Origin of the sequence: Nocardia sp. NPDC051030, from assembly GCF_040683015.1 — a bacterium.
GTDB lineage: Bacteria > Actinomycetota > Actinomycetes > Mycobacteriales > Mycobacteriaceae > Nocardia.
This window is the reverse complement of sequence record NZ_JBFBCD010000011.1, coordinates 273449-331119: the sequence shown is the minus strand read 5'-3', so window position 1 is coordinate 331119 and position 57671 is coordinate 273449. Positions and strand designations below refer to the sequence as shown.

Sequence of the window (57671 nt, the reverse complement as noted above, 5' to 3'; positions counted from 1 at the left end):
GTGTGCTGCGGGTCGCGCAGCTCAATATGGGTTCACTGCTGGAACCACGCTGGGATAAGCGCCGCCTCGAGATCCTGGCGTGGCTCGAGCGCCTCGACCCGGACGTGGTGTGCCTACAGGAGGTGTGGGAGAACACCACTGAACCGGGCAGCAATACCGCCGCATGGCTGGCTGAGAATGCGCCGCAAGACCGCTGGCACTGGTGCTTCGGCGGATTTCCTTTGCCCGAGAAGGCCTGGCCGGATCAGAACGTCCACTTCGGATCGGCGATCCTGAGCCGCTGGCCCATCGAACGCCACGAAGTCATCGCGCTGCCCCTGGATCCGGCCCCGCGCGACCCGCACCCCTCCTGGACCATGCAGGCCGAACTGCTGCACGCCCACACCGCGGGAGCCGATCTCTTCAGCACCCATCTGGCCCCGCCGCCCTCGCAGGCCTACCACCGCGTCCAGCAGGTCCTGGCCATCGACGACGCCATCCGCGCCCGCCACCCCGCCGACGCCGCCCTGCCCGCGATCCTGTGCGGCGACTTCAATGCCAAGCCGCAATCCGATGAAATCCGTTTCCTCAATGCCAATGCCGTGCTCGAGGGTCGCAGCACCTACTTCGTCGACGCCTGGGAAACCCTGCGCCCCACCGAACCCGGGCACACCTACGACCCGCTCACCAACCCGCAGGCCCGCACCCTGAACGTCGCGCCCCAGCGCATCGACTACATCCTCGTCGGCGACCCATTCCTGCGACCTCAGGGCGCGGGCCGAATCCTGAACGTCGACTTCGCGTTCCACGAACCCCTCACCGGCATCCTCGCCAGCGACCACTACGGCCTGGTCGCCGACGTGCGCTGGCCACAGAAGGGCGAATGACATGGCGACGAGCGTCAGCGACCGAATCTCCCGACTGCGCGCCCTCATCGACCACCCGCGCACCGGCGACGCCGAACGCGCAGCCGCGCAACGCATGCTCGAACGAGCCCTGGGCAAGTCGGCACAGCCGGGCCCGGTGGGTGATCGCACCTACGGGGACCGCTACGACCGCGTCGGCAGGCATGCGAGCCTGCCCCGCATCGCCGACATGATCGGTGAGGACATCGCCCTGGCCCGGATCTTCACGATCCCCGAGCCCGGAGACCTCGCCGAAGCCAGTGCGGTGCGTGATGCCCCGGCATCCATCACCTACACCGTCGAGACGCCCTACGACGGCAGCATCCTCATCACGATCGACGGGGTGCCGAAGGACTGGGGCTGGGTGAGCGAGCACGGCATCGAAACCGTCAGCCCCGCACTGGAACATCTCACCGCGCAACTCGACGACATCATGAACGCCTACAACCGCGACGGCACCGACATCGCCCGCCGCTTCTTCGGCCAAGTCCGCATCCAAGGCGCAGCAGCCTCCAGCAACTGAACGGCCGACCCATCCAGACCAAGATCAGGGAGCTCTGGTGGCGGAATCGCAGGTCGAATCCCGCCACCAGAGCTCCCTGATCATGAAAGGCGCCCGGGTGCCCGGCTCGCAAGGCGGAGAGCGCGCTCACCCTGAGTTGGGGCCCTGCCCGGTCATCGCATCCGGCTACTGTCCGCGACCGACACCAGGACCCGCCGGGGTCGCGGCGGCCGGTTGCGGCTAGCGGGCGTTGATTTCTCGGGCTCGATGTGTCAATTCCACTGTCGCGGAACGCAATTCGCTGGCAGAATGGAGGGGAGAGGCGTAGCCGACTCGGGTGACGGCGATGCCTCGGGGTGTTGTCACGCGGAGGTCGAGGCCGTAGCGGTCGGCGCGTTCGCAGCTGGCGGCGGTCGCGTCCGGGTAGCCGCCGAAGGCTTGGACCATGTCCAGTAGGGCGTCGGCGTGGTCGTCGTTCAGGTGAGTGACGGCGCGCTGGGCATTGGGCACGATCGGGTCCGGGGCTGCTGCGGCATAGTCCTCGGCGGTGGCGGAGTCCATGCGGCCGTAGCCGCCGACCCAGCGCACTCGGTGCACGCGCAGCACCCACAGGGAGAAGTCGCTGAAGTCGATGTAGTACTTGGCCGACGGCACCGCGGCCAGGTGTGCCGCGCGGGCCGCGGCGGCCTCGTCGCCGGTGGGAGTTTCGACGATTCCGGCCAGGGTGACGCGGGATCCGGCGAGCGGGTCGGCCGGGGCATCGGGGGAGACGATCGCCAGGCTCGCGCGCGGATCGGTGAGCAGATTGCGGCCGTGCTCGGCCATGCGTGACACGCACAGCACTGGCTGCCCGTCGAGCAGGCCGTAGGTGATCATCGATGCCCAGGGATCGCCCGCGCCGGTGAGGCTGGCCAAAGTGGCGGTATTGGTGGCCGCCGCAACGGTTCTGGCCTCCTCGGCCGGGGTCGGACGGCGCGGGTTCTCCACCGTGGTCAGCGGTGGGGGTGTGGACGGCGCGTCGCCGGGATCGCCATGATCGAGGGTCATGTCAGCAGGCTACGCGCTGCGCCCGGAGGCCGCGATCGGCGTTCCCATACCACCGGACCCCGGGATGCGCTCGGTTTGTACCACGTTGTTTGTTATGGCACAGTCGATTCGCGGAATCACGGGCGGTGGATGGGACGCCGCGAAGGGGAGGGACTCGCCTATGTCATCGGTGTCGCTGTCGAAACTCACGGAGCTGGAAACGTTCCGGGTGACCGGCGACTCCGGCGACACCTACGTGGTTGCGGGCGAACCGATCGGCGGCGACCAGCGGTCGCGGTGGTTTCGATGCCACGACCAGCACGGGCGCGAACGCGTCTTCAAGCAGTACCGCGGCCCGGTCACAGACCCCGAAGCGATCGGATGGGCCGCGCAGACAGTGCAATTCGGGCGCGGCATCGTGCTCGCGGCCGAACAGCAGCCCAATGCGCCGCGCGCCGCGGCCAACTCCATCAACTGGCCGATCGACGCGATACGCGGGGACCGCACCCTGGCAGGGGTCATCCTGCCGCCGATCCCCGCCGAATTCCTGCAACCCGACGGGTCGCCGCTCACCCTCGATCACCTGTACTCCCAGCACCCACCCGAGGCGTACTACCGTGTCCGCGTACTGATCCGAGTCTGCGAAATCCTCGCCACACTCGACGAATGGGCCGTCGTACACGGCGACATCTCGCCGCGCACACTGATCTGGCAGCGCACGCACCCCCACGCCTACCTCCTCGAATGCGACGGCATCCGGCCCGCCCACGCGAGCGCCGCTCAGGAATCCGGCCCCGGCGGCGTTCAGCCCGGCCAGGGGACCGCCAGTCGAGATTCCGGCACTCAAGAATCCGACACCGTTCGGATCAGCCAGGGGACTACCACTCGCGGACCGGGCACCGGGGGAGATGTCACCGGCGGCCGCGATGCCGTGCGAGGCGAAGGGTATGACCCGCGCTGGAGCACCGGGCGGATCACCGCCCCCGACCGCTACAGCGACCGATTCGGACTCGCCGCCCTCCTCTACCGGGGCCTGCTGCTCAATGACGATGTGCCGACCCTCGAACACGGGGATTGGCAACCACCGTCAGGGATTCCGGTCGACCTCGACCCGGGACTGCGCGCGCTGTTCGAGCGCGCCTTCACCGACCCGTTCGCCACCGACGCCCGCCCCACCGCCGCGGAATGGCTGGCGGCGCTCACCTCCGCCTTCCTCGCTCTCGATGGCACGTTCTACCGGGAGGACGCGCTCGCCGTACTCGACCGGCACACGCAGCGATTCCGCGCAGGCTCGACGCTCCCGCCCACGGTGCCCGGTGCTCCGCAAGCCCAGGAGCCGCCGTCGTCCGATCCGATACCGCCATCCGGGCCGATCCGGCCCGAGGGCTTCGGTGTGCCGCCGATACCGCCTGCGCCCCCGAACAATCCGCACCATGGTTCACCCGGCCGCACCGCCGCGATCGTGGTGGCCTGCGTCGCATTGCTCGCGATCATCGCCCTGGTGGCCTATCGGACCGATAACTCCGAGGACAGCGACTCCGCCTCGAGCTCCACCTACACCACGTCGAGCTCGTACTACACCGCGCCCACCACGCCCGCGTTCAACTGGGATTCGCTCAATACCGAGGCCACCGACAAGACCCCGTTCACCACGAACGCGTTACTCCCGCAAAGCTTCCGGGACTCCAAGAATGTCGAATACACCCTGCGCGGCGCGGGCGTGCACGACTGCTTCTCCGGCTACATGACCGACAATGTGCGCCAGATCCTCACCGACTACCACTGCGCGCAGTCGGTGACCGGCTCCTATGTCGATCACTCCGACCAGATTCTGGTCGCCGTCAATATCTACGCGTTCCCCACCAGCGCCGAGGCGCGCCGGTTCTACGACACCATCAACGGCCAGCCCCAGGACTGGGTGATCTACTGCCCTCAGAACGGTCCCGGCGCCACGGTCTGCGACCAGTTCACCGGTAATGCCAATCGCAGTGGCTGGGGCTCGACCAATTACCGCTACGTGTACAAGTCCACCGCGCTGTACATCAACCTGACGCGTGACGCCAGCGCCACCGAATGGCTGGACCCGGCCGCCCGAGAGGCCGTGGTGAAGGTGGGACCGGAAAACTACTGGCCCAAGTGAGCCGAAAGAATCTGCGCGAGTAGGGGAGCGGCGTCAACGCACGGCGCCCCGCGAATCCGTACGGATTCGCGGGGCGCCGGGTAAAGCAGGCGATCAGGCCAGATCGAACCGATCGAGCTCCATCACCTTGGTCCACGCCGCGACGAAGTCCTGAACGAACTTCTGCTTCGCGTCGTCGGTGGCGTACACCTCGGCGACCGCACGCAGCTGCGAGTTGGAACCGAACACCAGATCCACACGGCTGCCGGTCCACTTGGCCGCACCGGTGGCACGATCGGTGCCCACATAGGTGCCGTCATCGGCGGCGGACGGCTCCCACTTGGTGGCCATGTCGAGCAGGTTCACGAAGTACTCGTTGGTCAGCGAACCCGGGGTGGCGGTGAAGACACCCAGCGGCGACTGCTTGTGGTTGGCACCCAGCACGCGCAGACCACCGATGAGGACGGTCAGCTCCGGAGCGCTCAGCGTCAGCAGGTTCGCGCGATCGATCAGCAGGTACTCGGCCGGAAGCTGCGCATCCTTGCCGAGGTAGTTGCGGAAACCGTCGGCATTCGGCTCGAGCGCCGAGAACGACTCCACATCGGTCTGCTCCTGCGTGGCATCGGTGCGGCCCGGCGTGAACGGCACCCGCACGTCGAACCCGGCAGCCTTGGCGGCCTGCTCGACCGCGGCGGCACCACCCAGCACCACCAGATCGGCGAAGGACACCTTGATAGTGCCGGTCTGCGCCGAGTTGAACGAGGACCCGATGCCCTCCAGCGTGCGAATGACCTGTGCGAGCTCGTCGGGGGAGTTGACCTCCCAGCCCGACTGCGGCTCCAGGCGGATCCGGCCGCCATTCGCGCCACCACGCTTGTCCGAGCCACGGAACGACGACGCCGCCGCCCACGCGGTCGAAACCAGCTGCGGCACAGTCAAACCCGACGCCAGGATCTGGCTCTTGAGCGCGGCGATCTCGGCCTCACCGATCAGCTCGTGATCAACGGCCGGGACCGGGTCCTGCCACAGCAGCACCTCGGAAGGAACCAGATCGCCCAGGTAGCGCACGATCGGGCCCATATCGCGGTGAGTGAGCTTGTACCAGGCCTTGGAGAACTCGGCGGTCAGCTCCTCGGGGTGCTCGAGCCAGCGACGAGTGATCTCCTCGTAGATCGGATCCACGCGCAGCGACAGGTCGGTGGTCAGCATGACCGGGGTGTGCGTCTTGCCGGGGACATGCGCGTCCGCGACGGTGCCCGCGCCCGCGCCGTCCTTCGGAATCCACTGGTAGGCGCCGGCGGGGGACTTGGTCTTCTCCCACTCGTAGCCGTACAGGGTCTCGAGGAAGCTGTTGTCCCAGGTGGTCGGGGTCGGCGTCCAAGTGCCTTCCAGACCCGAGGTGATCGCGTCCTTGCCGACACCGGTGCCGAAGCTGGAACGCCAGCCCAGACCCTGCTCCTCGAGGGGAGCGGCCTCGGGCTCGGGGCCGACCAGATCGGCATCGCCCGCACCGTGGGTCTTGCCGAAGGTGTGACCGCCCACGATCAGCGCCGCGGTTTCGATGTCGTTCATGGCCATGCGGCGGAACGTCTCACGAATATCGGTGGCCGCCAGCAGCGGATCCGGATTGCCGTTGGGGCCTTCCGGATTCACGTAGATCAGGCCCATCTGGACCGCGGCCAAGGGGTTTTCGAGATTGCGGGTACCGGTGTAGCGCTCATCGCCGAGCCAGGTCTGCTCGGGACCCCAGTACACGTCCTCCTCGGGCTCCCACTGATCGACGCGGCCGCCACCGAAACCGAAGGTGGGGAAGCCCATCGAGTCCAGCGCGACATTGCCCGCGAACACGATCAGGTCCGCCCACGACAGCTTCTTGCCGTACTTCTGCTTGACCGGCCACAGCAGGCGGCGCGCCTTGTCCAGGCTGGCATTGTCGGGCCAGCTGTTGAGCGGGGCGAAACGCTGCATGCCCGCACCGGCTCCTCCGCGGCCGTCATTGATGCGATAGGTGCCCGCGGCGTGCCAGGCCATGCGAATGAAGAACGGGCCGTAATGCCCGAAGTCGGCGGGCCACCAGTCCTGCGAGGTGGTCATGACCTCTTCGATATCGCGCGAGACGGCGGCGAGATCGAGGGTCTTGAATTCCGCGGCGTAATCGAAGTCCGCGCCCATGGGGTTGGCCACGGCGGGATTCTTCTGCAGGATCTTCAGATTGAGCTGGTTCGGCCACCAGTCCCGGTTGGCTCCACCCTCAACCGGGGTCTTGAGGCGACCGAACCCAACGGGGCAACCGCCTGCGGCCGGCTCGGTGTTGGCCTCTCCGATGGGCGGGTGTACTTCAGGCACGGTAGTTCCTTTCAAGAGTGAGTGATCTGGGCTGTCGAGCAGTCGGGGCACAAACCCCAATAGATGACCTCGGCCTCATCGAGGACGAAACCGTTGTCGTGCGACGCGGTCAGACACGGGGCGTCGCCGACGGCACAGTCGACATCGGCGATGACACCGCACGACCGGCACACGAGGTGATGGTGGTTGTCTCCGACCCGCGTCTCATAGCGCGCCACCGAACCCATGGGCTGGATCCGCCGAATCAACCCGGCAGAAGTCAAGGCCCGCAGCACGTCATACACGGCCTGATGCGAGACCGCGCCGAGGCTGCCACGCACCAGAGCCAGAATCGAGTCGGTATCGGAGTGGGGGTTGTTGTGCACCGCGGCCAGCACAGCGACACGCGGGGCAGTCACGCGAAGAGCGGCCCCGCGCAGCATGCGCTCGAAGTCCGAAGCAGTGGACACATTCCGAAGTATGACTCATTCAAGTTTAAGTTCGGGTGGATTCAGGTATATATCTTCGGCGCAGTCCACGGGGAGCGCGCCCACCAGTGTGATGACCGGCGGAACTTCCGGATTCGAGGCGTGCCGATCCCGCATGACCCCTTCAGGACATCGGCTCATTGTGGGCACCCGGCGAGCGAGGGGAGATGACTCCGGGGCGACCGTTGCCGGACTCGTCGGGGTGCGTGGGGAGCGACCACTGATCGACTACTTGACATAATGTCGATTATCGGCACTTTTACGACGTGGGCTGGAGCGGGGTAAACGCCTGTGCGACATGCGTATTCGGGTGTGTGGCGGTTTCGTTCGCTCCGGCACGGCCTCGGGCCGCCGCTCCGGTGTTGTCCTGGCTGCACGCGCGTCGGTCGCCTCGGATGCGCGTAAAACACTGCCGGAATTATTCTTTCGGCAATATCGGCGTTGGCCGGAAAAATTCCGGATTCCGGTGGATAGGCTGGATGGGGGTCGGATCGGCCCTGATTGGCGGATGTGAGCCTCTCCCCTGGTATCCCGTCAGTATCCCGTCAGCCCAGGTTGATACGTCACAGTGACGTATTGAGGAAGGGTTCCCGGGACTGAGTAGTTACCCGGTATCGCGGTCTGTGGGCGTGTACCAGGATGGAAGCCGTTCGCGGAGTTCAGGAGTCGGGGGTAGATATGAAGAAGAAAGCGGCTGGGCGGCCCAAGGGGCTGGGTAAGCGGGCGTGGGTGACGACCAAGGTGGTGCGGCGGGTATTGCGGGCGCTGGCGTGGTCGAATTTTGTGCGGGTGACGGTGGTCGGGCGGGAGTTGGTGCCCAAGACTGGGCCGGTGATTATTGCCAGTAATCACATTTCGATGTTGGATGCGGTGTTCTTGTGGGGTGCCTTGCGGCGCAGGGCGATTGCCATTGCGATGGCGGAGCTGTGGTCGTGGCCGGTGGTCGGGTGGCTGGTGCGGCGGCTGGGGCAGATTCCGGTGGTGCGGCGCGACAGTGAATCCGGGCAGTCGGCGATGTGGCAGGCCGAGCAGACTTTGCGGCATGGTGGGGTGCTGATCATTTATCCGGAGGGGCGTTTGGTTGCTCCGGGTGAGGATGAACCGTATAAGCCGGGGGTCGCGAAATTGGCTTTGGCGACCGGAGTTCCGATCATTCCGGTCGGTACGAATGGCACCGATCGGGTGTTGCCCATGCGGCGTATCCGTGGCGAGGGGCCTGCCTTCGATCGTCGTGCGCAGGTCACCATCCATTTCGGTGCGCCGATCGATCCGGCCGAATTCGATGATCCGGACAAGCTAGTGGATCATCTGCGGCAGCGGATCGAGGATTTGCGCCGAGGTTGATCGCTCCTCCCCCGTAGGATTGCGGCCATTTGCCTGGAACCTGAATTTATTGCGTCACAGTGACGGAATAATGGAGGGGTGGGAAGCGTCGTCGGCGAATCGGGTGAACGCTACGGAGTCGATGAGACGCCGTTCGGGGAGATCGCTGGGTTCAATGTGCTTTTCCGATGCTGGGATGGGCGCGGGCGGGAACGGGTGTACGCGCGATATCAGCAGCTGGTCGTGGACGGGCGGTGGGTGCGGGCCGCGGCCATGCACGGGCGGGCCGTGGTGCAGGCGGTGGAACAGACCGGCGGATGCGGCGTGGAGTGGCCGGTCGATACCGTGTCGGTCGGCAATGCGGTGTCGGGGGTGATCACGCCGGTGGTGCCCGCGGCATTCCGGCACAGCGACGGGCGCGGACGGACCCTCGAAAGCTTTTGTGCGCCTTCCCACGATGCCTCCGATGCGGCACGGCGGGTGGGCGTGCTGATCCGGGTGTGTGACATCTTCGCCATGCTGGAGGCGGAGGAATTCGTCTACGGGGATCTGTCGCTGAGCAGCATCCTGTGGTGCGACGAGCCCGTGGACGCGTATCTGCTCGGTGGTGATCGGTTGCGCCCGCGCGGCAGTGGCGGAAGCGTGGCCGATGACCGGCTCGCGCTGGCGGTGCTCATGCATCAGGGGTTGTTCATGGGGCCCGTGACAGCGGAACTGGTGGTGAATGCGTGGCGGGTGCCGGGGACCTTGCCCGCCGGGTTGGATCCTCGGTTGCGGGTGCTGTTCGAGCGCGCGCATGCCGGGGTGGATCGGCCCGCGCCGAGCGAATGGCGGCAGGCGCTGATGGCGACCTATCTGTCGCCGGATGGCAGTGCCTATCTGACGCAGCCGTTGAGTCTGCTGTCTCAGCATGCGGAGTACTTCCGCGGCACCGTGATCGGGCCGATCGCCTCGACCGCGTGGAAGCAGCCCGAGTATGCCCCGCCCGTCGTGTCCGGGCCGCCGTCCGGTGTGTCGGTCGCGCGGATCGCCGCCCTCTCGGCGGCGGTGCTGGTGCTACTGGCCGGTGCGATCGGCATCGGCATGGGTGCCGCAGTGCTCACCAAATCCACACGCACCGACGCGAATTCGCAATTGCAGGCCACCACGGCGGTGAATCTGGATACCAAGGCCATCGTCACACCGCAGGCGACCAACCCGCCGACTGCTTCCGCCCTGCCGACGACCACGGTGGCCGCGACCACTGCTCCCCCGGCCTCGGATCCGTATGCGTCGGTGGTGCAGGCCTACTTCGATGCGATCAACCGCCGCGACTTCTCCGCCGCATGGGATCTGGGCGGCCGCACTATCGAAAACGGCGACTGGAATCACTTCATTCACGCCTTCGACGACCTGTCCCGCGATGTCGTCACCGTCTATCCGACCGGCGGACCGACGGTCTACATGCATCTGGACGCGTACCACACCGATGGCAGCGTCCTGCGGTTCGACGGATATTACGTCGTGCGCGACGGGGCGATCGTCAGCTGGAACGTGCACAAGAGTTGATCACGCCTCCCCCACTTCCCCACTCCCCCAGGGTTATTCGTCACAGTGACGGATATGGGTGGGGTTGATCAGCCATGCCAGCGACGGTAAATTTCGGCCGCACCCGGGTGCAACGGCACAGTCCCGGTACCGATGAGTGAACGGGCATCGAGGAATTGGGTGCCCGCCGCCTCGGCCGGGACCAGAGCATCCGGATGAGTCAGCAGCACCTCGGTGAGGGCGGCAGCGGTCTCATCCGCGAGCGCGGGCGCGACGACGAGCAGGTTCGCGACGCCGATGGTGTGCAGGGCAGGAGTATTCGGGTAGGTGTCGGCCGGGATGAGGACCGGGTCATAGAGATAACCGAAGCGATCACGCATGGGCTGCGCCAGCGAACCCAGATCCAGCAGACGCAAGGAGGCGAGCGCGGCCGTGGGGACCCCGCCCGCCCACAGCAATGCATCGAGACGCCCCTCGGTGAGCGCGGCGACCGCCTCACGCAGTGGCAGGTGTGTGAGGGTGACATCGGCGGGGGTGAGATCGGCCGCGTAGAGCAGCTTTTCGCCGGTATGAGTGGCTCCCGAACCGGCCGCGCCCAGATTGATCCGGGCACCGCGCAGGTCCGCGACGGTGTGAATGGGGCCGGTGGCGGCGACCGCCAGCTGCAGGTAGTTCTCGTAGACGCGGCCGATGGCGGGCGGCGGGTCGGGGCTGTCCTCCATCGAATCGGCAAGCACCAGTGCGGCATCGGCATCGCCCCGGGCCAGCAGCGCCAGATTATCGACCGAACCGGCGGTGACGATCGGGTCGATACGCAGGTCAGACCCGGCCGCCGCGCGGGAAAGCAATTGCGCGAAGGCGTGATAGAAGCCGCCGACCTCACCCGCCGCCAGTCGCACGATGGTGTCGCCGCCACCACCGGAACAACTGGTGAGGCCGACAGGCAGAGCCAGCCCAGCAGTGAGAGCCGCTGCGCCCCTGAACAGTTCACGCCTGGTGATCAAGAGTCACCGCTATGGGTGGGTGCGAGCGGCGTCACCGCCGCAGGCAAACGCACGATGACCGAGAGGCCGTGCGGATGCACGGGTTCGATGGTGAGGTTGCCGTGGCGGGCCTTGGCCAGGGCGGCGGCGATGGGCAAGCCCAGGCCGGAGCCGCCGATGCCCTCGGCGGTGGAGCCGCGGAAGAAGCGGGTGGTGAGCTGGTCGAGTTCGGTTGCGGCCACCCCGGTTCCGGTGTCGGACACCGTGACGGTCACCCAGCCAGGCTCGGATGCGCCACCGGATGCGATGCCGCTGTCTGCTACGCCACCGAGCGTCGCTTCGGCGAATCCGCCGGTGGTCGGCCCGCGGGTGATGGTGATGCGGGTGGCGGCACCGGGTCCGGCGTAGCGGCAGGAATTGCTCAGCGCCACATCCAGGATCTGGGCCAGTGCACCGGCGGGGATGGCGGTGTCGGCGTGCTCGAGGGACGTTTCGCAGGTGAGGGTCATTGCGGCGGTGTCGAAGGCGCTGTGCCAGGCGTCGATTCGATCCTCGGCGACCTGGACGGCGTCGCAGGTTTCGGAGGTGGGTGCGGCCGGGTCGAAGTCGGTGCCCTCGGCGACGGCCAGGGTGAGCAGGCCGTCGAGCAGGCCCGTGAGGCGTTCGACTTCGCGGGTCGCGCCGCGGAAGGTGGCGGCGGATTGTTCGGGGATGGCCGGTTCCAGGGAGTCCAGGCGAATGGTCAAGGCCGCGAGGGGGTTGCGCATGGCGTGGGCGGTGTCGTCGACCAGGCGGCGTTGCGCGGCGGCGGAATCGCGCACGGCCAGGGTCATGGTGTCGAAGGATTCGGCGACCGCACGCAATTCCGGTGGCCCGCCGTGGCGGCGGGTGACCGCGGCGGTGGTGCGCGGTCTGGGCAGGGTGGCGGTGAGGTCGGCCACGGCCGTGGACAATTCGGCCAGCGGGCGCAGCACCCAACGGGACAGGATCAGGGCGAGCCCGGTGAACACGGCCATGGCGGCGAGCGCGCCGAGTGCCACGATCCCCCAGACGCGGGTGATATCGGTGCGGGCCGCAGCGGTGGAGGCGACGATCAGGACCGCGCCGTCCACATGCACATCACTGCCCGCCGGGCGGGCGATCAGAACCGTGGGCGGACTCCACGGCGTCAGGCGTTTCATGGTGGCGGTGCGCTGATTGCGGCGCGCGGCACTCAATGCGGCCGACACCACCGGGTCGGCGAGATCGACTCCCGCATTGACGATCGGCACTCCGCGCGCGTCCACCACCAGCACGGGCTCGCCATACAGGTCGCGATAGCGCTCGATCTCCGTGGCCAGGGCGCGATTGTCGCCCGCACCCTTGGCGGTGACGGCGAGGGCGGCGAATCGGTCGGCGTCACCGGTACGTCCGAGAATGAGCTGCTGGGTGCGACTGGTGGCCGCGGTCAGACACAGCGGCACCGCGAACGCGAGCACCGCGAGGGTGGCGAACACCGTCAAGGCGATCAGCAGGCGGCGGCGCATCGGCTCACTCGCCCCAGCGGTAGCCGTACCCGCGAATGGTGGTGATCAGGCCCGGTCGATCGAGCTTGGCGCGCAACCCGGTCATATGCACATCCAGGGACCGCGACACCGCGACGAACGCGTCACCCCAGATGCGGTCCATCAGCTGCTGACGGCTCACCGCCGCGCCCGGCCGCTCCAGCAGTGCCTCGACCAGCTCGAATTCCTTGGTGGTGAGCGGTATCTCGACACCGGCGACCTCGACGCGACGGGCCTCGAGATCCACCCGCACATCCCCGCTGGCCACCACACGCGAGGACGGCGTGGTCGCGGCGGCCGCACGCCGGGTGACATTCTCGATGCGCGCCAGCAATTCCACGATGCGCGGCGGCTTCACCACATAGTCATCGGCTCCGCCGCGCAGCCCGCGCACAATGGATCGTTCGTCGCTGCGGGCGGTCAGGATCACCACCGGCACCGCACTCACCTCGCGCAGCTGGCGCAGCACCGTCAAACCATCGGCGTCGGGCAACCCCAGATCCAGCACGATGGCGTCATACCCGCGGTGCGCGATCAGCAGATCCGCGCCGCGCCGCATCCGGTCCGCGTGGTGCCCGCGGGCGGTGAACGCCTCGACGAGCGCATCCCCGACCCCGTCGTCATCCTCGACCACCGCCAACCGCATGGGTCCGATTCTCTCGTGCATGAGTGACTCGCTCCTCGCCGGGCTCCCGGCCGCCGCTGCGAGCGCGTCCCGCCCGGTGAATGTCCCCGGCCCCGCTGCACACCGCAGGGCCGGGGACATTCACCGGTAACGCGGGTCAGCGCAGAGCCGGGGACATCCACCGCGAACACGGGTCAGCGCGCCCGGATCCGACGGGTCAGCGCGCCGGAATCCGCTCGGGCGCGGGCTCCTTCACCAGCGTGGCGGCCTCCGCGTCGATCGTCGACTCGGACGAGGTCTCACGCATGAAGAAGTAGGTGACCAGCGAGACCAGCACACACGCGGACACATACCAGAAGTACAGCGACTCGTGCCCGGCCTTCTTCAATGCCAGGGCGATCATTTCCGCGGTGCCACCGAAGATCGCCACCGTCAGCGCATACGGCAGGCCGACACCGAGTGCGCGAATGCGGGTCGGGAACAGTTCGGCCTTCACGATCGCATTGATCGAGGTGTAACCGGTGATGATGACCAGCGCGCTGAGCATGAGCGCGAACGCCGCGAACGGATTCTTCGTCCCGCCCAGCACCGTCATGATCGGCACCGTGCACAGCGTGCCCAGCACACCGAAGGTGATCAGCAGTTTGCGGCGCCCGATGCGATCGGAGAGCGCGCCCGCGATCGGCTGCAACACCACGAACACCAGCAGCGCCGCGAAATTGATCCACGCCGCGGTCGGCTTGGATATGCCGGAGGTATTGACCATGAACTTCTGCATGTAGGTGGTGTAGGAGTAGAACGCGACCGTGCCACCCAATGTCAGGCCCACCACCAGCAGGCATTCACGCGGGTACTGCAGGAGCACCTTCAGCGAACCCTGACTCGACTTGGACTGCGCCCCCGCCGATTCGGAGCGGAAGGATTCCGATTCGTCCATGCCGCGCCGCAGCAGCATCACCACGATCGCACCGAGCGCGCCGATCGCGAACGGGACCCGCCAGCCCCACGAATACATCTGCGAGTTGGTCAGGAACTGCTGCAAGATGATCTGCACACCCAGCGCCGTCAGCTGCCCGGCCACCAGCGTCACGTACTGGAAGCTGGAATAGAACCCGCGCTTGCCCGCCGAGGCCACCTCCGACAGATACGTTGCGCTGGTGGCGTACTCGCCGCCCACCGACAACCCCTGCAGCAGTCGCGCCAGCAGCAGGATCACCGGAGCCGCCAACCCGATCGAGTGATAGCTCGGGGTCACCGCGATCAGCAGCGACCCGGCCGCCATCACCGTCACCGATAGCGTCAGCGCCGCGCGCCGCCCGAACCGGTCGGCATAACGTCCCAGCGCCCACCCGCCGATCGGCCGCATCAGGAATCCGACCGCGAACACCGCCGCCGCGGACAGCAGCCGCGCGGTCGCATCCCCGTCGGGGAAGAACGCATTCGCGAAGTACACGCTGAACGCCGCGTAGACGTACCAGTCGTACCACTCGACGAGATTGCCGATCGAGCCGCGCAAAACGTTCGCGACCACCCGGCGCTCACCGGCGGGGCGTGTCGTTGTCACTGGGTTCTCCTCACGTTGCACGGGATGCCGCATCGCATCCCGCGCCACCACTGTGGCGGGCGACACACCCGCGGGGAAGCCTTCGCGGCGGTTCCTAACACTCCCTTAAGCGAATAGGCCTCGGGCTGTGCGGGCGGAGCGGCCCGAACGATTCGAGACCGGACTCGTGGCCTGGACCGGATGCGCACCGGCCTGATCTCGCGATGATCGGGGTAGTGCCGATGTTCGCAATCAGCCGCGCGGAGGACGGTTCGGGCCTTACCGTCTGAGTCAGAAGCTGTGGGTGTGAGTGGATCGAGAACTGTTATGAGCGAACCGAATACGTCCTGTGCCGCGTTCCAGCAGATCGCGGCCGTCGATCCCGGGGCGGTGGCGGTCCGCAATATCGGCGGGACCCACACGCTCACGTGGGGCGAATATGCCGCGCAGGTGCGTGCGGTGGCGGCCGGGCTGGCGGCGCTGGGGATCGGGCGCGGGGACACCGTGGCCCTGATGATGACCAATCGGGTGGAGTTCTATCCCCTCGAGGTCGGGGCGCAGCACACCGGGGCCACCTCGTTCTCGGTGTACAACACGCTCTCGGCCGAGCAGCTGCATTACGTGTTCACCAACGCGGGCAATCGGATCGTGCTGTGTGAGGCGCAATTCGTGGGTCGGGTGCGCGCGAGCGGGGTGCCGATGCAGACCATCGTGTGCGTGGACGCGCCGGTGCCGGGGACTGTGAGTGTGGCGCAACTGGTTTCGCTGGGACGGCACGACTTCGACTTCGAGGCCACCTGGCAGGCCGTCACGCCCGAGGACATCGTTACCCTGTGCTACACCTCCGGAACCACCGGTAACCCCAAGGGCGTGGAGATCTCGCACGCCAATCTGGCCTTCGAATGCCGCGCCTACGCCTCGGTCATGCCGGTGGACTTCGGGGATCGGATGACCTCGTTCCTGCCGACCGCGCACATGGCCGACCGGGTGACGTGCCTGTACCTGCACGAGTTCTACGGCACCCAGATCACCGTCGTCCCCGATCGCACGCAGCTGCCCGCGGCGCTCGCCGATGTGCACCCGACGATCTGGGGTGCGGTACCGCGGGTATGGGAGAAACTCAAAGCGGCCGTGGAATTCTCCGTCGCCAACGAGGCCGATCCGGAGCGCAAGGCGGCGTTGACGTGGGCGCTGGAGGCGGCCGGGCGCAAGGCCGAGGCGCAACTGGCCGGGGCGCCGCTCGATGACACCCAAGCCGCCGAGTGGGACAAGGCCGATGAACTCGTGCTGTCGAAGCTGCGCGCGACACTGGGCCTGGATCAACTCAAATGGGCGCTCTCGGGGGCCGCGCCGATTCCGGCGGAAACCCTCGGGTTCTTCTTCGGGCTGGGCATTCCCATCTCCGAGGTGTGGGGGATGTCGGAGCTGACCTGCATCGCCAGCGTCAGCCCGCCCGCGCAGGCGCGACTGGGGACCGTCGGAAAACTGCTGCCCGGACTGGAATCCACGATCGCCGATGATGGTGAATTCCTGGTTCGCGGACCGTTGGTCATGCGTGAATACCGCAAGGAACCCGACAAGACCGGCGACGCCCTCGACGCCGACGGCTGGCTGCACACCGGCGATATCGTCACCGAGGATGCCGACGGCTACCTGCGTGTGGTCGACCGCAAGAAGGAAATCATCATCGACGCCGGGGGCAAGAACATGTCCCCCGCCAATATCGAGAACACCATCAAAGCCGCCACACCCCTGATCGGCACCCTCGCCACCATCGGGGACCGCCGCCCCTACATCACCGCACTCATCGTCCTGGACGCCGAATCCGCCGCGCCCTACGCCGCCGCCCACGGTCTGCCCGATGCCTCCCCGGCCGCGCTCGCCGCCCACCCGGAGGTCATCGCCGAGATCGCGCGCGGTGTCGCGGCCGGAAACATTCGCCTCTCGCGCGTCGAGCAGATCAAGCGCTTCACGATTCTGCCCACCTTCTGGGAACCCGGCGGTGACGAAATCACTCTCACCATGAAGTTGCGCCGCAAGCCGATCGCCGAGAAATACGCCGCCGAAATCGAGCACATGTACGCCCCCGAGCGCCCCGCCGACGTGCACGAGCCGCTCACCGAGGAGACCTCCGCCGCACAGTGAGTCGCATCGAACCGGGTCGTTGAGGCAGGTCCCGGCACCGAACCAATAACAGAGCAGATGCTCTGTTATAGTTTTCTCGTGCCCCGACCTCGCACCCACGACCCCGACACGGTCCTCGACGCCGCCGAGGCCCTGGCCGTGCGCTCCGGGCCCGCCGCGGTGACCATTCGCGCCGTGGCCGCCGCGACCTCGGTGTCCAACGGGGCCATCTATCACACCTTCGGCTCGCGCTCGGAACTGTTGGCGCGCACCTGGATTCGCGCCGCACACCGATTCATGGCACTGCAGGCCGAGCTCGTGGACGGGCACACCGGTGCCGAGGCGGTGATCGCGGCCGCCGAAGCGTGCGCCGAATTCGCCGCGCGCTACCCGCTCTCGACCAAACTGTTCTTCACCGTGCGCCGGGCCGATCTGCTCGGGGAGGACCTGTCCGAGTCGGTGCGCACCGAACTCGACGCCCCGCAACGCATCCTCATCGACCTCATGAAGCGCCTGGCACTGGAGCTGTGGGATCGCAAGGACGCGCGCGCCGTCGATGCCATCACCACCTGCATCGTCGATCTGCCGACCGCGATCCTGCTCGAACGTGACCGGCTCGCCGATCCCACCGCCCGTGAACATCTGCGCGCCGCCGTGCGCGCCGTCCTGCACGTCGGCCCCACGCCGCGATAACCCGACCCGAAGGAAGATCCGATGTCCGCAGTGCTCACCTACCGCGACAAGATCGCCGTGCTCGACCTCGGCAATGACGAGAACCGTTTCTCCCCGGACTTTCTCGCCGAAGTCAACGCCCACCTCGACACCGTCGTCGCCGACGGCGCCCACGCCCTGATCACCACCGCGGGCGGCAAGTTCTACTCCAATGGCCTGGACCTGGAATGGCTCTCCGCCCACGGCGACCGCGCCGAATGGTATGTCGCCCAAGTCCACAACCTCTTGGCCCGCGTCCTGACCCTCCCGCTCCCCACCGCAGCCGCCCTGCCCGGGCACGCCTTCGGCGCCGGAGCCATGCTCGCCATCGCCCACGACTTCCGCGTCATGCGCGCCGACCGCGGATTTTTCTGCTTCCCCGAAGCCGACATCCGCATCCCCTTCACCAACGGTATGGCCGCCCTGATTCAAGCCAAGCTCACCCCCAAGGCCGCCGTCGCCTCCATGACCACCGGTCGCCGCTTCCCCGCCCCCGAAGCCATCCAATACGACCTCATCGACGCCACCGCCCCCGAATCCGCCATCACCGACACCGCCGTGTCCCTACTCACCCCCCTCGGCCCCAAAGACCAAGGCACCCTCAACGCCATCAAGTCCGTCATGTTCGCCGACGCCTTCGCCGCCCTCACCCGCCCCGCCGTCTGACCCCGCCCGCGAACCCTGTGCGCCGCAGACCTTCCCCCGACCGCACAGGTAGATCAAGATCAAGGAGCGATCAGGGTGGTGGATCGCGCTGATTCCCGCCACCAGCGCTCCCTGATCATGAAAGCCAGCGGTGATTTCGGTCCACGCCGAGCGAATTCGGAGTGAGAGGCCGAATGCGCTGCGGCCGCCACTCATTCCGGGCGTGCGGACACCATCGATCAGGTAGGGGCTCAGCGCTTTCGGGTTTCGCGGGTCGGGTCGGTGGCACGCAGGTGTGGAAGCAGGCGGGCCGCCACGTCGGCGGGGCGTTCGGCGTGCAGGAAATGGCCGCAGCCATCGAGGCGGGCGTGGTCGATGCCCGCGCGCTCGGACAGGATGCGCTGCAGATCGGCGGACATGCAGCCGTCGTTCGCGCCCGCGAGAGCCAGGGTCGGGAGGACGGCCGACGGGGAGAGCACGGCACGGTGGAATTCTCGGGTGGGAGCCCGGTGCACCGTGAACAGCGAGCGGTAGTAGCGGGTGGCGGCCCACGCCCGCAGCGGGTCGGTGAAAACTTCTGCCGTGGGCGCGAATTCGGCATCGGTGAACTGCCAGTCGGGCGACCAGCGATGCCACAGGGCGCGCACGAAGGCGGCCTGGTTCCGGGCGAGCAGGCGCGGGGAGGCGGCGGACTGCATGATCGGGATGTACGAGGACATCACCGTCTGGCGCGGCAGGTGGCGCACGATGCCCGGGGCGAAGCCGTCACCGAAGGGCGGGATGGCCAGCAGGGTGAGCGAAAGCCATTGCCGCGGGGACTGCTTCGCCAGCACGGTCGCCGCGAACGCACCCCAATCATGGCCGACCAGGTGCGCAGGCGCAGACCCCAGTTCCCGATGCCAGGCCGCGATATCCTCGCTGACAGCCATCAGGTCATAGCGCGCTGCGCGGTCGGCCGATCCCGGCGTGTAGCCGCGCAACCACGGGGCGAGCACCCGATATCCGGCATCGAGGAGCAGCGGGATCAGACCGTCCCAGCTGTGCGGAGTATCCGGAAACCCGTGCAGCAGAACGACCAGCGGAGCCGCCGTATCGCCGAAGTGTCGCGCGGAGAGCTTGAGCCCATCGCGACGCAAGGTCAGGGTGGACTCGCGAGAATCAGCGGACGCCATGGAAGCCCTCTTTCGGATGCCGGCGGAACATCTCCGCACCCGCAAAGTTAGAACAAGTTCTGATTTCTGGGTAGATGGATCACCACGACCTGCCGGAATGATCCGAACTTCGGTCGCCACAACCCCTTTCGCGACACCCGGCGCTCACGTCGACCACACGGCCATTACGGCACTGCTGCTAGCGGCCGCGCCAGAGGGGTGGGCGCTTTTCGACGAAGGCGCGCATACCCTCGCCCGCGTCCTCGGAGGACAGGGCGGCGGCTGCCACCTGGCCCTGGCGGGAGAAGGCTTCGGCGGTGGACCAATCCGGGGACTGGTCGATGATCTGTTTGCCCGCGTCGATGCTCAGGGGGGCGTTGATCGCGATGCGTTCGGCTAGCTCGAGGGCAGCGTCGAGAGCCTTGCCGGGGTCGGCCACCTGGTTGATCAAGCCCAGTGCGGCGGCACGGTCGGCGGTGATGGGGTCGCCGGTGAGGGTGAGTTCCATGGCGATGGCCCGGGGTAGACGCTGGGACAGGCGCAGGACTCCGCCGCCTACCGCGACCAGGCCGCGTTTGACCTCCGGGATGCCGAAGACCGAATCTCGGGCGGCGACAATCAGATCGGCGGTGAGGGCAAGTTCGCAGCCACCGGCCAGGGCGGGGCCCTCGACCGCGGCGATGAGGGGTTTGCGCGGGGGTTGGGAGACGATGCCGAGGATGCCGCGTTTTTCGGTGACCGGGACCTCGCCGCGCGCGGCTGCCTTGAGATCCATTCCGGCGCTGAAGTATCCGCCCGCGCCGGTGAGGATGGCGATGCGGGCGTGCGGGTCGGCCTCGTACGCGTCGATGGCGCGCTCGATGCCCACGGCGGTCGCGAGGTTGATGGCATTGCGGGCGTGCGGGCGGTTGATCGTGATGATCATGACGTGGCCGCGGCGCTCGATCAGGACCGGAGCCGGTGGCGGGGCGGGCAGTTCCACGCGGTCGGTGCCGTCGAGAGTGACGGTGTCGCCGGAGACGGTCACCGGCAGGCCCAGCGCGTCGGTGTCGGTCAGTGTGGACAGCAGGGCGGAATCGCTGCTGCGGAGCAGGATTCGTTCGCCCTTGGGGGTCAGCAGGCTCACGATCGCGGCCTCGGGACGACCGTCGCGGCCGTAAGGCAGGGTGTAGGCCTCCACGACGGCGGGGCCGTCATAGCCGGTGTGGGCCGGGCGCGCCGGGGGATGCTCGATCACCGGGGTGAGGTGGCGGAAGGCGGCCTTCGGAGGCGTCGCGGAATACACGGCGAGCGCGTGTTTGGTGAGGTACCAGCCCAGCGACGAAGCCAGGCCGAAGGATTCGGGTTCGGTGCGCAGGCGCTCCACCAGGGTGGCCACCGCGTGCCCACCGTAGTTATTGCCCGGACCGCCACCGAAGGTGAGACCACCGGTCACCGTGAGCGGGCGCTTCGGGTCATCGGCGGGCAGGCCCAGTTCACGGGCCGCGATCTGCACCGCCACCGGGAAGCAGGCGTAGAGGTCGACATGGGTGAGGTCCTGCGCGCTCACTCCGGCGTGCTCGAGCACGGCCGCGCCGAGCGTGCGGATCGCCGGGGACGCCGCCAATTCGGTGCGCTCACTGACGAACCACTCGTCGGTGCCGGAGGCGCCCGCGTGGATGAACACCCACTTGTCCTGCGGTATCCCGGCCGCCTCCGCCGCGGCCGCGCTGCACATGATGATGCCGCTGGCCATATCCACGGTCAGATTCGCGCATTCGAGCTTGGTGTAGGGCGCGGAGATCATCCGATTCGCGTCGGTGACCGTGGCGATCTCGGCGGCGGAGAACTCCTGGGACTGCCAGGCATGGGGATTGGCCGCGGCCACCGCCGAGAACCGCGACCACAGCTCCGCCACCGCCTGGGCGTGCTCGGCGGGCGGGCGGCCCAGCCGATGCCGGTTCGCCGACTCCAGCAGCGCGTACATATTGATCGGCGCTTGCAGGCCCGCGGCGGTCTCGGCCGGGTTATTGGCGGGCTTGTCGATGCCGACGACGCGGGTCGGGGACACGTCGGAATCCTGTACCGGCCAATCCAATTCGATCCCGGCCCGCTGTGCGGCGGACTGCGTGGCACCCGCCTCCGCACCGGTCACCAGCACCACGTCATACTCGCCCGCGGCGATCGCGGCGGCGGCCTCATTGATCAGCAGCTGCCCGCCGTCCCCACCGAACGGACTGGACTGCACCGTCTGCGCCGCCTCCGCGCCCACCGCCGCGGCGATCAGCGCACCCAGATCCCGGTACTGCCACGACGTCGGCGCGACCGAGAACACCGCATCCGCGCGCGCCAGCAGCCGCTGCCCCGCACCGGTGTCCTGCGCGGCCCGGCCCAGCGCGCGCACCGCCAACTCCGAGGGATCCACATACGCGGTGTCCGGAGTGCGCTGCACCACCTGACCGACACCCACCAGCACCGGCGTCGTCGGTGCGAGCACCACACCGGAAGCCTTGTGCCGCACCGCCTTGCGGGACGGGCGAGTCGCCGAACGCGCGGCCGCCAGTGCCGCGGGCAGGGCGGCGAGCGAATCACGCAGCGCATCGCCGAGACCACGCGCGACGGTCGCCCCCAAGGGGCCGTCGATGGGCTGGCCCGCCAATCCCGCATCCAGATACACCGTCGCCCCCGGCGCGGCCGGAACCACCGTGATCCACAACCCCAGCCTCAGCCCTTGCGGCCCGGTGCCCTCGAGCGCCAGCCCCGTGCCGGTGACGTCGGTGACCGTCCACCGCAGATCCGCCGGGATCCCCATGAACTTGGCGACCTGTGTGAACTCCACCCCCACCTCGGCCTGTGCTGGCGCATCCCCACGCCAGCCGCCGTGGAAGGTGAACCACTCCGGAATGCGTTGCAGCTCGGTCAGATACGCCAGCGCCGCCGGTGCGTCTGCATCCACGCTCGCATGAGCGTGCGCCGTCCGGGTGTACTCGGCCAGACCGGCCGGAGCCCGATGCTCCCCGAGATCGGCAGGCGGCTCGGGTTCCACGCCATGCCCGGTCAGCCCGGACACCAGATCGCGCACGATCCGCGGGTCCCGGCGCACCGCGCCCAGCAGCTCACCCCCCGCGCGAAGCTGTTTGCGCACCGCACGTCCCTGCGCGAAAACCGCGAGGAAACGCTCGAACCCGGGCACCTCAGTCACAACCGACCTCCTCATCGAGGGCTGAAACATCTGAGACTCACCGTATCGCCTACCCGCGCCGGCCGGGAAGGTCGCGACCGACTTCGCACCGCGACACTCGCTGTCTGTTCGCGCGGCAAACGTTTCCGCCGGAGCGTGGCCGCAGCCATCAACGGCTGTATGAGCGGCCCATCAGTGGACGCCATCGTCGCTGACGCTGGCGGAGCCTGAGCGTTTGTCATGATCGGTCGCATGGAATTCTCGACCGGCACCTCGGCCCGGAAACGACTGCGCGGACCCGGTTTCCGGGTCCGCGCGGGGGTGTGTCGGTGGCCGACGGGGGGTTGATCAGAGGCGGATGCCCAGGAGGGCGTCCACGGCGTCGGTGATCAGACCGGGGGCGGAGGCGTCCGGGCCGCCGTAGGTCAGGGCCTGATCGGCCCAGCTGTCGATGGCGGCGAGGGTTTTAGGAGTGTCGAGGTCGTCGGCCAGGTGCTGGCGCACGCGGGCGACGGTGTCCTCGGCGGCGGGACCCGAGGCCAGGGCGGCGGCCGAACGCCAGCGATCCACACGCGAAAGAGCTTCGGCGAGAACACGATCGGACCATTCACGGTCCTGGCGGTAGTGCCCGGCGAACAGGCCCAGGCGGATGGCGGCCGGATCGGTGCCCGAGCGGCGCAGCGTCGACACGAAGACCAGGTTGCCGCGCGACTTGGACATCTTCTCCCCGTCCAGGCCGATCAGGCCCGCGTGCACGTAGTGGCGGGCGAAGCGGCGGCCCTTGACCAGGGCTTCGGCATGCGCGCACGAGTATTCGTGATGCGGGTAGATCAGGTCGCTGCCGCCGCCCTGCACATCGAATTCGGTGCCGATGCGATTGAGCGCGATCGCCGAACACTCGATATGCCAGCCGGGACGACCCGCACCGAAGGGCGCGGGCCACGACGGCTCGCCTGCACGCTCGGCCCGCCACAGCAGCGCATCGATCGGGTCGCGCTTACCGGGGCGGTCCGGGTCACCGCCACGCTCGGCGAACAACCGCTCCATGGTCTCGCGGTCGTAATTGGACTCGTAGCCGAACTGCTCGGTCGCGTCGTGACGGAAGTAGATGTCCGGGTACTGCGCATCCTCGACCACATACGCCGCCCCCGAGGCCAGGAGCTTGTCGACCAGATCGACCACCTCCTGCACCGATTCGATGGCACCGATGTAGTCGCGCGGCGGGATCACCCGCAGCGCCGCCATGTCCTCGCGGAACAGGTTGATCTCGCGGGTACCCAGATCACGCCAATCGATGCCGTCCCGCGCGGCACGCTCGAACAGCGGATCGTCCACATCGGTGGTGTTCTGCACGTAGTGCACCTCATGCCCGGCGTCGCGCCAGAGCCGGTTGACCAGATCGAAGGTCAAGTAGGTGGCGGCGTGCCCGAGATGGGTGGCGTCATAGGGGGTGATGCCGCAGACGTACATGGTGGCGGTCGCGCCGGGGGTGACCGGGCGCACCTGCCGGTCGGCGGTGTCGAACAGACGCAACGCCGGTCCGGATCCGGGAACGGTCGGGACAGCGGTATCGGACCAGGACTGCATGAATCGAGGTTAACTGGACGAGTGATGCGTACCGTGCGCGCCCCCGCACACCGGTTCCGCGCCGCACTCGCGACAGGCCGGTCCGACCTGCACCTTAATGCCATATGCGCACGCGTCAATGGTTGAAATCATGATGCATGCAACGTTTTCCGAGCGGCCCGCAATCGCCACGACGGCCAGCGGTCAGAACGCGGGCCACGGGATCGGCCGCGACGAGGTCGGCATCGGCAGCACCGGATCCTCGAGCAGCGCCCGCGCCCGGGACTCCAGGGCCTCGATCTCGGAGTCCGTGATCAACTCCGCCAGTCGCTCCCCCAGCTCCCCGGGCAGCGCCTTCACCAAAACCGTGATGTCGGTGAGCAATTCGTCCGCGATCGGTTCCCCGGCCCAGCCCCACAGCACCGTGCGCAGCTTCGGTTCGCCATGCAGGCAGATGCCGTGATCGACCCCGTACACCCGCCCATCGAGCCCCTCGAGGGCATGCCCGCCCTTGCGGTCGGCATTGTTGATCAGCACATCCAGGACCGCCATGCGATGCAGGCGCGGATCATCGGCATGAATCAGCGACACCTGATGCCCCGAGGGGTCCAGCGCGCGCAGCACCTCCCGAAAACCCTCGGGCACCTGCCCGACCGGGACCAGATCCACCAGATCCGGACCTTGCCCGTCCTCGACGATGTCGATCCAGCGTTGCACCATGCCCGGTCCGTACGGCCCGTCGCGCAGCACCGTTTCCGGAATCACGCCCCAGCCCAACGCATCCGAGACCAGGTACGAGGCGACCTCACGCCCGGCCAGGGTGCCGTCGGGGAAATCCCACAGCGGCCGCTCCCCGCGCACCGGTTTGTACACCACGCGCAGATCCTCGGCCTCGCACACGAGGGTGGCATTGCTGGCGGTGGTGATCTGCCCGATGACGGTGAGGTCGGCGGTGCGTAGCGGGTCGCTCGACACGATCATTCCTCTTCGTCGTCGAGCGGGGTGGTGGCACCGAAGATGTCACCGCGCTTGTAGCCATTGGTGCGCACGCACATGTGCCCCACCGGGGACAGCGGCTCCCCACACAACGGGCAGGGCGGGCGGCCCGCCGCGATGACCCGCGTGGACCGTAGCGCGAATTCGCGCGCCTGGATCGGGGTGAGGAACACCCGCACCGCGTCGGGTCCCTCCTCGGTGTCGTCCAGGACCACCGATTCGTCCACCTCGGTCTCGGTGATCGCCAATAGCTCCACCACGACCGCGTTCGCATCCGCGTCCCAGCCCAAACCCATGGTGCCGACCCGGAATTCGGCGTCGATCGGCGTCATCAACGGGGCGACATCGGCGACATCGGCGGGCTGCGGTGGTACGGGCGTACCGAAACGGCGCGCGACTTCGTCCAACAGCAGACCCATCCGATCGGCCAACACCTTCACCTGCTGCTTTTCCAGCAGCACGCTGACCACCCGCGGTTCCTGCACGGCTTGCAGGTAGAACGCACGGTCGCCCGGTTCGCCGACGGTGCCGGCGATGAAACGATCGGGGGTGCGGAAGATGTGGATTGCTCGGCTCATGGCACCTCCTGACTGCTCACTCACACTAAGAATCGGGGCGTTCCGTTACCCCATTATCCGTACTCCCAGTCGTACCCGTTTCTCCGCCGGGAACGGGGCCCGACCTCGACTCGCCGCCGGTTTGCGGCGAAATCGCCGCCAAGCTGGACAGATCCGAGCCGGTGTCGTTCACCCGCCACACGTACGGGGCGGTCGGGGTGTAGCGGATGACGCTGATCGAGGCGGGCTCCACCACGATCCGCTGGAAACCGTCGAGGTGGATTCCGAACGCGTCGGCCACGATGGACTTGATCACATCGCCGTGCGTGCACGCCACCCACAGCACATCCCCGCCGTGTTTGTCCGCGAACTGCCGGTCCCGTTCCCGGATCGCGGCGACGGCGCGGAACTGTACCTGCGCCAAGCCTTCTCCGGAGGGGAACACCGCCGCCGAGGCATGGCGCTGCACCACTTTCCACAGCGGCTCGCTCACCAGGTCGGCCAATGCCTTGCCGGTCCAGTCGCCGTAGTCGACTTCCAGGAGGCGATCGTCCGGTTCGGCCTCCATGCCGAGCTTGTCGGCCAGGGGCGAGACGGTGCGCTGGCAGCGCAGCAGCGGGGAGCACACGATGTGTTCGATGGGCAGCGAGCCCAGTCGCTGGGCGATCACCTGAGCCTGTTCGCGTCCACGATCGGTCAGATCGACGCCCGCGCTGCGGCCGGCCAGAGTGCGGGCGGTATTCGACGTGGACACGCCGTGCCGCAACAGGATCACCGTCACCGCAACAGCCTACTGGTCATGTCGCGGACACGACGCCGGTCGCCAGCAGACCCATGACGGTCAGGCCCAGCGCGATGCGGTAGCCGACGAACCAGTCCAGGGAATGCTTGGTGACGAAGCGCAATAGCCAGGCGACCGAGGCGTAGCCGACCACGAACGAGATCAGGGTCGCGACCGCGATCTGCGGGCCCGAGGCGTTGAGGCCCTCACCGGCGGGTTCGAAGGCATCGGGGAGGCTGAACAGGCCCGAGGCCAGCACCGCGGGGATCGCCAGCAGGAACGAGAACCGCACCGACGCCTCACGGGTCAGGCCCAGGAACAGGCCCGCCGAGGAGGTCGCACCCGAACGCGACACGCCCGGGATGAGCGCCAGGCATTGGGCGAAACCCATGACCAGGCCATCGCGGGTGGTGAGCTGCTGGATCGGGCGGCGCTTGGTGCCGTAGTACTCCGCGGCCGCGATCACCAGCGCGAACACGATCAGCATGGTCGAGATCAGCCACAGATTGCGTGCGCCCGTGCGGATCTGGTCCTTGAGCAGGAACCCGATCACGCCGATCGGGATGGTGGCGATGATCACATACCAGCCGATGCGGTAGTCCAGTTCGCGCTGCGAAACCGGGTCCAGCACATAGCCGCCGGGCACGGTGTCGTCATAGACGGGCAGGACCGTGGTGGGGGCCTCGTCGTAGGGAACCGTCTGGCGTTCACGCCCGGTCGCCTTCGTGGACAGCGTGCCGAACCAGGCCTGCAGGATGCGCCAGATGTCCTTGGCGAAATACACCAGCACCGCGGCCTCGGTGCCCAGCTGGGTCACCGCCGTGAACGAGGCGCCCGCATCGTCGCCGAAGAACACCGACGACACGATCCGCATATGCGCCGAGGAGGAAATCGGCAGAAACTCCGTCAAGCCCTGCACCAGACCCAGCACCAGGGCCTGCACCCATGTCATCGACTCGCCCATCACCCTCCAGTCCCGAATCGTCTCCTGCCGGTGGGCAATTCGCTCACCTGCGGCGGCATCGGCCGCCAGCACCGCGCCGACCCTACAGGGCAGCGTGCGCACCCGGGCAGCGGAACCGGCGATCGAGGCAGCCTTCGCACCCGGCGCGCCGAGCCACCGCGTGTCGAGCCAGGACACGGGGTGTGCAAGACCCGCCGCGAGCGGGTGTCGTTGCGGGGCAAAGCCGAGTGTCGGCGTGAGGCGTGGGCGGCAGATGCGACTTGTGCGCTTAGGCTGACGCATGTGACGAAAGTGCAAGCGCGGTGATGGAACAGCGGACGGTGGGGCGCAGCGGGCTCCGGGTTTCCCGGCTGGGCCTGGCCACCCACACCTGGGGGCGCGAAACCGATGCCGAGGACGCGGGCGCGCAGTTGATGGCGTTCGCCGAGGCCGGTGGGACGCTGATCGATACCTCCCCCGCCTACGGTGACGGGGTCGCGCAACGCATTCTCGGGGAATTACTGCGCGAGGTCGGGCGCGAGGATCTGGTGCTGTCCGGATGTGCCGGGCAGACACCCGTATTCAGTGATCCGGCGGCCGGACCGGTGCCCGCGCCGACCCGCTGGGCGGTGGACGCCTCGCGGCGCACCATGATGCGCCAACTCGATCAGACCCTGGCACTGCTGGGCACCGATCACCTCGACATCTGGACCGTCGCCGCCTGGGATCCGCACACACCGCTGGAAGAGATCGCCGACACCTTGCGGTGGGCGGTGCGCACCGGGCGTGTGCGTTATGCCGGAGCCCGCGGCTATGACGGATGGCAGCTCGCGACCCTGGCCGCCACCGCGCCCATCACCTCGGCGCAAACCCCGTATTCGCTGCTGGCGCGCGGGGTGGAACACGAATTCGTGCCCGCCGCACAGCATCACGGCATCGGCGTGATCGCCACCGCGCCCCTCGCGGGCGGGATTCTGACCGGCAAATACCGCGACGGAGTGCCCGCGGATTCACGCGGGGCCGACGAGGCCACCGCCGCGGAGATCACCGCGCATCTCGACGATCGGGCCGTGCGCGTGGTCGATGCCGTCGTGACCGCCGCCGACGGGCTCGGGACCTCGCCGCTGGCGGTGGCGCTGGCGTGGGTGCGCGATCAACCGGGCGTGGCAAGCATGCTGGTCGGGGCGCGGGATATCGGGCAGCTCACCGGGATTCTGGCCGCCGAGACCCTGGAGTTGCCGCGGGCGATCGCGGCCGCACTCGGTGACGTCAGTGCACGCACAGAATGAGCGATGGCTAGCCTTACCTGCATGAGGTCTCTCGTGAATGCCCGGTCGGCGCGGCCCGGCGGCAGCCGCAGTCTCATCCTGCGCACCCTGCTCGTGACGCTGGGAGCGAGCCTGCTCGTCGGCGCCACCGCCTGCTCGGATCCGGGCAGCACCGGTTCCTCGGGACACGGTCCGGCCACCGCCACCGTCGGCGATCTCAACCCGGTGCCCATCGGACCCGAACCGACCCCGACGCTGCCGGTGACCGTGAAATCGTTCGACGGCTCCGACGTCACCGTGACCGACGCCAGCCGCATCATCACCGCCGACCGGTACGGGACCCTCGCGCAGACCGTGGTCGCGCTCGGACTGACCTCGAAACTGGTGGGACGCTCCACCGTCATCCCGCCCGTGCTCGAGAAGCTGCCCAGCGTCACCGCGGGCTCGGGCACGCTGAACGTGGAAGCCATTGCCGCACTGCGACCCACGGTGTTCCTCACCGACACCACCAGCGCCACCCCCGTCATGCGGGACCAGCTGCGCGCGTTGGGCATCACCGTCGTCTACTTCGACCCGCAGCGCACCATGGACGGTGTCGTCCCGCAGATCGAGGCCGTCGCCAACGCGCTCGGCGTGCCCGCCGCGGGCCAGAAACTCGGCCAGCGCACCCGCGATGAGATCACCGCCGCCTCGGCGACCGTGCCCCCGCGGGACAAGCCGCTGAAAATGGCGTTCCTGTACCTGCGCAGCACCGCCATCACCATGATCGCGGGCCCCGGCTCCGGCGCGGACTCGCTCATCGCCGCCATCGGCGGCACCGACGCGGGCACCGCCTCGGGCCTGACGGAACCCTTCGTCCCCATCACCAGCGAAGCCCTCATCGCCGCCGCCCCCGACGTCATCATCGTCATGTCCGACGGCCTGGCCTCGGTCGGCGGCGTCGACGGCCTCGCCAAAATCCCCGGCATCGCCCAAACCCCCGCCGGTCGCGACCGGCGCATCGTCGACATGTCCGACAATGTCGTCCTGAGCTTCGGCCCCAACACCGGCCGCGTCGTCGCCGCCCTCGCCCAGGCCGTCTACGGCGAAAAGACCGCATGACCGACACCCCCGCCCATCCCCACCCTGAACAACAGGATCCGCCAGTGCCCGAAGTGAACTCGCCATCCCGCCCGGAAAACGGTGCGGATGAGTCGAATTCGCCCCCATCCAACCCGCACCCCACACCGAACACGGTGCCGACAGAGGCCGGAACCACAGACTCGGCGGCGGCACCCGGTCACACAGTCGGCGCAGGCGGCAGCCGACCAGCTGCTCAGCCGCCATCGGATGCCGCTGGGGCAGCACAGGATCAGTCGGCCAACCCCGATGTCGAGTGCACACACGCCGGAGTCGGTGCTGCCCGGGCGAGAGATACCTCGGCGGCTCGATCGGACGACTCGACTGTGCCAGGCGCCCCCGGGGCGGGCACGTCACTGGTCGGGGCAGGTGCACAGGGTCGGCGGTGGTCTCGGACTGCGTTGATCTTTGTTGCGGCGTTCGCCGGATTGGTTGTGCTGGCGTTGATTTCGGCGGCGGTGGGGCAGGTGCCTACGACGCCGCTCGAGGTGGCGGGGAGTTTGTTTCATCGGATGGGGCTCGATTGGGGGCCCATGCCCGCGCATCCCGCCGGGGACGTGACGTTGTGGGAGGTGCGATTCCCTCGGGTGGCGTTGGCGATTCTGGTGGGGGCGGCGCTGGCCACGGCGGGGGCGCTGTTGCAGGGAGTGTTCGCGAATCCGCTGGCTGAACCCGGTGTGATCGGGGTTTCGGCGGGGGCCGCGGTCGGGGCGGGCGCGGTGATCGTGTTCGGGGGTGCGTTCGTTGCGGCCTGGTCGGTGGCGGCGGGGGCGTTCGCGGCGGGCTTGTTGACCACGTTGCTGGTGTATGTGCTGGCTCGGTCCAATGGGCGCACCGAGGTGGTGACGCTGGTGTTGACCGGTGTGGCCATCAATGCGTTTGCGGGCGGGCTGATTTCGTTCCTGTTGTTCACCGCCTCACCGGCCGCGCGGGATCAGATCGTGTTCTGGCAGTTGGGCAGCCTCAACGGTGCCACCTGGCAGTCGGTGAGCGTGGTCGCGCCATTGACCGCGATCGGGGTGGCGGCGGCGGTGCTCATGTCCTCGAAACTGGATCTGCTGGCGCTGGGGGAATCGGCGGCGCGGCATCTGGGTGTGGACGTGGAACGGTTGCGGCGCAATGTGATCGTGGTGGTCGCGGTGCTGGCCACCGCTGGTGTGTCGTTCACCGGAATCGTGTTGTTCGTCGGGCTGATCGTGCCGCATCTGGTGCGCATGCTGGTCGGGCCCGCGCACCGGGTGCTGATCCCGCTCAGCGCGATCGTCGGGGCGGTGGTGCTGTTGGCGGCCGATATCGGGGCGCGCTCGCTGGTGCACAATGCGGATCTGCCGCTGGGCATGCTGACCTCGCTGGTCGGCGGTCCGTTCTTCTTCTGGTTGCTGCGGCGCACCCGCGCCCGTGCGGGAGGCTGGGCGTGAGCACCGTATTGCGAAGTCTCTCCGGCGTTTTCGCGCGCCACAGCGAACTGCCCGTCGTGCCGGAGCCGGGCACCGTCACGCTGCGCGCGCGAGGCGTCGGGCTCGAGCGCACCGGCGGGCACCGCGTGCTCGACGAGGTCGACTTCGAGGTGGTCGCCGGGCAGATCGTCGCCCTGGTCGGACCCAATGGCGCGGGAAAATCCACGCTGCTGGCCGCCCTCGCCGGTGAACTCGAACCCAGCAGCGGCACAGTCGAACTCGACGGGCATCCACTCTCGTATTGGGCCCCGGTCGACATGGCCCGCCGCCGCGCGGTGCTCCCGCAGAATCACACCGTCGGATTCCCGTTCACCGCCCGCGAGGTCGTGGCCATGGGCCGTGCGCCCTGGGCGCGCACCGAACGCCAGGACCACGACGAGCAGCGCATCGCCGCCGCCCTGGCCGCCACCGACGTGGAACACCTTGCCGGGCGTACCTTCCCGGCCCTGTCCGGCGGCGAACGCGCCCGCGTCGCGCTGGCTCGCGTGCTGGCCCAGGACACCGCCACCCTGCTGCTGGACGAACCCACCGCCGCCCTGGACCTCGGCCACCAGGAACAGGTCCTGCACCTGGCCCGCGAACGCGCCGCCGCCGGTGCGGCCGTCGTGGTCGTGGTGCACGACCTCGGCGTGGCCGCCGCCTACTCCGACCGCGTCGCGGTCCTGGAATCGGGCCGCATCGCCGCCGACGGGCCGCCCCGCGAGGTCTTGACCACCGAACTACTGACCCGCGTCTACAAACACCCCGTCGACGTCTTCGACCACCCCGTCACCGGCGAACAACTGGTCATGCCGGTGCGAGGCCGCTCCGCCGACTGAGCTACCCGCCGAGAGCGGCTCGAATCCCCGTGTCCTGAGACTCATTCCGCCTCACCTGCCCACCTCGTGCCGATCGCGGGAAAGCGTCTCTGATCGGCTGAGTGATCCTGCGTTATCCCACAGATGCGGGAGCAACGGCTGCCGATCGTGCGCACGTCCTGGTTCCGGTTACTGCACAGGGCAGAAGCCAGCCCGTGGGGCGTGTCCCTCCGGACGCTGGCCCACCCGACCGAAGTGCGGGTGAGGGAGGGAACCCTGCGTCGCCTGGGCACAGGGCGGAAAGTGGTTGAACCGGCACGACTTTACCGCTCCACTCACGATGGTGCCGGAAAATTAAGAGACTTCGGGAGCCTGCAAGATCGACAGTAACCGTGTGGGCCGCGCGTGCACGGCCCGCACGCGTCGTTTCGTCGCACTCACCGCCAGATGAGTTTGAGCACCGCCGGGGTCAGGAGCATGCGGATGACGGTGGCGTCCAGAATCAGCGCGGCGATCATGCCGTAGGCGATGTACTTCATCAGGACCAGATCCGAGAAACCGAACGCGCCCGTGACCACGATGAGAATCGCTGCGGCGGAGGTGATCACGCCACCGGTGTGGGCGATGCCGTAGCGGATCGCCTCCTGCGGCGGCGCACCCGAGGCACGAGCCTCGGCCATGCGCGATTGCAGGAATACCTCGTAGTCGGTGGACAGTCCGAACAGCACCGTCACGATCAGCACCAGGACCGCGAACATGAGCGGGCCGGGCGTGAAGTTGAACAGGCCCGAGCCGTGGCCCTCGACGAAGAGCCAGGTGAGGATGCCCAGCGTCGAGCCCAGGCTCAGCGCGCTCATGGCCACGGCCTTGACCGCCAGGATCAGCGAGCGAAATGCGGCATACATCAAGGCGATTGCCGCCAGCACCAGGATCGATGCCAGCAGGGGTAGACCCTTGATCAGGCCCAGGATGCTGTCGCGTTCGAGGGCGGGCACACCGGCGACCATGACCTTGACCCCGGACGGTTTCGGTATGGCGCGCAGCGCGGACATGACCGAATCGGCGTCGCGTTTGTCGGTCAGGCCACTGGCCAGCACCGTCACCCCGTCCTTGGTGGGTGCGGCCGGGTCGAACGGGCCCGTCATCTCGGACTGGGTGAGCTGGTTGGCCTCGTAGCGAATATCGCTGAGCTGCTGCGAATTCGCGCCCACCACCACGAGTTTCAGGGGTTCGGTGCGAAAGTGCGGGAACAGCCGGTCGAAGTCCTGTTGCGCCACGCGTGCCGGATTGTCCGAGGCCAGATAGCGTTCGCTCAGGCCGCCGAATTCGATATTGCGGAACGGCAGGATCAGCGCCAGCAGCATGAGCACGATCGGCGTGATCACCAGCCAGGGTTTGCGCATGGCGAAAAGTGCCAGGCGGGAGAAGAATCCGGCGTCGATCTGCTCGACGGTGCGAATGCTCGCCAGCCGATGCCAGCCCAGGAAATCGATGCGCCGCCCGACAATGCTCAGCACCGCCGGGAGCGCGGTCACCGACAGCACCGCGGCCAGCAGCACCGAGCTGATGCCGCCCAGCGGCACCGAGCGCAGCACGCCATTGGGGTAGATGAACAGCGCGCCCAGGCTCACCGCGATGATGGCCGCCGAGAACAACACCGTGCGCCCCGCCGTGGCGACCGTGCGCGCGGTGGCCTCCTCCACGCTGCGCCCGGCCGCGAGTTCCTCGCGGAACCTGGTGACCGCGAACAGTCCGTAGTCGATGGCCAGCCCCAGGCTCACCAAAGTGACCACGGCCGAGGCGAAGACGTTCACCTGGATGTGGTCGGTGAGCAGTCGCATGATGCCCTGGGTGCCCAGGATGGTCATGCCGCCGATGAGCACCGGTAGTAGTGCGCCGATCACGCCGCCGAACACGAAATACAGCAGGATCGCCACGATCGGCAGCGCGATCAACTCCGCGCGCTCGATATCGCGCTGCATGCCGGTATTGATGCCCTCCACCACCGGCTGCATGCCCGCCAGCTGCACGGTGGTGCCGCCGGGGCCCGCACCCGCTGTGCCCGAACCGAAGTCGTTCTTTATCGCCATATAGTTCTCGACCGTGGCGGTGCCGCCGTCCCCGCGCAATCCGATGCTGGCGAAGGCGTGCGTGCGGGACTGGTCGGCGAACTGGCCCATGAGCGAGCCGTCCCAATAGGAGTCGATCTTGAGAATGCGGTCGGAGTGCTTCTCGCGCACTCGATTCAGATCCGCGGCGACCGCCGAGCGCACCGGCTCGTCATCGAGGGTGCGGCCCTCGGGCGCGGTGTAGATGACGATCAGATCGCCGTCGGTATCGCGCCCGAAGGTGGAATCGGCGAGCTCGGAGGCGGCCACCGATTCGCTGCTCTCGTCGAACCAGCCCTCCTGGGTCAGATGATCCCCCAGGTCGCGCCCGTAGAACCCCGACACCAGCACGACCAGACCGAAGAGTCCGAACACGAGGAAGCGGTTGCGGTGGATCAGACGCCCCCACCGCAGGGATCCGGCTTCGAGCATCAGCCGCAGGCCGAGGTGCGGTAGTCGGCCGAGCGCAGAATGCCGCACAGATCGGTGCGCGAGATCTTCCAGCGACCGTCCTTGTTCACGAAATGCACCACCGTGGTGCGCACATTCGTGCCGGAGCCGTCCTTGTCCAGGCTCAGCGTCGCGGTCAGGGTGCCGTCGTGATTATCGAATACCGGGTCCTTGACCCCGTACACCGCGCGCGGATTGTCTTGCAGCGCCTTGTACATGTCCGGAATGGCGTCCTTGAACGCCTCGCCGTCCTCGATGAGCGCGGTGCGGTCACTGTCGGGCAGATTCGGGTCCAGCGCCGACTTCATCTGCGCATCGAGTTCGGCGGCCGTGGGCAGCGGCGGCCGATTGGCGCTGCTGGTGGCGGCCGCGGCGGACGACGAGCTCAGCGCGGCATAGGCCGAGGAGCGGGCCGCGGCCACCGAGGCCTCGTCGTCGGATCCGCTGCCACAGGCCGTCGCGGCAAGGCCGACGGCGAGAAACAGGGCGGCGGCGGCCGGTCGTCGAAATGCCATCAACATCCTCGGGTGCTCGAACTGCGGGTGCTTGCCCACAGTCTGTCATGCACCGGGCCGGGAACTGACTTTCGAGTCACATGCCGTCGATGACGGCGCTCAAACGGCCCAATAGCGCTCGCACCGTGGTGCTCTCGCGGGGTTGGGCCGCGGGGACCGGGACCGCTTGCGGGATCAGGTCGCGGACCAGGGCGATGATGCTGCGTTCGTCGTCGAGGTCGATATCGGTGATGCGGGCTTCGGCCACGGCGGCAATGTCTTCGGCGGCGGGGACCTCGGTGTCGAGGTCGGGGCGGTAGATCTCCAGGCTGAGGATCGACCGGTTGGTTCGGAATGCGAAGGTGCGGCCGTCCCCCGTCACCCCGAAGCCGTGCGCGTAACGACCCGTGCTCACGTCCTCGACGGTGAAGCCAGAAACGGGAACCCCCGATGTGTGGTCGGCTACCAACAGATCTCCCTGACACTGCGCTGCGTTCAATATCCACCGTAACCGCTGTCACCGACACCGTCACGAACTCCCATGTCACGTCATGCAACTGGCTGCGAAGAAGTATCCGGCCGGTGCGCGATCGGTTATGCCACGCGGGGGCCCAGTGTGACGGCTCGCCGTATTGAAGACCCCCGCGCACCGGGCGCGTTCGGGGATCATGGTCAGATTAGGGAGTACGCATGATTTCGTCGGTCAGGTAAGGAGTTCGCTGCATGCGCCGTCGCGGCTGGATTCGGTCGGCCCTCGCGGGTGCGATTGCGGTGACCCTGCTCGCGGGGTGCTCGTCCACGGACGACGCCTCGAACAATCCGACGATCGAACCGCCCACCCCGGCCGCCGGGCCCGCGAACACCGCCACGCCCGCGGGTGAGGTCACTCCGAGCGGGGCGATCACGCACCTGCTGGCCGAGCCGACGACCGGCGTGCTGGCCGCGACCGGTGACCTGCCCGGAGGGCAGCGTGACACCGTCCTGCGCCTGACCCACCCGGCGACCGTCGCCGGGAGCCCCGGGAACACCACCTCGCTGACCAGCGTGGCCACGGTGCCGCTGTCCGGTCCGGTCGCGTCACTGGCCCTGGGCAAGCCCGGCGAGATCCTGGTCGGCGTGCCCGGCAAGGTGCTGCGCGTGGACGCGGCCACCGGCGCGGTCACCGAGACCAAGGTCGATGGTGACGTGCGCGCGGTCACCGCCCGCTCGGACGGCGGCCTGGTCGCCGGAACCGCCACCGGCAAGGTCCTGCTGATCGGCGCGGACGGCACTGTGCGGCATACGATTTCGGGGCTGGTCTCGGTCGATGCCGTCGATGCGAGCGCCGAGCGGGTGGTCGTGCTCGATCGCCGCCAGACCACCATCACCGAGATCGACCTGGGCGATGACAGCCTCGGACTGACCCTGCGCGCCGGGGACGGCGCGACCACCATGATCGGCGATCACTTCGGCCGCCGCATCGTCGCCGATACCGCCGGGCGCGAACTGCTGGTCTACACGGCCGATCCATTGGTCCTGCACCAGCGTTTCCCGGTAGGATCTTCGCCTTACGCACTCGCCTACGACGATCGGTCCGAAACCGTGTGGGTGACGCTGACTGGGGTCAACGAAGTTGTCGGCTACGACCTGTCGACGGGTATACCGGTAGAGGTAGGGCGTTACCCGACGGTTCGCCAGCCGGACACCGTGACCATCGACAGCCGCACCGGTGAGATGTTCGTGGGGTCCGCGACCGGCGACGGTCTGCAGCGGATCACTGCGGACCAGCGGAAGAGAGGGCAGTGATGGCTCGCGCATCACGATCAGCGCGCCAGACGCGCACAATTCCGGCGGAGTGGGGGGAGGAATCCAGTGAAGACGACGAATACGAATACGTGCCGCTGCGGTTCCCCCGCGAGATGAATCGCGTGACCGCCACCATGCGCCTGGCCATCCAGGCCGAATTCGGTGGCTGGGAGCTGTCGCGGGTGCGTGCCTATACCGACGGCAGTCGTCGCGTGTTATTGCGCCGCCGCAAGAGCCCCCTGCTATCCCCGACACCCGAGGCGGTGATGTAACCCGCATGTCTGAGCGTCTTTACGCCCTGCTGCTGAAGCTGATGTTCCTGCTCCCGCCGGAACGCGTACACCATCTGGCCTTCGGTGCCATGAAACTGGCTACCCGGTTCGCGCCGGGTCGCGCGCTGACCCGCAGACTGCTGGTCGCCGACGACCCGATTCTGCGCACCCGGGTATTCGGTGTGGACTTCCCCGCGCCGCTGGGCCTGGCCGCCGGTTTCGACAAGAACGCCGAGGGCGCCGACGCGTGGGGACCGCTCGGTTTCGGTTATGCCGAGATCGGCACGGTCACCGCGCAGGCGCAGCCGGGCAATCCGGCGCCGCGGCTGTTCCGGCTGCCCGCGGACCGGGCGCTGATCAATCGGATGGGCTTCAACAATCTCGGCGCGGCCGCGGCCGCTGATCACCTCGCCCACCGGCTGCCCGGCGGCATCCCGATCGGCGCGAATATCGGCAAGACCAAGGTCGTCGAAGCCGCCGACGCCGCAAGCGATTACGCCATCAGCGCGAAACTGCTCGGCCCCCTCGCGGACTTCATGATCGTCAATGTCAGCTCGCCCAACACGCCCGGCCTGCGCGATTTGCAAGCCGTCGCCTCCCTGCGCCCGCTGCTGCAGGCGGTCCTGGACAGCGTGTCGGTCCCGGTGCTGGTGAAGATCGCCCCCGACCTCTCCGACGAGGACATCGACGCCGTCGCCGACCTCGCCGTGGAACTGGGCCTGGCCGGAATCGTGGCCACCAACACCACCATTCGCCGCGACGGCCTCGCCACCCCCGCCGACGAGGTCGCGGCCCTCGGCGCAGGCGGCCTCTCCGGTCCCCCGGTCGCCGACCGCTCCCTGGAAGTCCTACGCCGCCTCTACTCCCGCGTAGGCGAGCAGGTAGTCCTCATCTCGGTCGGCGGCATAGAAACCGCCGACCAGGCCTGGGCCCGCATCCTCGCCGGAGCCTCCCTCCTGCAAGGCTTCACCGGCTTCATCTACGGCGGCCCCTTCTGGGCCCGCCGCATCCACCGCGGCCTCGCCGCCAAACTCCGCGAACACGGCTACACCAGCCTGTCCCAAGCGGTCGGCGCGGAACACAGCACCCGCGCCTGAGATTCACGCAATCCCCCTGTTTGTCCCCGACGGTGCCACATGCCGTCGGGGACAAGCTGTTTCCAGCCCCGCAGCTGTGGCGGGACCACCACCCGATGTGCCTGCCGGTTCGTGTCGCGGGCTTACCTCGGGATTGCGCCGATCCCAGCAGCCGGGAGCGATCCGCGAGGGTGTTCGGCCGCGACCCCGCCAGATCCGGGCCGAGGGGCTGGGCCCGGCCTTCAGTGCGGCGTGCGGTGCCAGCGTGCGTCGAATGCAACGGGTTTCGGGTCAGGACCACAGGCGCCGGGAGCGGGCGCCGGAGGTGATCGGGGTGGGGGCACCGGCGAACCAGCTGGTGAGGATGGGTTCGGGGAGATCGACGGGGGCCGCGCCGAGGCCGGTTTCGCGGTCCATGCGGGCGGCCATGCGCTGGGCGAGCAGGATCACGGCGTGTTCGACGTCGACGCCCAGGCGGGAGGCGCGTTCGGCGGCTCGATTGTGGGCGGTGTCGTCGTACACGACGTCGGGGTTGGACAAGATCTCGTCCAATTCCATTCCGGCGTGCGCCTGTTCGCGGGTGAGCCGGTGTTCGGGCAGCCAGGTCAGGCGCCACACCGCGTCCCCGTGCCCATACACCCGAAAGGCGTGTTCGGGGGTGATGTCGCTGATCATCGCCCTGGTGGTGATATCGATCGTCACAGCGGGGTCCTCCCTGGGCCGGTCGCTCGAGCGTCAGGGTCACTGCCCGCTCGCCTGGTGTGGTTCCTGTCGTGAATGGTTTTTCGCGCCGGAACCGTTGTCCGTTCATCGAGTGCCGGACGGTCGGTATTAGCGAATCTCCGCATACCGTCCGATTTGTCGGAAACTCTCACCCCTGCCTCCGCTCTTGCAGCACGCGCATCGCCTGCTCCACGGTCATCCCGAGCTCAGCCGCGCACAGAATTGCCCGCGCCGCGACCACCATGTCGCGCCGATAGTGATTGCCGGCGAAAACCTCCGCCAACTCCATCCCCGCAAGCGCCTGTGCCCGCGAAACCAGCCGCCTCGGCAGCCAACTCAACCGCCACTCCAGCTCCCACCCATCGGCAACCCGATGCGCCGCCTCACCGGTGAGAGCACTGGTCATCTGCCAGTCGGAGTCGGAATAGCACACAGTCACGGCCGACCCCTCTCCATCATGCGCCGCTGCAGCACCGCCATGACATGCTTCAGCGTGGTTCCGAGCTGTTCGGCAATGAGCTCGGCACTCTCCCCCGGCTCCTCATGCCCCCCGCACATCTCCGCGAGCTTGATTGCCGCCCGGGCCTGCTCCCGAGTCAACAGCGGCTCCGGCCGCCAACTCAACTTCCACGCCGGTTCCTCGAGCCCGGCCAACCGCCGAGCCCACTCCGGACTGATACTGCTGGTGATCGATCGACTGTTCTCGTAGATCACGACGGTCTCCAATGGGTGAGGCGTCGTCACCACGAGCAAATTCAGTTTCCGGAATGCCTCGAACCGGCTGATCGAATTGCGATGATCAGCCGGTGATTTCGCTGCCAACGAGTTGTTAACCCAGATCGAGCGGGCGACGACGGTACAGGGGTGGTCTCAGGAATCCGGGCGAGCGGATCGGCCCGCCTGGACGGCCTCCGCTTCGGCGTCCTTCTCCGTCTCGGGTTCACCGGCCGCCGCGCGCGTGCCTCTTCGGAATCTCTGGATCACGAGAACAGCTCCCAGCACCAGGACCTCCCGACTGTCTGGTGGAGGCGTTACTTCGCCAAGCCCAGTATGGCATTTGCCGGAGGCTTCCGGCATTTGCCGTTTACCACAAGGGAATTGACGATTCTCCTGTTCCCTAAACCTGTCCAACGGTATCGTTGGGGTCGAATGACGAGAAACCATGCTCCGCGAGAAGCCGACGCTGCCTTGGCACGGCAGGACGCCGACATGGTGGCTGTGCGTAGCATCCTCACCAGTCTGCGCAAGTTCTCCGGCCTGAGCGTGAACCGCTTGCGCAACACCGAAATCGACACGACCACGCTGCTTCAGCTCGCCGTCGTGCGGCGATTTGCGCACCGGGCCGCAACGACGCCGGAGGCTGCTCTGTCGAGTGTGATCGCCTACGGAGCAACACAATTGCCGCCGACGCACCGGCTGATCGTCGACGCCGAGTTGAATCTGGGGCTATGGCGCGACGATCCTCCGGAGGGCATCGACGTCGAGCAGCTGTACGGCCCGGACCTCGGTCAGCGTCGCAGTTACCTGGTGCGGCACTGGCAGGCCCTGCACGCTGAGTTGCAGGCCGTGGATATCCCTCGTGTGTCAACCGTTCGCAGCCTGCGCGATACCCCGGAAACCCAGGCCTTCACCGCCCTGGCCGAACTGCTCACGTCGGTTTCGGAGTTCGATGGTGTCGCGGCGCTGAATCAGGATGCTGAGCAACCGGATTCAGCAGTCCAAGGGTCGATAACCATCGTCGGTGACGCGGTGATGGACGAGATGTATGTGGTCGAGAGGTTTCCGGTCCCCGGCTCCTCCGACTGGGGTGACCTGCGCCGCCATTCGGGCGGGAAAGGACTCAATCTTGCTGTGGCGCTGGCCCGGCTGGGCCTCGATGCTCGACTCATCGCGGTGATCGGCGCCGACGATGACGGGAGCAAAATTCTCGGATACCTCGAGAAGCGGAACGTTGACACGAGTCTCGTCCGAGTGGTCTCCGATGCTCATACCCCGGTGACATGTGTCCTCATGTCGTTGAGCGGTGAGTCCGCCACCATCGCCTTCAAACAGGACAGATTGAGGCTGACCCACCGCGATCTGGGGAGCGCGGCGATTCGACAAGCACTCAGTACCGCAGACGTCGCGATTGTGACATTCGAGCAGCCAGTCGACATCGTCGCGGAGGTCATCGCCATGGTTCACGCCCTCGAAACCCGTCCGAGGCTGATCGTGAACGCATCGCCGCCTGTGGTGCTGCCCTGGCATGTGTACCGGCATCTGTCCGCTGTGGACTACCTCATCTGTACCGCTGGCCAGTTGTCCGGCCTGTGGCCCGGAGGCACATCCGATGTCGTCACTCGCAACTTGCTCGATCGTGGGGTGGGTGCGGTGTGCACCATCGACGGGCCGAGTTGCACCGTTCGCTCATCCAGTGCCGAGTGGACTTTTGCTCCGTCACGGCAGGGAATTTCGGCGTCCGCCGGGGCGGCCTCAGCCTTCTCGGCGGCTCTCGCCTATCGGATGATTGTGTCGGGGCAGCGAGCTGATGAGCAGGACTTCCAGTGGGCGACTGCGGCGATATCGGCGCGGAGTCCGGAATCCAACGTGCCTGACAGAATGCCATCGGTCGCCGACATCGACACGGTTTTCCAGCCGAACAGCGGCCGGTAGGTAGAACAGACCCAGGGCTTGCCCTGTGTGACGGCGGCGCGATCCTCCGTGCATGTTGTGACCGACTATCCAACCGACTACTGTCACCTCGTGCTTCTCGCGCTCATCGTGTGGGCAGCACTCGAGATCGGCCCTGGAACTGAGGCACCCGTTCGGCCTTGCCCAAGCGTTCTGCCAGAGGGAGTGCGAGGATTGACAATCGCTGAGCCGATGCCGCCCGGTCTCACCGAATCGCATGGACCGCGAGCGACCAACTCGCTGGTTGTCGGAGTGTCCAAGGGCCCGGCTCGGGCGGTGCATGAGTTCACTCGCAAGGGACGCACCCTGAAGGTGACCGTCCAGGAGATCGTGGCAGCCGAGAACGCTGGTTACATGTTCATCTTCGGCGACTCCGAGCCTGCGAACGGTTGGCTGGTTCGAATCCACTCGGAATGCCTTTACGGTGAGGTCTTGGGCTCCGACTCTTGCGATTGCGGCCCTGAGCTCGACTTGGCCATGGATCTGATCTATCGGATGCGGTCCGGCATCTTGATATACCTCGAGCAAGAAGGTCGAGGTTCGGGACTGCTTGCGAAGGCCCGAGGTTATAGCCACAGCCAGCAGAATAACGTCGACTCGTTTGCCAGTTTCGAAGCCCTCGGGTTCCCGCCGGACTGTCGCACGTACGATAGCGCCGCGTTGAGCCTCAAGGCACTTGGACTCGAGCGAGTGAGGCTGCTGACCAACAATCCCCGCAAGGTTGTGGCCCTGAAGATGCACGGACTCGACGTTGACCGCGTCCGGTTGTGGACGAAACCCAGAGGGCCCGCGGCGGCTGCGTACCTGGAATCCAAGCGCCGTCAGCGTTACTCCACGCAGTCCAAGGAATGGTCACCCAAGCATCGACTGGGATCCCCGACGATGTGGACTTGGCTGGCTGGGATCAAGAAGAGTTTGGCAGTAATCGTCGGAATTTCGGCTGGAGCTGCCGTCTGGTGGGGGAACCGAGATCTTATGTGTGCCACCACAATGGGAATTCTGGTCGGCAGCCTCGCTCGCAAGATATCGCGACGGTCCCAGCCGATTTCATCGCTACTGATTGCGATTTGGGACTGTCACCGTGGTGGCGGGCAGTTTGCACTCGCCACCGTCCTGTTGGTGAAGAACACTCTTCTGCGTGGGGTCACCCCGATCCGGAGGTCAGCGAGTACCACCAGGCCGCACGCACAGGCGACCAGAGTTGCCATGGCGGGGACCAGCCTTCGCGACTGATCGCAACTCGAGTATTCGCCTTGCGGTGTGGGCGGAGTCGATGTGCGGAGTCGCGGCGACCGGGCAACACGGGTACGTCATGGGGATGTTGCCCAGGACACAAGCGGGCTCTTCTGGCTACGATGAGTGAGCCGCGCCACAGTGGTGCGCGTCCGTCAGGGTTTGGGCTGGTTGATGGGGTGCGCGTGGCGGGTTGAGCGAGAGGCAATCGGAAAAAGGGTTATGACGACTGACATCGGGTTCACGCATAAATCGGGGAAGACGGTTTTTACGATTCCGGAGGCGTTTCAGGAGACGTTGACGCTGCGCCCGGAGCAGGTGGCGTTGCGGACCGTGGGGGGTACGCGGAGCATCACCTGGCGAGAGTATGGGGAGCAGGTCAAGGTCATTGCGGCCGGGCTTGCGGGGTTGGGGGTCGGGCGCGGGGATACGGTCGGGATCATGCTGACCAATCGGCCGGAGTTCAATCTGGTGGATACGGCGGCGCTGCATGTGGGGGCCACACCGTTCTCGATCTACAACACCAGTTCGGCCGAGCAGATCGCGCATTTGTTCACCAATGCGGAGAACAAGGTCGTCATTACCGAGCCCGCGTTCCTGGATGCGGTGCGGGGGGCGGGCGTGGAGCTCGAGCACATCGTGCTGGTGGAGGGAACCGCCACGGGCACAATCACATTGGCCGAGGTGGAGGCCGCACCCAAGGCTGATTTCGACTTCGACGCCGCGTGGCGGGCGGTGCAGCCCGAGGATATCGCTACGCTCATCTACACCTCCGGCACCACTGGGCCGTCCAAGGGTGTGGAGCTGACGCACAGCAATGTGGTCGCTCAGATCGTGGGACTGGTCGAGGGGCCGCTGGTGGTCGGGCTCGATGATCGGTCGGTGTCGTATCTGCCCGCCGCGCATGTGGCGGACCGGATTTCGGGACATTGCGCCAACCTGTTCACCGGGGTGCAGATGACCACGGTTCCGGATCCGCGGGAGATCGCCGCCGCGCTGCCCGATGCGCGGCCGACCGCGTTCTTCGGTGTGCCGCGGGTATGGCAGAAGATCAAGGCCGGAATCGACGCCAAGCTCGCCACCGAGTCCAGCCCGGTGAAGAAGGCGCTCGCCAATTGGGCGATCGGCGTCGGGGTGAATGCCGCGCGGGCCGACCTGGCCGGTGGCGGGCGCGGGCTGCTGCTGGACGTGCAGCACAAGCTGGCCGATGCGCTGGTGCTGTCGAAGCTGCGGGCCGCCTTGGGATTCGACGAGTTGAAGGTGGCGGCCTCGGGTGCGGCGGCCATTCCGCCGGAGACCCTGGAGTACATGCTCGGCCTCGGCTTCACGGTCACCGAGGTGTGGGGTATGTCGGAGACCTCCGGTGTCGGCACCTACACGCCGCTGGACAAGCCCAAGCCGGGCACCGTCGGAATTCCGTTGCGCGGGGTGGAGATTCGTCTCGCCGAGGACGGTGAGCTGCTGCTGCGCGGTGCGATCGTCACCGGCGGATACCGCAAGATGCCGGACAAGACCGCCGAGGCCATCGACGGTGACGGCTGGCTGCACACCGGTGACGTGGCCACCATCGACGGCGACGGCTACATCACCATCGTGGACCGCAAGAAGGAACTCATCATCAGCGAGGCGGGAAAGAACCTGTCTCCCACCAATATCGAGAACACCGTGAAGGCGGCGTCCTCGCTGGTCGGGCAGGTGGTGGCGATCGGCGACGCCAAGCCGTATATCACCGCGCTGGTGGTGCTCGACCCCGACACGGCCGTGGTGCGGGCCAAGGCCCTGGGCACTCCCGACGCCGATCTGAAGACCCTGGCCGCGCGCCCGGAGATCATCGAGGAGATCAAGGCCGCGATCGGCGTCGCCAATGCGAAACTCTCACGCGTGGAACAGATCAAGCGCTTCGTACTGCTGGACTCGGGCTGGGAGCCCGGCGGTGACGAGCTCACCCCGACCCTCAAGCTCAAGCGCAATCCGATCACCAGCAAGTACGCGGCCGAGATCGCCGCACTGTACACCACGCCCGCCCCGGACAATGTGATCAACCTGTCGTAAATCAGCATTCGAAAGCACTGCGGCCCTGGATGGTTCGTCCGGGGCCGCAGTGCTGTGTGCGGGCCGTTCAGCCGTGCAGCGCGGCTTCCGACACCCGGTGGAGCTGATCGCGCATGGCCTGGGTGACCCGTTCCATCTGCGCGTGACTGTGTGCGGCCGTGTCGTATTCGACCTGGATGATCAGGCGGTCGCCGACGGTGAAGATGGTCATCTTGGGTGGCATGCCCGGGTTCGTGGCGAAGACGTCGTCACGCACGATGGTGACGCCCGCCGGGGTCGGATGGGCGGGCAGGCGGCCCATATTCGACAGGGCGATGGTGGGCGGCGCGGACAGGATCGCGGCGATCTCGGCATCCAGCTCTCGCTGCACGGCCAGCATGAACACCGCCGGGAAACGCGCCTCGAGGGTGTGACGCAGGTCCGCGTCGAGGGCCGTGCCCAGCGCCAGCGGATCCGCGTCGGTATCCACCAGGGCGGGTGACCCGGCCCCGGCCGCGCAGTTCAGCAGCGTGGTGCGTGCGAGCTCCGGGGTGATCTCCGGGCGCAGGTCCACCGCATGCCCGCACAGCAGCGGGATCGGCCCGGTCGCCTCGATCTCGGTGCGCACCGCCGCGAGTGCCGCGCCCGCGAGCAGGCTGTTGACCGAGATCCCCTGTGCCCGTGCGGCAGTCAGGAGGCCCGAGGTCGGGTATGTGCCGAGTTCGATGCGCCGCATGGCGAGCCTGCCACCGGGATCGCCGACACCGTCGCCGTCGACGGGCAGGGTGCGGGCTGCGGCCTCGGGGCCGAAGTTCGCGGCCATGGCGCGCACCTGTGCGAGCAGGCCGTCGATGTCGGCCTCGGTGGTCACCCGCGCCAGCTGCGCATCGATGCCGGGGATGAGGTCGCTGTCCGAATCGTGCAGTGGCAGTGGGTATCCGGTGATGTACGCGGTGTATCGCTGCCACATCTCCTCCAGCAAGGCGAAGGCCGAGCGGCCGTCGCTGATGCCGTGATGAATGACCAGCACGATCCGGGTGTGTTCGCTGCCGTGCAGCAGGACCGCCCGGAACAGTCCGGCGTCCCAGTCCTGAGGGGTATTGACCAGCGCCCAGTACTCGTCCACGCCGCCCGCGCGCTCCTCGACCACGGGCTGGTAGCCGGGGTTGGCCACGAAACGCTGTCGGCCATCGTCGCCGGTGACGACGTGGCTGCGCAGCAGCACGTGCCCGGCCGCCAATTCGGCCAGCACCCGGCGCAGGATCCGCGCATCGATCCGGCCGCGCACCGTACTGCCGATGAACAGCGGCATGCCGCCGATCGGCACGCTGCCCAGGCGGGCGTCGGTGCTGAAGTAGCCGATTTCGAAGGGGGACAGAAGACGTTGCGTGCTCATTGTGCGACTCGTGCTTTCGTGCGATGGAGTGCTGAGGATCGGGCGCAGCCTGCTGATTCAGACCATACACACGATTTAGACAATCGTGCAATACATGTGTTTGAAACAGTTGTCACAAACATGCGTATGACCGACTGCTACTGTGATCGCCGTGGGAACCCGAGAAGATCTGCTGGCCGGAGCCAAGCAATGCCTGGCCGAACGCGGCCTGGCCCGCACCACCGTGCGCGATATCGTGGCCGCCTCCGGCACCAACCTGGCCGCGATCAACTACCACTTCGGGACCCGGGACAAACTGCTCAATCAGGCCATGCTGGAATCCACCGCCACGGCCGTGAGCCGCATGCTCGATTCGCTACCCGACGCCGAGGACCTGGGTCCCGCCGAACGCCTGAACACCTTCTGGCACAAGCTGATCGAATCCTTCGCCACCGACCGCGCACTCTGGTCCGCGAATGTCGAAAGCATGGCCCAGGCCCTGCACTCCCCTGAACTCCGCGCGGAAATCGGTGCGGCTCAGCAACTGGCCCGAGACGGCCTCGCCGAACAACTCGGCGGCTCCGACCCCCGCATCGGCGCAGTCCTGCAAACCCTGATCGGCGGCCTCCTCACCCAGGCCCTCATCGACCCCGAAAACTCCCCCACCGCAGCAGATCTCACCGCAGGCCTCACCGCCCTGGCCGCCCTCATCACCCCCGGTCACAGCTGACCAACGGCACGTCCGCCGACACCCAATCGGCCCTGACCAGCAGCTCCCCCACTCATGGCAGGGGCTGATCTGCGTCCGGCAGCGCGTGCATCACTCCCATCTGACGGATCCGCCCCGACACGGTGAGTGTTCAATGGTGCAGGCCCCGACCAGCGTGTCGCCTGCATCAATGAACACTCGATCGCGCTGAAACGGACTGTGGCCCCGGGCGGATTGCCTGGGGCCACAGGGGAATTGCGGAGACTTCAGTGCTGTTCGTGGGTGCCGATCAGGGTGGCGCGGGCGATGGCGTTCATGAACAGGTTGAAGCCCAGGTAGGCGGGGGACGCGGTTTCATCCACTTCCAGGCGTTCGACGCCGACGGCGTGGACGACCACGTAGTAGCGGTGGTAGCCGTGGCCTGCCGGGGGGAATGCGCCGGTGTATTCGGTGAGGCCCGCGTCATTGCCGAGGGTGACGGCACCGGCGGGGAGGGTGCCGCCCTTGCTGCCCTGGCCGGTTTCCAGGCTGGTGGTGGTGGCCGGGATATTGGCGACCACCCAGTGCCAGAAGCCCGACGCGGTGGGGGCGTCGGGGTCGTACACCGTGACGGCGAAACTCTTTGTCTCGGCGGGGAATCCGGACCAGCTCAGCTGGGGGGAGATGTCGCGGCCGCCCGCTCCGCCGAGGGCGCTGACCTGGTCGAGGTGCAGCGGCTTGCCCTCGCTGATGTCGGTGGAGGTGAGGGTGAACTCGGGGAGCGGGGGCAGCGCGGCGTACGGGTTGTACGAGTAGTCGGGCACGGGGCGTCCTTTCGACTGAGTCAGCTGTGCAGGATGAAGTGTTCCAGTACGCGGGTGCCGAATTCGAGTGACTCCACCGGAACTCGCTCGTCCACGCCGTGGAACAGTGCGGTGAAGTCCAGGTCGGGCGGGAGTTGCAGCGGGGCGAAGCCGAAGCAGCGAATTCCCAGGCGCGCGAAGGCTTTCGCGTCGGTGCCGCCGGACAGCATATAGGGCACGGTGCGCCCGGCGGGGTCGTGGGCGAGGATGGCGTCGTTCATGGCGTCGACCAGGTGGCCATCGAAAGTGGTTTCATAGGAGTCGAGTTTGGTGATCCACTCGCGTTCCACATCGGGGCCGATGAGGGCGTCGACTTCCTTCTCGAACTCGGCTTGGCGGCCGGGGACCACACGGCAGTCGACGACAGCCTCGGCGGTCTGCGGAATCACATTGGCTTTGTAGCCCGCGCGCAGCATGGTCGGGTTGGCGGTGTCGCGCAGGGTCGCGCCGATAATGCGGGAGATGGTGCCGAGTTTGGCGAGTTGGCCTTCGATATCGGGGCTGGACGGATCGAATTCGAGCCCGGACTCCTCGGCGACGGCGGCCAGGAATTCGGCCACCGAATCCGAGACCACCAGCGGGAAGGTGTGGGTGCCCAGGCGTGCGACGGCCCGCGCCAGAATGGTGACCGCATTGTCCTCGTGCAGGAACGAGCCGTGCCCGGCACGGGCCTTGGCGCGCAAGCGCATCCAGCCCAGGCCCTTCTCGGCGGTCTCGACCAGATACAGTCGGCGTTCGCTGCCATCGGGGCGCGGCACGGTCAGGGAGAACCCGCCGACCTCGCCGACCGCTTCGGTGACACCTTCGAACAGGTCGGGCCGATTGTCGACCAGCCACTGCGAGCCCCACTTGCCGCCGTTCTCCTCATCGGCGAGGAAGGCCCAGACGATATCGCGCGGCGGTACGGTGCCTTCGATCTTGAACTGCCGGGCGATGGCCAGCATCATGCCGACCATATCCTTCATATCGATCGCCCCGCGGCCCCACACGTAACCGTCGCGCACCGCACCCGAGAACGGGTGCACGCTCCAGTCGGCGGCCTCGGCGGGCACCACATCCAGATGCCCGTGCATCATGAGCGCGCCCTTGCTGGAGTCCGCGCCCTTCAAGCGCGCGAACACATTGCCGCGACCGGGCGCCCCGGATTCGACGTATTCGGTGATATAGCCGGCCTGCTGCAGTTGATCGGCGACCCATTGCGCGCATTCGCGCTCGCCCTTGGTGGTTTCCAGTTCTCCGGTATTGGAGGTGTCGAACCGGATCAGCGCGCTGACCAGGTCCACCACTTCCGAGACGGCGCGGGAGGTGCGGGGTTCGGCGGTTTCGGACACGTCCCTTTCCTACCACTTCCGGCGGACCGGCCGGTCGGCGCTGCCGGGATGCCAGGTCGCCGCCGCAGGTGAATCGCGCGTCCGCGATTGGAATCAGCCGTGGCGCAAGACCTCCGGTCGCGCGAATCCGAGACGATCACGAGCGGGTGACCTTCGACAGCAAGAGCGGTTGTGGTGGAGCGCAACTCGGGCCTCAGCGGAGAACGCGCAGGGTGGTGGTGAGGGTGGTCAGGAGGGAGTCGAGGCGTTGGTCGGCTATGCGGCGTTCGAGGACTTCGGGGTCCAGGCGGGTGGAGGCCCAGAGTTCGCCTATGCGGGCTTGGACGTCCACGTCGGTGGCGGAGAGGAGCCAGAGCAGGGGCGGCCAGAGGCGACCGGCTTGGACCAGGGCGGGGAGGGTGCGGACCGTGGTGGGTTCGAGTAGGGCCAGGCGGATGCCCGCGCGGCGGCGGACCGAGGCGGGGGTGCGGGCCAGGGATTCCAGGACGCCGCGCCAGAGGGCGACCTCGGTGCTGCCGTCGACGGCCATGACGAGGGCTTCGCCCAGTTCGCCCATGACGGGGTTGAGGGCCAGGCGGGTCAGGGCGCCGTGGCTGAGCTGGCCCAGGAAGCGCAGGAGGTCGGGGGTGGCGTCGGATCCGATGTAGGTGGTGACCAGATCGGCGATGGCCGAGGGCGGGGCGACATCGAAAAGGATGTCGCCGACCCTGGCGATGACATCGGGCTGACAGCGGGCGAAGACCGACAGGGCGGCCAGGCGGAGTTCCTTCGAGCCGTCGATCACCGTGGCGAGCAATCGCGGCAGACGCTGGCTGTCGCCGTCCAGCAGTTGGCGCACCACCGCGCTGATGCTCTCCCCCGAATACGCGTAGGCGGCCGAGCGGATCAGGCCCTCGTCGTCGGGGACGCCCTCCTCCACGGCGCGGATCAATTCCGGTGTGGCATAGGCCAGGAACGGTCCGGCGGTGATGTAGTCGCGGCGGCGCAGCAGTTCGTTCACGATGGCGACGACCGGCGGGGCGGGGGCGTCGTCGGCGAGCTGCCCGACCGTGCGGGGGTCCAGGAAGGGTGCGCAGTCGGCCGCGTAGTTCACGTCCAGGCGCAGTAATGCATCGACTGCCTTGTCCGGATGCTGCACGCCGATCGCGCCCGCGGCGCGTCCGGTCATGGTGGCCGGGACCAGGCGCTGCACGATCGGCAGGGAGATGCCCAGCGGAATGATGGGCACCAGCTTGCTGATTCGCTCGAAGATCGGGGTGTGCTGGTCGAAGAGCTTGCCGGACATGCGTTGTTGCAGTTCATGCAGGCGGTGCGGGCCGAGTTTCTCGAGGTGCGCGAGTCGTTCGACGGGCACGTGCAGGGTCCGCGCCAGGAGGACGAGCTGGGCTCGCGTCACCAGATCGGTCATAAGCCGGGCCGGTTCGCGATCGTCCAGCTAATTGCGAATTCGGCTGTGGCAGACATGGTTTCCTCGATCCTCAGCTGTCCGAGACAGTGCACCTCGATCTTGACCGCCCATCATAGAGGTGGGAAAGGGGCGAAATGCACAAAAAGTGCAGAGTCCCTGTACACCGTTAGGATGCGGCAATGAGTTCTCCCCCGGGTTGGTACCCCGAAGGTCCTGGTTCCACCGTGCTGCGGTGGTGGGACGGCACACAGTGGACGGATCACACCCAGCCCCAGCAGCAAACGCCCGAGCAGCCCCAGGGCCAGCAGTCGCATGCCCAGCAGTCGCAGCAGAGTCAGCCCCATGCGCAGCAGCAGTACGGCCAGCAGCAGGGGCAACCCGCGCAGCAGTACGCACAACAGCAGGGCCAGCCCGCACAGCAGCAATACGGGCAACAGCAAGGCGCGCAGCAGCAATACGGGCAGCAGGGCCAGCAGTATGGGCAGCAGCCGCAAGGTCAGCAGTACCCCCAGCAGCAATACGGTCAGCACCGCGGTGACGCCAGCCCGTGGGAGCTCGAGGTCGGCAGCGCGAACGACCCGGGCGCGATTCAGCGTCAGGTGCAGCAGCAAGCCGGTGTGACCCCGACCCAAGCCGGCGGCGGCACCCTGTTCACCGAGCCGATCCTGGTGGTGAACCAGAAGGTCAAGCTCATCGAAATGGCCAACGAATACGGCGTTTTCGACCAGCACGGCCGCCAGATCGGCGCCGTGGTGGAGGTCGGGCAGAGCGCGCTCAAGAAGGCCGTGCGCTTCCTGTCCAGCTATGACCAGTTCATGACGCACAAGCTCGAACTGCGCGACGCCTACGGTCAGACCCAGTTGCGGATCACCCGGCCCGCGAAGGTGTTCAAGTCCAAGTTCCTGCTCGAGCACGGCAGTGGCCAGCCGATCGGTGAGATCGTGCAGGACAATATGATCGGCAAGATCAACTTCTCGTTCATGGTGAATGGCCAGCAAATCGGCAGCATGCGCGGCGAGAACTGGCGCGCCTGGAATTTCGCCATCCTCGACCACACCGGTCAGGAGGTCGCCCGCATCACCAAGACGTGGGAGGGCCTGCTCAAGAACATGTTCACCACCGCCGACAACTACGTCGTGCAGATCCACCGCCAGCTCCCGCAGCCGCTGCTGTCCATGGTGGTGGCCTCGGGTCTGGCCATCGACACCGCGCTCAAGCAGGATTCGCGCGGCTGGAATTAACCCCGGTGATTACCCGGCGCAAGTGCCACGCAAGGCAGTGCAAGCGCCGGGTAATCACCCACCACCACAGTGGGTTTCATGAACGAGAGACACGATGTGGTGGTAGTCGGAGCCGGACCGGTCGGGCTCATGCTGGCGTGCGAACTGCGCCTGGGCGGGGTCGACGTTCTGGTGGTCGAGCGGCTCACCGAGCCCGACCTGACCATCAAGGCGGGCGCGATCAATGTCCCGACCGCGCAGGCGTTCGCCCGCCGCGGCCTGCTGCCCGACCTGCTCGCCGAACAGAGCACGGCCCTGGCCCGATTCACCCAATTCCAGCGTGCGGCCGGTGTACCCGGGGATGGACACCGTCAGGTGCTGACCGCCGGTAAGCGTCCCGCGGTCGGCCATTTCGCCGGAATCATGCTCGACGCCTCCTTGATCGACTTCGACGATCCGGTCTTCGCCGACGTCGGTCCGGCCGGTGAGGCATTCCTGGTCTCCCAGCAAGCCATCGAGGCGATCCTGGCCCGCCGCGCCGCCGAACTGGGCGTCCCGGTCCGCCGCGGCGTCGACGTGACCGGCCTCTGGGACGACGGCGACACCGTCACCGTGCGCTGCGGCGACAGCCTCGTCCACGCCGGCTGGGTGGTCGGCTGCGACGGTGGCCGCAGCACCATCCGCAAGCTCGCCGAATTCGAATTCCCCGGCCTGGACGCCGAAATCACCGGCCACCAGGGGATGGTCGAGATGACCGGCACCGAGGGCCTGCGCCCCGGCTGGAACACCACCCCCACCGGCATCTACGCCCACGGCCCCTTCCCCGGCCGCTTCCTCACCGTCGAACTCGACGGCCCGCCCGCCGACCGCGACGCCCCCCTCACCGCCCAGGAATTGCAGGACAGCCTGCGCCACGTCTCCGGCGTGGACGTGACCATCACCGCGGTCCACTCCGCCACCCGCTTCACCGACAACACCCGCCAGGTCCCCGACTACCGAAAGGGCCGAGTCCTGCTGGCGGGCGACGCAGCCCACGTGCACTCCCCCTTCGGCGGTCAGGGCCTGAACCTCGGCGTCGGCGATGCCGTCAACCTCGGCTGGAAACTCGCCTCCGTGGTCCGCGGCGACGCCCCCGCTCCCCTGCTCGACACCTACAGCTCCGAACGCCACCCCATCGGCGCCTGGGTCCTCGAGTGGACCCGCGCCCAAGTAGCCCTCATGCGACTCGACCCGCGCAGCAAGGCATTACGCGAAGTAGCCTCCCAACTCTTCGCCACCCGCGACGGCGCCACCACCATCTTCAAAAAGATCTCCGGCGTCCTGCACCGCTACGACCTCGGCGGCAACCACCCCCTCACCGGCGGCCCCACCCCCGACCTCGAACTGGCCGACGGCACCCACCTAGCCGACCACTGCACCTCCGGCACCCCAATCCTCCTCGACCTCACCGACTCCCCCGACCTACGCGCCACCGCCGCCCCCTGGTCCCACCGAATCCAGACCCTCACCGCCAAACCCGCCCAACCAAGGGAACTCTCAGCCCTCCTGATCCGCCCCGACGGAATAGTCGCCTGGGCCGCCGACACCCCCACCAGCACAGGCCTCCCCGAAGCCCTCACCCGCTGGTTCGGCACCCCCGCCTGACCTCCCACACCCGCGACCTCAATTCCAGCACGCAATCCCCGGGTCCGCGCTGACGAGCATGCAATGGCGGACCTAGGCCGGGTCACCATGGCGCCGCCCGGGGCGTGGAGGCCGTTGCCGGACACTGAATTCGGCGGGCTGTAAGACAGGGCTTGCGTTGGAGTGCACTCCAGCTTTTACGGTCATATCCATGACCACCACAGAGCCGTTGTCCCCCACCGAAACCCGCTACGACCGGGGCATGGCCATCCTCGAGCAGGTCTCGGGCGCATCCGGTGCGGCCGTGATCGCCGGGCTCGCCGAGATCGCTCCGGACCTGGCTCGTCTGACCGTCGAATTCGGCTACGGCGACATCTACAACCGGCCCGGTCTGACGCTGCGGCAGCGGCAGCTCGCCAATGTCGCCGCGCTGACCGCGCTCGGGAACGCGGCACCGCAGCTGCGCTTCCATATCGGCGGCGCGCTGCATGTCGGTGTCACCCGCCGCGAGATCGTCGAAACCATCATGCACATGACGGTGTACGCGGGTTTCCCGGCCGCGTTGAACGGACTCGCCGCTGCCCGTGAGGTTTTCGTGGAGCGGCAGACGCCCGCGGACGTCGAGGACTCCGGAGCTCAGCCGGGTGAGACCACGGATGATCGGTACCACCGTGGCCTGGCCGCCCTGGAAGCCATCGACGGGCACGCCGGTGTACAGGTCGTCGCCTCCCTGCAGGACATCGCACCGGATCTGGCCCGCTACATCATCGAGTTCTCCTTCGGCGACATCTACAGCCGCACCGGCCTGGACCTGAAGACCCGCGAACTGGCCACCGTCGCCGCCCTGACCGCCATGGGCACCGCCGCGCCTCAGCTGCGCGTGCACCTGCACGGCCTGCTCAATGTCGGCGGCACCCGCGAGGAGGCCATCGAAGTCATCACGCAGATGGTCGGTTACGCCGGTTTCCCCGCCGCCATCAACGGGATTGCTGCCGCCCGTGAGGTTTTCGCACAGCGTGATGCGGACCCCGCCACCCACCAGCCGCGCTCATAGGTGGTACCGAGCGGCGAGGGCCGTGCGTCAGGCGCTGACGTGCACCCGGTCCGCGCCGATGCGCTCTATCCGCCGCGACCCCCAGGCCCCCAGGGGCGCGAGCGCGGTATTGAGTGCGATGCCCTCCTCGGTCAGTGAGTATTCGACGCGGGGCGGGATTTCCGGGTAGATCTCGCGGTGCACGATCCCGTCCTCGGCGAGCTCACGCAATTGCTGATTGAGCATCTTCTCCGAGACGCCGGGCAGGCCGCGCTTGAGTTCGCCGAAGCGGCGGGTTCCGTGCTCGGCCAACTCCCACAGGATGAGCGACTTCCATTTGCCGCCCACCACATCCATGGCGGCGTCGATACCGCAGAAGTATGGCCCGGATCTCTTTTCGCTCACTGCCCGTCCTTACTGCCTCGGCACTCACCTTTCGGTCAGTACCCGAGAAATTAGTGCGTACTTGTGGGCCAACACGGCGACCGGCAATCTCGATTCCAGAGCGCGCGCCGGTCAGTCCGAACTTCACGATAGAAGGAGTTGTCCCACAATGACGAACACTCAGCAGACCGCGGTGACGGTGCTCGGGCTCGGGGATATGGGTCAGGCGCTGGTCCGGGCGTTCCTGCAGGGCGGCGTCTCGACCACGGTGTGGAATCGCACTCCCGGCAAGGATTCCGAGCTGGTGGCCGCCGGTGCGGTATCCGCCGCGACGCCCGGTGCGGCCGTTGCCGCCGGTGGATTGGTCATCGCGGTGCTGTTCGATCACGCCTCAGTGCATGAGACCCTCGATCCCATCGCGGCCGATCTGGCCGGGCGGCAGTTGATCAACCTCACCAGCACGGCTCCGGAGCAGTCGCGGGAATTGGCGCGGTGGGCGAGTGAGCACGGTATCGAGCTGCTCGACGGCGGCATCATGGCGATTCCGCCGATGATCGGTGGCCCGGGGTCGAGCATTCTGTACAGCGGTTCGCAGCCGGTCTTCGACGCGCATCGGGAAACCCTCGAATTGCTCGGCACCGCCGAATATTTCGGTGCGGATGCCGGTAAGGCCGCGCTCTGGGATTTCTCGCTGCTGGCGAGCATGTATCTCATGTTCGGCGGGTTCTTCCAGGGTGCCGCCCTGGCGGGCTCGGCGGGAATCACGGCGTCGGAGTTCGCGGCGCGCGCGGTGCCGTGGGTGACGGCCATGGCGCAGGGGTTGCCCGCCTATGCCGCGGCCATCGACTCGGGTGATTACTCGGCGCAGGTGCAGCACTTGGCCTTCCAGAAGGCGGGGCTGGATGCCATCGTGCAGTCCGGGCGCGATGCGAAGATCGGGGTCGATCTGATCGCCGCATTCGCGGGCCTGGTGGATCGTCAGGTCGCGGCCGGGCACGGTCAGGCGGCCTTCGCGCGGGTCATCGAGGAATTCCGCTGACCTCGAACGGTTTCGGCCCCCGCCGCGGAATGCGGTGGGGGCCGAGGCCTGTCGTCAGTGCGTGATCTGCAAGGTTGCCGACAGTGTCGTCAACTGCTCGCCCAGCCCCAGATCGGCGATGCGCTGTTCGATCTCATTGCGCTCCAGGGCCGGTAGCGCCGACCACAATTCGCCGATGCGCGATTGCGCGTCGGGTTCGGCGGCGGCCAGCACCTTCAAAAGCGGCGGCCACAGGTGCGTGGTGCTGAGCACGGTCGGCAGCTGCGCCAGGGTGGCGGTATCGAAGTGCGACACCTTCTCCCCGATGCGCCGGGCGATGGCCGGTTGGGTGCGCTCGCCGAGTTCGAGCAGGCCCCGCCACACGGCCGTGTCGAGAGTGCCGTCGACGGCGACGGTGATCGCGTCGATGGCCTCGAGGTCGGAGATGATCGGATTGGCGGCCAGCAGATCCAGCGCCGACGGGCTGAGCTGCCCGGCGAACCGCAGCGTCTCCGGCACCACCCCGGAATCGATGAAAGTCCCGATCAGATCGGCGATCTCATCGGCCGACCCGAGGTCGAAGAGAATATCGCCGATGGCCAACTCCACGTCGGCGTCACAGCGGGCGAACACCGACAGCGCCGCCAGCCGCAGTTCCTTGGACCCGTGCAGGATGGTCCGCACCAGTCGCGGCACCCGCTCCCCGGTCAGCAGATGCCGCAGGATGACGCTGATGTTCTCCCCGGAGTAGGCGTAGGACGCCGACCGGATCAGCCCCTCGTCGTCGTGGACGTCCCGCTCGACCGCCCGGATCAATTCCGGTGTGGCATAGGCGAGAAACGGCCCGGCCGTCACGTGATCGCCGCGGCTCAGCAGCTCATTGATGATCTTCATGACCGGTCCGACCGGCGCGATATCGGCCAACTGCCCGACCCCGTGCGGATCCATGTACGGCGCGGCGGCCGCGGCATAGGCCGGGTCCAGCATGCTCACCGCCTCGGCGGCCTTCTTGGGATGGTCGACGCCGATCGCGCCCGCCGCGCGCCCCGCCATGACGGGCGGCACCATGCGCTGCACCAGCGGCAGCGAGATGCTCAGCGGAATGATCGGCACCAGCATGCTGAGCCGGGAGAACGTCGCATTGTGCTGGGCGAAAATGGCTTTCGCCATGCGTTCTTGCAGCTCGTGCAGGTTCGCCGCGCCCAGCTTCTCGAGGTGCGATAGCCGGTCTTCGGAGACGTGCAGGGTGCGGGACAGCAGCGTGATCTGCGCCCGGGTGACCAGATCGCTCATCCGAGCTTGTTCCCGAACATGATCTTCTTGGCGGCCGTGCTGAGCGGCCAGGGCAGGGCGCCGACGGTCTTGTCGACGGCCTCGACCATGGCGGCGGTCTCGGTGCGCTGCGCGGCCCGGAAGACTTGCAGCAGGTCGGCGGTCTCGGCGTCGGAGAGCAGGTCGAGCGAGGCCAGCGGGCCGCCCAGTTCCTGTTCGAGCTCGGCTCTGGCTTCCATGATTCGTCCCCGTCCTCCGGAATGATCCGGATCACCCCTTTTTCGTATACCAAGGTGTACCAAGATCATTGGCGGGGCGCCAGTTGTCCGGCCGTTGGATTCGGGGCGTGGGGCGCGGGGGGGGGCGCGGCCCCCCCCCCGGGGGGGTTCCCCCCGGCGGAGGTAGCGGGGACCGGCGTCGGGGCCCCCACCCGCCAAAACCGGATGGGGT

Annotated in this window: 50 protein-coding genes (1 of these 50 cut by a window edge); 23 read left to right on the top strand and 27 right to left on the bottom strand. The window is 67.5% G+C overall.

Features of this window, described 5'->3' with window-relative positions; translation table 11 throughout:
- Both AB0N05_RS33895 and AB0N05_RS33890 read left to right on the top strand, forming a co-directional pair.
- Positions 1 to 866, top strand: partial view of an endonuclease/exonuclease/phosphatase family protein gene (locus tag AB0N05_RS33895; RefSeq protein WP_364701557.1) — the 3' portion only. The gene continues 13 nt to the left of window position 1, outside the view; the window shows 866 of its 879 coding nt (coding positions 14-879); its start codon lies off the left edge, out of view; its stop codon occupies positions 864 to 866.
- A 1-nt stretch (position 867) separates the two neighbouring features.
- Positions 868 to 1407 carry a hypothetical protein gene (locus AB0N05_RS33890; protein WP_364701555.1) on the top strand — a complete coding sequence of 180 codons (540 nt, stop codon included), beginning with the start codon at positions 868 to 870 and terminating at the stop codon, positions 1405 to 1407.
- A gap of 219 nt (positions 1408 to 1626) precedes the next feature.
- Here the strand turns inward: AB0N05_RS33890 and AB0N05_RS33885 are convergent, their stop codons facing one another.
- Positions 1627 to 2433 carry a DUF2470 domain-containing protein gene (locus tag AB0N05_RS33885; protein WP_364701553.1) on the bottom strand — a complete coding sequence of 269 codons (807 nt, stop codon included), beginning with the start codon at positions 2431 to 2433 and terminating at the stop codon, positions 1627 to 1629.
- 160 nt (positions 2434 to 2593) lie between these two features.
- Here AB0N05_RS33885 and AB0N05_RS33880 point away from each other — a divergent pair, with 160 nt between their 5' ends.
- Positions 2594 to 4552, top strand: coding sequence for a hypothetical protein (locus AB0N05_RS33880; protein WP_364701551.1), 1959 nt, complete (start codon positions 2594 to 2596; stop codon positions 4550 to 4552).
- Positions 4553 to 4645: 93 nt separating this feature from the next.
- Here the strand turns inward: AB0N05_RS33880 and katG are convergent, their stop codons facing one another.
- Both katG and AB0N05_RS33870 read right to left on the bottom strand, forming a co-directional pair.
- Positions 4646 to 6877: a catalase/peroxidase HPI gene (katG, locus tag AB0N05_RS33875; protein ID WP_364701549.1), complete on the bottom strand. Its 2232-nt coding sequence runs from the start codon at positions 6875 to 6877 to the stop codon at positions 4646 to 4648.
- 11 nt (positions 6878 to 6888) lie between these two features.
- Positions 6889 to 7326, bottom strand: coding sequence for a Fur family transcriptional regulator (locus AB0N05_RS33870; RefSeq protein ID WP_364701547.1), 438 nt, complete (start codon positions 7324 to 7326; stop codon positions 6889 to 6891).
- Positions 7327 to 8022: 696 nt separating this feature from the next.
- On the opposite strand from AB0N05_RS33870, the gene AB0N05_RS33865 reads away from it, so the two are divergent.
- Together AB0N05_RS33865 and AB0N05_RS33860 are read left to right on the top strand one after the other, a co-directional pair.
- On the top strand, positions 8023 to 8688 hold the full coding sequence (locus AB0N05_RS33865; protein WP_364701545.1) for a lysophospholipid acyltransferase family protein: 666 nt from the start codon (positions 8023 to 8025) through the stop codon (positions 8686 to 8688).
- A gap of 78 nt (positions 8689 to 8766) precedes the next feature.
- The gene (locus tag AB0N05_RS33860) at positions 8767 to 10215 is read left to right on the top strand and encodes a hypothetical protein (RefSeq protein WP_364701543.1); all 1449 of its coding nucleotides are present in this window, start codon (positions 8767 to 8769) and stop codon (positions 10213 to 10215) included.
- A gap of 68 nt (positions 10216 to 10283) precedes the next feature.
- Here AB0N05_RS33860 and AB0N05_RS33855 read toward each other — a convergent pair whose 3' ends face one another.
- From AB0N05_RS33855 to AB0N05_RS33840, 4 genes are all read right to left on the bottom strand, one after another.
- Complete coding sequence (locus tag AB0N05_RS33855; RefSeq protein ID WP_364701540.1) at positions 10284 to 11198, bottom strand: TAXI family TRAP transporter solute-binding subunit; 915 nt, start codon at positions 11196 to 11198, stop codon at positions 10284 to 10286.
- On the bottom strand, positions 11195 to 12703 hold the full coding sequence (locus AB0N05_RS33850) for a HAMP domain-containing sensor histidine kinase (protein ID WP_364701538.1): 1509 nt from the start codon (positions 12701 to 12703) through the stop codon (positions 11195 to 11197). The genes AB0N05_RS33855 and AB0N05_RS33850 overlap by 4 nt, the downstream gene beginning before the upstream one ends.
- Positions 12704 to 12707: 4 nt before the next feature.
- A complete protein-coding gene (locus tag AB0N05_RS33845) occupies positions 12708 to 13367 on the bottom strand; it encodes a response regulator transcription factor (RefSeq protein ID WP_364701707.1) in 660 nt (219 codons plus the stop codon).
- Positions 13368 to 13563: 196 nt separating this feature from the next.
- A complete protein-coding gene (locus AB0N05_RS33840) occupies positions 13564 to 14943 on the bottom strand; it encodes an MFS transporter (protein ID WP_364701704.1) in 1380 nt (459 codons plus the stop codon).
- A 273-nt stretch (positions 14944 to 15216) separates the two neighbouring features.
- On the opposite strand from AB0N05_RS33840, the gene fadD11 reads away from it, so the two are divergent.
- The 3 genes from fadD11 to AB0N05_RS33825 all read left to right on the top strand — a co-directional run bounded on the left by fadD11 (position 15217) and on the right by AB0N05_RS33825 (position 18390).
- Positions 15217 to 17034, top strand: a complete 1818-nt coding sequence (fadD11, locus tag AB0N05_RS33835; protein WP_364701536.1) for a fatty acid--CoA ligase FadD11 — start codon at positions 15217 to 15219, stop codon at positions 17032 to 17034.
- A gap of 78 nt (positions 17035 to 17112) precedes the next feature.
- Entirely contained in the window at positions 17113 to 17706 is a 594-nt protein-coding gene (locus AB0N05_RS33830) for a helix-turn-helix domain-containing protein (RefSeq protein ID WP_364701534.1), read from the top strand.
- A gap of 21 nt (positions 17707 to 17727) precedes the next feature.
- Positions 17728 to 18390, top strand: a complete 663-nt coding sequence (locus AB0N05_RS33825) for an enoyl-CoA hydratase-related protein (protein ID WP_364701532.1) — start codon at positions 17728 to 17730, stop codon at positions 18388 to 18390.
- Between the two features lie 230 nt (positions 18391 to 18620).
- Here the strand turns inward: AB0N05_RS33825 and AB0N05_RS33820 are convergent, their stop codons facing one another.
- From AB0N05_RS33820 to AB0N05_RS33790, 7 genes are all read right to left on the bottom strand, one after another.
- On the bottom strand, positions 18621 to 19541 hold the full coding sequence (locus AB0N05_RS33820) for an alpha/beta hydrolase (RefSeq protein WP_364701530.1): 921 nt from the start codon (positions 19539 to 19541) through the stop codon (positions 18621 to 18623).
- A 178-nt stretch (positions 19542 to 19719) separates the two neighbouring features.
- Positions 19720 to 22701 (bottom strand): crotonase/enoyl-CoA hydratase family protein, encoded by a 2982-nt coding sequence (locus tag AB0N05_RS33815; RefSeq protein WP_364701528.1) that lies wholly within the window; start codon positions 22699 to 22701, stop codon positions 19720 to 19722.
- 327 nt (positions 22702 to 23028) lie between these two features.
- The gene (gene mshC / locus AB0N05_RS33810) at positions 23029 to 24267 is read right to left on the bottom strand and encodes a cysteine--1-D-myo-inosityl 2-amino-2-deoxy-alpha-D-glucopyranoside ligase (protein WP_364701526.1); all 1239 of its coding nucleotides are present in this window, start codon (positions 24265 to 24267) and stop codon (positions 23029 to 23031) included.
- A 183-nt stretch (positions 24268 to 24450) separates the two neighbouring features.
- Positions 24451 to 25221, bottom strand: a complete 771-nt coding sequence (locus AB0N05_RS33805) for an SCO1664 family protein (protein ID WP_364701524.1) — start codon at positions 25219 to 25221, stop codon at positions 24451 to 24453.
- A 2-nt stretch (positions 25222 to 25223) separates the two neighbouring features.
- Complete coding sequence (locus AB0N05_RS33800; protein WP_364701522.1) at positions 25224 to 25820, bottom strand: DUF3090 domain-containing protein; 597 nt, start codon at positions 25818 to 25820, stop codon at positions 25224 to 25226.
- Positions 25821 to 25845: 25 nt separating this feature from the next.
- On the bottom strand, positions 25846 to 26580 hold the full coding sequence (locus AB0N05_RS33795; RefSeq protein WP_364701520.1) for a histidine phosphatase family protein: 735 nt from the start codon (positions 26578 to 26580) through the stop codon (positions 25846 to 25848).
- Between the two features lie 16 nt (positions 26581 to 26596).
- A complete protein-coding gene (locus AB0N05_RS33790) occupies positions 26597 to 27544 on the bottom strand; it encodes an undecaprenyl-diphosphate phosphatase (protein ID WP_364701701.1) in 948 nt (315 codons plus the stop codon).
- A 305-nt stretch (positions 27545 to 27849) separates the two neighbouring features.
- Here AB0N05_RS33790 and AB0N05_RS33785 point away from each other — a divergent pair, with 305 nt between their 5' ends.
- The 4 genes from AB0N05_RS33785 to AB0N05_RS33770 all read left to right on the top strand — a co-directional run bounded on the left by AB0N05_RS33785 (position 27850) and on the right by AB0N05_RS33770 (position 32185).
- A complete protein-coding gene (locus AB0N05_RS33785) occupies positions 27850 to 28812 on the top strand; it encodes an aldo/keto reductase (RefSeq protein WP_364701518.1) in 963 nt (320 codons plus the stop codon).
- Positions 28813 to 28833: 21 nt separating this feature from the next.
- Positions 28834 to 29892 (top strand): ABC transporter substrate-binding protein, encoded by a 1059-nt coding sequence (locus tag AB0N05_RS33780; protein WP_364701516.1) that lies wholly within the window; start codon positions 28834 to 28836, stop codon positions 29890 to 29892.
- A gap of 419 nt (positions 29893 to 30311) precedes the next feature.
- A complete protein-coding gene (locus AB0N05_RS33775; protein WP_364701514.1) occupies positions 30312 to 31328 on the top strand; it encodes an iron ABC transporter permease in 1017 nt (338 codons plus the stop codon).
- Complete coding sequence (locus tag AB0N05_RS33770; RefSeq protein WP_364701512.1) at positions 31325 to 32185, top strand: heme ABC transporter ATP-binding protein; 861 nt, start codon at positions 31325 to 31327, stop codon at positions 32183 to 32185. Before AB0N05_RS33775 ends, AB0N05_RS33770 begins: the two co-directional genes overlap by 4 nt.
- A 416-nt stretch (positions 32186 to 32601) precedes the next feature.
- Here the strand turns inward: AB0N05_RS33770 and AB0N05_RS33765 are convergent, their stop codons facing one another.
- The 3 genes from AB0N05_RS33765 to AB0N05_RS33755 all read right to left on the bottom strand — a co-directional run bounded on the left by AB0N05_RS33765 (position 32602) and on the right by AB0N05_RS33755 (position 35631).
- A complete protein-coding gene (locus tag AB0N05_RS33765; RefSeq protein ID WP_364701510.1) occupies positions 32602 to 34752 on the bottom strand; it encodes an MMPL family transporter in 2151 nt (716 codons plus the stop codon).
- Positions 34704 to 35237, bottom strand: a complete 534-nt coding sequence (locus tag AB0N05_RS33760; protein WP_364701508.1) for a hypothetical protein — start codon at positions 35235 to 35237, stop codon at positions 34704 to 34706. Before AB0N05_RS33760 ends, AB0N05_RS33765 begins: the two co-directional genes overlap by 49 nt.
- Before the next feature lie 76 nt (positions 35238 to 35313).
- Positions 35314 to 35631: a hypothetical protein gene (locus tag AB0N05_RS33755; RefSeq protein ID WP_364701506.1), complete on the bottom strand. Its 318-nt coding sequence runs from the start codon at positions 35629 to 35631 to the stop codon at positions 35314 to 35316.
- A 308-nt stretch (positions 35632 to 35939) separates the two neighbouring features.
- Between AB0N05_RS33755 and AB0N05_RS33750 the strand changes: the two genes are divergently transcribed.
- The 3 genes from AB0N05_RS33750 to AB0N05_RS33740 are packed head-to-tail and all read left to right on the top strand — an operon-like array spanning position 35940 to position 38370.
- Positions 35940 to 37001, top strand: coding sequence for a hypothetical protein (locus AB0N05_RS33750; protein WP_364701504.1), 1062 nt, complete (start codon positions 35940 to 35942; stop codon positions 36999 to 37001).
- A complete protein-coding gene (locus tag AB0N05_RS33745; protein WP_364701502.1) occupies positions 37001 to 37273 on the top strand; it encodes a DUF5703 family protein in 273 nt (90 codons plus the stop codon). Before AB0N05_RS33750 ends, AB0N05_RS33745 begins: the two co-directional genes overlap by 1 nt.
- A 5-nt stretch (positions 37274 to 37278) precedes the next feature.
- Complete coding sequence (locus AB0N05_RS33740; RefSeq protein ID WP_364701500.1) at positions 37279 to 38370, top strand: quinone-dependent dihydroorotate dehydrogenase; 1092 nt, start codon at positions 37279 to 37281, stop codon at positions 38368 to 38370.
- Positions 38371 to 38640: 270 nt separating this feature from the next.
- On the opposite strand, the gene AB0N05_RS33735 is transcribed toward AB0N05_RS33740, so the two are convergent.
- The 3 genes from AB0N05_RS33735 to AB0N05_RS33725 form a co-directional block, all read right to left on the bottom strand.
- Positions 38641 to 39051 (bottom strand): hypothetical protein, encoded by a 411-nt coding sequence (locus AB0N05_RS33735; protein ID WP_364701498.1) that lies wholly within the window; start codon positions 39049 to 39051, stop codon positions 38641 to 38643.
- Positions 39052 to 39220: 169 nt separating this feature from the next.
- Complete coding sequence (locus AB0N05_RS33730) at positions 39221 to 39511, bottom strand: hypothetical protein (RefSeq protein WP_364701496.1); 291 nt, start codon at positions 39509 to 39511, stop codon at positions 39221 to 39223.
- Entirely contained in the window at positions 39508 to 39816 is a 309-nt protein-coding gene (locus AB0N05_RS33725; protein ID WP_364701494.1) for a hypothetical protein, read from the bottom strand. Before AB0N05_RS33725 ends, AB0N05_RS33730 begins: the two co-directional genes overlap by 4 nt.
- A gap of 444 nt (positions 39817 to 40260) precedes the next feature.
- Between AB0N05_RS33725 and AB0N05_RS33720 the strand changes: the two genes are divergently transcribed.
- The 3 genes from AB0N05_RS33720 (at position 40261) to AB0N05_RS33710 (ending at position 45027) form a co-directional block, all read left to right on the top strand.
- On the top strand, positions 40261 to 41724 hold the full coding sequence (locus tag AB0N05_RS33720; protein ID WP_364701491.1) for a PfkB family carbohydrate kinase: 1464 nt from the start codon (positions 40261 to 40263) through the stop codon (positions 41722 to 41724).
- 210 nt (positions 41725 to 41934) lie between these two features.
- A complete protein-coding gene (locus AB0N05_RS33715; protein WP_364701698.1) occupies positions 41935 to 42975 on the top strand; it encodes a GTP cyclohydrolase II in 1041 nt (346 codons plus the stop codon).
- Between the two features lie 222 nt (positions 42976 to 43197).
- Positions 43198 to 45027 carry a long-chain fatty acid--CoA ligase gene (locus tag AB0N05_RS33710; RefSeq protein ID WP_364701489.1) on the top strand — a complete coding sequence of 610 codons (1830 nt, stop codon included), beginning with the start codon at positions 43198 to 43200 and terminating at the stop codon, positions 45025 to 45027.
- A gap of 67 nt (positions 45028 to 45094) precedes the next feature.
- Here the strand turns inward: AB0N05_RS33710 and AB0N05_RS33705 are convergent, their stop codons facing one another.
- Positions 45095 to 46402, bottom strand: a complete 1308-nt coding sequence (locus AB0N05_RS33705; protein ID WP_364701487.1) for a hypothetical protein — start codon at positions 46400 to 46402, stop codon at positions 45095 to 45097.
- Between the two features lie 151 nt (positions 46403 to 46553).
- On the opposite strand from AB0N05_RS33705, the gene AB0N05_RS33700 reads away from it, so the two are divergent.
- The gene (locus AB0N05_RS33700; protein WP_364701485.1) at positions 46554 to 47111 is read left to right on the top strand and encodes a TetR/AcrR family transcriptional regulator; all 558 of its coding nucleotides are present in this window, start codon (positions 46554 to 46556) and stop codon (positions 47109 to 47111) included.
- A 245-nt stretch (positions 47112 to 47356) separates the two neighbouring features.
- On the opposite strand, the gene AB0N05_RS33695 is transcribed toward AB0N05_RS33700, so the two are convergent.
- From AB0N05_RS33695 to AB0N05_RS33685, 3 genes are all read right to left on the bottom strand, one after another.
- Positions 47357 to 47893, bottom strand: coding sequence for a YbhB/YbcL family Raf kinase inhibitor-like protein (locus AB0N05_RS33695; RefSeq protein ID WP_364701483.1), 537 nt, complete (start codon positions 47891 to 47893; stop codon positions 47357 to 47359).
- Positions 47894 to 47913: 20 nt separating this feature from the next.
- A complete protein-coding gene (locus AB0N05_RS33690) occupies positions 47914 to 49263 on the bottom strand; it encodes a M20/M25/M40 family metallo-hydrolase (protein WP_364701481.1) in 1350 nt (449 codons plus the stop codon).
- 193 nt (positions 49264 to 49456) lie between these two features.
- Positions 49457 to 50659, bottom strand: coding sequence for a hypothetical protein (locus AB0N05_RS33685; protein ID WP_364701479.1), 1203 nt, complete (start codon positions 50657 to 50659; stop codon positions 49457 to 49459).
- A 191-nt stretch (positions 50660 to 50850) separates the two neighbouring features.
- Between AB0N05_RS33685 and AB0N05_RS33680 the strand changes: the two genes are divergently transcribed.
- The 3 genes from AB0N05_RS33680 to AB0N05_RS33670 all read left to right on the top strand — a co-directional run bounded on the left by AB0N05_RS33680 (position 50851) and on the right by AB0N05_RS33670 (position 54568).
- Positions 50851 to 51912, top strand: coding sequence for a phospholipid scramblase-related protein (locus AB0N05_RS33680; protein WP_364701477.1), 1062 nt, complete (start codon positions 50851 to 50853; stop codon positions 51910 to 51912).
- 78 nt (positions 51913 to 51990) lie between these two features.
- The gene (locus AB0N05_RS33675) at positions 51991 to 53535 is read left to right on the top strand and encodes an FAD-dependent monooxygenase (protein ID WP_364701475.1); all 1545 of its coding nucleotides are present in this window, start codon (positions 51991 to 51993) and stop codon (positions 53533 to 53535) included.
- Between the two features lie 190 nt (positions 53536 to 53725).
- Entirely contained in the window at positions 53726 to 54568 is an 843-nt protein-coding gene (locus tag AB0N05_RS33670; RefSeq protein ID WP_364701473.1) for a carboxymuconolactone decarboxylase family protein, read from the top strand.
- A gap of 27 nt (positions 54569 to 54595) precedes the next feature.
- Here the strand turns inward: AB0N05_RS33670 and AB0N05_RS33665 are convergent, their stop codons facing one another.
- Positions 54596 to 54952, bottom strand: a complete 357-nt coding sequence (locus AB0N05_RS33665; protein WP_364701471.1) for a helix-turn-helix domain-containing protein — start codon at positions 54950 to 54952, stop codon at positions 54596 to 54598.
- Positions 54953 to 55100: 148 nt separating this feature from the next.
- Here AB0N05_RS33665 and AB0N05_RS33660 point away from each other — a divergent pair, with 148 nt between their 5' ends.
- Positions 55101 to 55970: an NAD(P)-binding domain-containing protein gene (locus tag AB0N05_RS33660; RefSeq protein WP_364701469.1), complete on the top strand. Its 870-nt coding sequence runs from the start codon at positions 55101 to 55103 to the stop codon at positions 55968 to 55970.
- A gap of 54 nt (positions 55971 to 56024) precedes the next feature.
- Here the strand turns inward: AB0N05_RS33660 and AB0N05_RS33655 are convergent, their stop codons facing one another.
- Both AB0N05_RS33655 and AB0N05_RS33650 read right to left on the bottom strand, forming a co-directional pair.
- Complete coding sequence (locus AB0N05_RS33655) at positions 56025 to 57242, bottom strand: hypothetical protein (RefSeq protein ID WP_364701467.1); 1218 nt, start codon at positions 57240 to 57242, stop codon at positions 56025 to 56027.
- Positions 57239 to 57460 carry a hypothetical protein gene (locus AB0N05_RS33650; protein ID WP_364701465.1) on the bottom strand — a complete coding sequence of 74 codons (222 nt, stop codon included), beginning with the start codon at positions 57458 to 57460 and terminating at the stop codon, positions 57239 to 57241. Before AB0N05_RS33650 ends, AB0N05_RS33655 begins: the two co-directional genes overlap by 4 nt.
- Between the last annotated feature and the right edge of the window lie 211 nt (positions 57461 to 57671).

Excerpts from the sequence above, each read along its gene's own strand:
- AB0N05_RS33845 (WP_364701707.1), bottom strand. The coding sequence starts at position 13,367 with ATGCGGTTGGCGGTGGTCGAGGATGACGACGGGGTCGGGGATGCGCTC.
- mshC (WP_364701526.1), bottom strand. The coding sequence starts at position 24,267 with ATGCAGTCCTGGTCCGATACCGCTGTCCCGACCGTTCCCGGATCCGGA.
- AB0N05_RS33750 (WP_364701504.1), top strand. The coding sequence starts at position 35,940 with ATGCGCCGTCGCGGCTGGATTCGGTCGGCCCTCGCGGGTGCGATTGCG.
- AB0N05_RS33680 (WP_364701477.1), top strand. The coding sequence starts at position 50,851 with ATGAGTTCTCCCCCGGGTTGGTACCCCGAAGGTCCTGGTTCCACCGTG.
- AB0N05_RS33850 (WP_364701538.1), bottom strand. The coding sequence starts at position 12,703 with ATGCGCCGCCGCCTGCTGATCGCCTTGACGGTGTTCGCCACCCTCGCG.
- AB0N05_RS33840 (WP_364701704.1), bottom strand. The coding sequence starts at position 14,943 with ATGCGGCATCCCGTGCAACGTGAGGAGAACCCAGTGACAACGACACGC.
- AB0N05_RS33710 (WP_364701489.1), top strand. The coding sequence starts at position 43,198 with ATGACGACTGACATCGGGTTCACGCATAAATCGGGGAAGACGGTTTTT.
- AB0N05_RS33740 (WP_364701500.1), top strand. The coding sequence starts at position 37,279 with ATGTCTGAGCGTCTTTACGCCCTGCTGCTGAAGCTGATGTTCCTGCTC.
- AB0N05_RS33880 (WP_364701551.1), top strand. The coding sequence starts at position 2,594 with ATGTCATCGGTGTCGCTGTCGAAACTCACGGAGCTGGAAACGTTCCGG.
- AB0N05_RS33760 (WP_364701508.1), bottom strand. The coding sequence starts at position 35,237 with ATGGCATTTCGACGACCGGCCGCCGCCGCCCTGTTTCTCGCCGTCGGC.
- AB0N05_RS33670 (WP_364701473.1), top strand. The coding sequence starts at position 53,726 with ATGACCACCACAGAGCCGTTGTCCCCCACCGAAACCCGCTACGACCGG.
- AB0N05_RS33820 (WP_364701530.1), bottom strand. The coding sequence starts at position 19,541 with ATGGCGTCCGCTGATTCTCGCGAGTCCACCCTGACCTTGCGTCGCGAT.
- AB0N05_RS33885 (WP_364701553.1), bottom strand. The coding sequence starts at position 2,433 with ATGACCCTCGATCATGGCGATCCCGGCGACGCGCCGTCCACACCCCCA.
- AB0N05_RS33675 (WP_364701475.1), top strand. The coding sequence starts at position 51,991 with ATGAACGAGAGACACGATGTGGTGGTAGTCGGAGCCGGACCGGTCGGG.
- fadD11 (WP_364701536.1), top strand. The coding sequence starts at position 15,217 with ATGAGCGAACCGAATACGTCCTGTGCCGCGTTCCAGCAGATCGCGGCC.
- AB0N05_RS33865 (WP_364701545.1), top strand. The coding sequence starts at position 8,023 with ATGAAGAAGAAAGCGGCTGGGCGGCCCAAGGGGCTGGGTAAGCGGGCG.
- AB0N05_RS33790 (WP_364701701.1), bottom strand. The coding sequence starts at position 27,544 with ATGGGCGAGTCGATGACATGGGTGCAGGCCCTGGTGCTGGGTCTGGTG.
- AB0N05_RS33825 (WP_364701532.1), top strand. The coding sequence starts at position 17,728 with ATGTCCGCAGTGCTCACCTACCGCGACAAGATCGCCGTGCTCGACCTC.
- AB0N05_RS33785 (WP_364701518.1), top strand. The coding sequence starts at position 27,850 with ATGGAACAGCGGACGGTGGGGCGCAGCGGGCTCCGGGTTTCCCGGCTG.
- AB0N05_RS33650 (WP_364701465.1), bottom strand. The coding sequence starts at position 57,460 with ATGGAAGCCAGAGCCGAGCTCGAACAGGAACTGGGCGGCCCGCTGGCC.
- AB0N05_RS33780 (WP_364701516.1), top strand. The coding sequence starts at position 28,834 with ATGAGGTCTCTCGTGAATGCCCGGTCGGCGCGGCCCGGCGGCAGCCGC.
- AB0N05_RS33890 (WP_364701555.1), top strand. The coding sequence starts at position 868 with ATGGCGACGAGCGTCAGCGACCGAATCTCCCGACTGCGCGCCCTCATC.
- AB0N05_RS33715 (WP_364701698.1), top strand. The coding sequence starts at position 41,935 with ATGCCGCCCGGTCTCACCGAATCGCATGGACCGCGAGCGACCAACTCG.
- AB0N05_RS33660 (WP_364701469.1), top strand. The coding sequence starts at position 55,101 with ATGACGAACACTCAGCAGACCGCGGTGACGGTGCTCGGGCTCGGGGAT.
- AB0N05_RS33655 (WP_364701467.1), bottom strand. The coding sequence starts at position 57,242 with ATGAGCGATCTGGTCACCCGGGCGCAGATCACGCTGCTGTCCCGCACC.
- AB0N05_RS33800 (WP_364701522.1), bottom strand. The coding sequence starts at position 25,820 with ATGAGCCGAGCAATCCACATCTTCCGCACCCCCGATCGTTTCATCGCC.
- AB0N05_RS33705 (WP_364701487.1), bottom strand. The coding sequence starts at position 46,402 with ATGAGCACGCAACGTCTTCTGTCCCCCTTCGAAATCGGCTACTTCAGC.
- AB0N05_RS33745 (WP_364701502.1), top strand. The coding sequence starts at position 37,001 with ATGGCTCGCGCATCACGATCAGCGCGCCAGACGCGCACAATTCCGGCG.